The organism is Desulfosporosinus sp. BICA1-9 (genome assembly GCF_000802135.1).
This window is the reverse complement of record NZ_JUEE01000248.1, coordinates 1-53,309: the sequence shown is the minus strand read 5'-3', so window position 1 is coordinate 53,309 and position 53,309 is coordinate 1. Positions and strand designations below refer to the sequence as shown.

The 53,309-nt window shown below is 43.9% G+C and carries 49 protein-coding genes; 8 read left to right on the top strand and 41 right to left on the bottom strand.

Annotation, left to right across the window (positions count from 1 at the left end; translation table 11 throughout):
* From JL57_RS30670 to JL57_RS30655, 4 genes are all read left to right on the top strand, one after another.
* Positions 1 to 512, top strand: a 512-nt coding sequence (locus tag JL57_RS30670; RefSeq protein ID WP_291300795.1) for a DUF3102 domain-containing protein, incomplete at its 5' end; no start/stop codon positions are given.
* Positions 513 to 1,214: 702 nt separating this feature from the next.
* Entirely contained in the window at positions 1,215 to 1,559 is a 345-nt protein-coding gene (locus JL57_RS30665) for an EamA family transporter (protein WP_034145658.1), read from the top strand.
* Positions 1,560 to 1,567: 8 nt separating this feature from the next.
* Positions 1,568 to 2,683: a GNAT family N-acetyltransferase gene (locus tag JL57_RS30660; RefSeq protein ID WP_034145657.1), complete on the top strand. Its 1,116-nt coding sequence runs from the start codon at positions 1,568 to 1,570 to the stop codon at positions 2,681 to 2,683.
* A gap of 430 nt (positions 2,684 to 3,113) precedes the next feature.
* Positions 3,114 to 3,938, top strand: coding sequence for an XrtA system polysaccharide deacetylase (locus JL57_RS30655; RefSeq protein ID WP_034145656.1), 825 nt, complete (start codon positions 3,114 to 3,116; stop codon positions 3,936 to 3,938).
* Positions 3,939 to 4,151: 213 nt separating this feature from the next.
* Here the strand turns inward: JL57_RS30655 and JL57_RS30650 are convergent, their stop codons facing one another.
* From JL57_RS30650 to clpP, 32 genes are all read right to left on the bottom strand, one after another.
* Positions 4,152 to 4,670: a DUF3368 domain-containing protein gene (locus tag JL57_RS30650; RefSeq protein ID WP_034145655.1), complete on the bottom strand. Its 519-nt coding sequence runs from the start codon at positions 4,668 to 4,670 to the stop codon at positions 4,152 to 4,154.
* Positions 4,667 to 4,963 carry a UPF0175 family protein gene (locus tag JL57_RS30645; protein ID WP_034145654.1) on the bottom strand — a complete coding sequence of 99 codons (297 nt, stop codon included), beginning with the start codon at positions 4,961 to 4,963 and terminating at the stop codon, positions 4,667 to 4,669. Before JL57_RS30645 ends, JL57_RS30650 begins: the two co-directional genes overlap by 4 nt.
* 246 nt (positions 4,964 to 5,209) lie before the next feature.
* Entirely contained in the window at positions 5,210 to 5,566 is a 357-nt protein-coding gene (locus JL57_RS30640) for a hypothetical protein (protein WP_291300794.1), read from the bottom strand.
* A 462-nt stretch (positions 5,567 to 6,028) separates the two neighbouring features.
* The gene (locus tag JL57_RS30635; protein WP_034145653.1) at positions 6,029 to 6,736 is read right to left on the bottom strand and encodes a glycosyltransferase family 2 protein; all 708 of its coding nucleotides are present in this window, start codon (positions 6,734 to 6,736) and stop codon (positions 6,029 to 6,031) included.
* Positions 6,737 to 6,747: 11 nt separating this feature from the next.
* Positions 6,748 to 7,128 carry a DUF2304 domain-containing protein gene (locus JL57_RS30630; RefSeq protein WP_034145652.1) on the bottom strand — a complete coding sequence of 127 codons (381 nt, stop codon included), beginning with the start codon at positions 7,126 to 7,128 and terminating at the stop codon, positions 6,748 to 6,750.
* A gap of 1 nt (position 7,129) precedes the next feature.
* Positions 7,130 to 8,506: a glycosyltransferase family 39 protein gene (locus tag JL57_RS30625; protein ID WP_366557139.1), complete on the bottom strand. Its 1,377-nt coding sequence runs from the start codon at positions 8,504 to 8,506 to the stop codon at positions 7,130 to 7,132.
* Between the two features lie 28 nt (positions 8,507 to 8,534).
* Positions 8,535 to 10,811, bottom strand: coding sequence for a cell wall-binding repeat-containing protein (locus JL57_RS30620; protein ID WP_291300793.1), 2,277 nt, complete (start codon positions 10,809 to 10,811; stop codon positions 8,535 to 8,537).
* A 387-nt stretch (positions 10,812 to 11,198) separates the two neighbouring features.
* The gene (locus tag JL57_RS35995) at positions 11,199 to 12,278 is read right to left on the bottom strand and encodes a glycosyltransferase family 2 protein (protein ID WP_291300792.1); all 1,080 of its coding nucleotides are present in this window, start codon (positions 12,276 to 12,278) and stop codon (positions 11,199 to 11,201) included.
* 12 nt (positions 12,279 to 12,290) lie between these two features.
* A complete protein-coding gene (locus JL57_RS30610; RefSeq protein ID WP_291300791.1) occupies positions 12,291 to 12,944 on the bottom strand; it encodes a sugar transferase in 654 nt (217 codons plus the stop codon).
* A gap of 302 nt (positions 12,945 to 13,246) precedes the next feature.
* Complete coding sequence (locus JL57_RS30605) at positions 13,247 to 14,413, bottom strand: DegT/DnrJ/EryC1/StrS aminotransferase family protein (RefSeq protein ID WP_034145649.1); 1,167 nt, start codon at positions 14,411 to 14,413, stop codon at positions 13,247 to 13,249.
* A gap of 48 nt (positions 14,414 to 14,461) precedes the next feature.
* Entirely contained in the window at positions 14,462 to 14,686 is a 225-nt protein-coding gene (locus tag JL57_RS30600) for a type II toxin-antitoxin system HicA family toxin (RefSeq protein WP_034145648.1), read from the bottom strand.
* Between the two features lie 2 nt (positions 14,687 to 14,688).
* A complete protein-coding gene (locus JL57_RS30595; RefSeq protein WP_034145647.1) occupies positions 14,689 to 14,910 on the bottom strand; it encodes a type II toxin-antitoxin system HicB family antitoxin in 222 nt (73 codons plus the stop codon).
* A gap of 69 nt (positions 14,911 to 14,979) precedes the next feature.
* Positions 14,980 to 16,191 (bottom strand): glycosyltransferase family 4 protein, encoded by a 1,212-nt coding sequence (locus JL57_RS30590; protein WP_034145646.1) that lies wholly within the window; start codon positions 16,189 to 16,191, stop codon positions 14,980 to 14,982.
* 148 nt (positions 16,192 to 16,339) lie between these two features.
* Positions 16,340 to 17,344 carry a GNAT family N-acetyltransferase gene (locus tag JL57_RS30585; RefSeq protein WP_034145645.1) on the bottom strand — a complete coding sequence of 335 codons (1,005 nt, stop codon included), beginning with the start codon at positions 17,342 to 17,344 and terminating at the stop codon, positions 16,340 to 16,342.
* Positions 17,319 to 18,764: an O-antigen ligase gene (locus JL57_RS30580; protein ID WP_291300790.1), complete on the bottom strand. Its 1,446-nt coding sequence runs from the start codon at positions 18,762 to 18,764 to the stop codon at positions 17,319 to 17,321. The genes JL57_RS30585 and JL57_RS30580 overlap by 26 nt, the downstream gene beginning before the upstream one ends.
* Position 18,765: 1 nt before the next feature.
* Positions 18,766 to 20,427 (bottom strand): hypothetical protein, encoded by a 1,662-nt coding sequence (locus JL57_RS30575; protein WP_034145644.1) that lies wholly within the window; start codon positions 20,425 to 20,427, stop codon positions 18,766 to 18,768.
* Positions 20,428 to 20,432: 5 nt separating this feature from the next.
* Entirely contained in the window at positions 20,433 to 21,500 is a 1,068-nt protein-coding gene (gene wecB, locus JL57_RS30570) for a non-hydrolyzing UDP-N-acetylglucosamine 2-epimerase (protein ID WP_034145643.1), read from the bottom strand.
* A gap of 138 nt (positions 21,501 to 21,638) precedes the next feature.
* Positions 21,639 to 23,069: a flippase gene (locus JL57_RS30565; protein ID WP_034145642.1), complete on the bottom strand. Its 1,431-nt coding sequence runs from the start codon at positions 23,067 to 23,069 to the stop codon at positions 21,639 to 21,641.
* Positions 23,070 to 23,083: 14 nt separating this feature from the next.
* Positions 23,084 to 24,334, bottom strand: a complete 1,251-nt coding sequence (locus tag JL57_RS30560; RefSeq protein WP_034145641.1) for a glycosyltransferase — start codon at positions 24,332 to 24,334, stop codon at positions 23,084 to 23,086.
* 1 nt (position 24,335) lies between these two features.
* Positions 24,336 to 25,466 carry a glycosyltransferase family 4 protein gene (locus JL57_RS30555; RefSeq protein WP_034145640.1) on the bottom strand — a complete coding sequence of 377 codons (1,131 nt, stop codon included), beginning with the start codon at positions 25,464 to 25,466 and terminating at the stop codon, positions 24,336 to 24,338.
* Entirely contained in the window at positions 25,463 to 26,797 is a 1,335-nt protein-coding gene (locus tag JL57_RS30550; RefSeq protein WP_034145639.1) for an O-antigen ligase, read from the bottom strand. Before JL57_RS30550 ends, JL57_RS30555 begins: the two co-directional genes overlap by 4 nt.
* 18 nt (positions 26,798 to 26,815) lie before the next feature.
* On the bottom strand, positions 26,816 to 27,907 hold the full coding sequence (locus JL57_RS30545; protein ID WP_034145638.1) for a DegT/DnrJ/EryC1/StrS aminotransferase family protein: 1,092 nt from the start codon (positions 27,905 to 27,907) through the stop codon (positions 26,816 to 26,818).
* A gap of 281 nt (positions 27,908 to 28,188) precedes the next feature.
* Complete coding sequence (locus JL57_RS30540; RefSeq protein ID WP_034145637.1) at positions 28,189 to 29,034, bottom strand: N-acetyltransferase; 846 nt, start codon at positions 29,032 to 29,034, stop codon at positions 28,189 to 28,191.
* 553 nt (positions 29,035 to 29,587) lie between these two features.
* Positions 29,588 to 30,634: a Gfo/Idh/MocA family protein gene (locus JL57_RS30535; RefSeq protein WP_034145636.1), complete on the bottom strand. Its 1,047-nt coding sequence runs from the start codon at positions 30,632 to 30,634 to the stop codon at positions 29,588 to 29,590.
* Positions 30,635 to 30,821: 187 nt separating this feature from the next.
* Positions 30,822 to 32,177: a nucleotide sugar dehydrogenase gene (locus tag JL57_RS30530; protein WP_034145635.1), complete on the bottom strand. Its 1,356-nt coding sequence runs from the start codon at positions 32,175 to 32,177 to the stop codon at positions 30,822 to 30,824.
* A gap of 16 nt (positions 32,178 to 32,193) precedes the next feature.
* Complete coding sequence (locus JL57_RS30525; RefSeq protein WP_291300789.1) at positions 32,194 to 34,068, bottom strand: nucleoside-diphosphate sugar epimerase/dehydratase; 1,875 nt, start codon at positions 34,066 to 34,068, stop codon at positions 32,194 to 32,196.
* A 155-nt stretch (positions 34,069 to 34,223) separates the two neighbouring features.
* Complete coding sequence (locus tag JL57_RS30520) at positions 34,224 to 35,351, bottom strand: acyltransferase (RefSeq protein WP_034145634.1); 1,128 nt, start codon at positions 35,349 to 35,351, stop codon at positions 34,224 to 34,226.
* A 193-nt stretch (positions 35,352 to 35,544) separates the two neighbouring features.
* The gene (locus tag JL57_RS30515) at positions 35,545 to 36,801 is read right to left on the bottom strand and encodes an acyltransferase family protein (RefSeq protein ID WP_291300788.1); all 1,257 of its coding nucleotides are present in this window, start codon (positions 36,799 to 36,801) and stop codon (positions 35,545 to 35,547) included.
* Entirely contained in the window at positions 36,782 to 37,459 is a 678-nt protein-coding gene (locus JL57_RS30510) for a hypothetical protein (protein ID WP_034145633.1), read from the bottom strand. Before JL57_RS30510 ends, JL57_RS30515 begins: the two co-directional genes overlap by 20 nt.
* A gap of 516 nt (positions 37,460 to 37,975) precedes the next feature.
* Complete coding sequence (locus JL57_RS30505; protein ID WP_034145632.1) at positions 37,976 to 38,719, bottom strand: hypothetical protein; 744 nt, start codon at positions 38,717 to 38,719, stop codon at positions 37,976 to 37,978.
* A gap of 340 nt (positions 38,720 to 39,059) precedes the next feature.
* Complete coding sequence (galU, locus tag JL57_RS30500; RefSeq protein ID WP_034145631.1) at positions 39,060 to 39,941, bottom strand: UTP--glucose-1-phosphate uridylyltransferase GalU; 882 nt, start codon at positions 39,939 to 39,941, stop codon at positions 39,060 to 39,062.
* A gap of 257 nt (positions 39,942 to 40,198) precedes the next feature.
* The gene (gene clpP / locus JL57_RS30495) at positions 40,199 to 40,819 is read right to left on the bottom strand and encodes an ATP-dependent Clp endopeptidase proteolytic subunit ClpP (RefSeq protein WP_034145630.1); all 621 of its coding nucleotides are present in this window, start codon (positions 40,817 to 40,819) and stop codon (positions 40,199 to 40,201) included.
* Positions 40,820 to 41,115: 296 nt separating this feature from the next.
* Between clpP and JL57_RS30490 the strand changes: the two genes are divergently transcribed.
* Positions 41,116 to 41,778 (top strand): hypothetical protein, encoded by a 663-nt coding sequence (locus JL57_RS30490; protein ID WP_034145629.1) that lies wholly within the window; start codon positions 41,116 to 41,118, stop codon positions 41,776 to 41,778.
* Between the two features lie 275 nt (positions 41,779 to 42,053).
* Positions 42,054 to 43,391, top strand: a complete 1,338-nt coding sequence (gdhA, locus tag JL57_RS30485) for an NADP-specific glutamate dehydrogenase (RefSeq protein WP_034145628.1) — start codon at positions 42,054 to 42,056, stop codon at positions 43,389 to 43,391.
* Positions 43,392 to 43,554: 163 nt separating this feature from the next.
* On the opposite strand, the gene JL57_RS30480 is transcribed toward gdhA, so the two are convergent.
* The 9 genes from JL57_RS30480 to JL57_RS30440 all read right to left on the bottom strand — a co-directional run bounded on the left by JL57_RS30480 (position 43,555) and on the right by JL57_RS30440 (position 51,678).
* Positions 43,555 to 43,833, bottom strand: a complete 279-nt coding sequence (locus JL57_RS30480) for a hypothetical protein (RefSeq protein ID WP_034145627.1) — start codon at positions 43,831 to 43,833, stop codon at positions 43,555 to 43,557.
* 81 nt (positions 43,834 to 43,914) lie between these two features.
* On the bottom strand, positions 43,915 to 44,052 hold the full coding sequence (locus JL57_RS35990; RefSeq protein WP_291300787.1) for a hypothetical protein: 138 nt from the start codon (positions 44,050 to 44,052) through the stop codon (positions 43,915 to 43,917).
* A 361-nt stretch (positions 44,053 to 44,413) separates the two neighbouring features.
* Positions 44,414 to 44,752 (bottom strand): P-II family nitrogen regulator, encoded by a 339-nt coding sequence (locus JL57_RS30470; protein ID WP_034145626.1) that lies wholly within the window; start codon positions 44,750 to 44,752, stop codon positions 44,414 to 44,416.
* 168 nt (positions 44,753 to 44,920) lie between these two features.
* On the bottom strand, positions 44,921 to 46,150 hold the full coding sequence (locus JL57_RS30465) for an ammonium transporter (RefSeq protein ID WP_034145625.1): 1,230 nt from the start codon (positions 46,148 to 46,150) through the stop codon (positions 44,921 to 44,923).
* Positions 46,151 to 46,463: 313 nt separating this feature from the next.
* Positions 46,464 to 47,750: a DUF445 domain-containing protein gene (locus JL57_RS30460; RefSeq protein ID WP_034145624.1), complete on the bottom strand. Its 1,287-nt coding sequence runs from the start codon at positions 47,748 to 47,750 to the stop codon at positions 46,464 to 46,466.
* Positions 47,747 to 48,961, bottom strand: coding sequence for a DUF445 domain-containing protein (locus JL57_RS30455; protein WP_034145623.1), 1,215 nt, complete (start codon positions 48,959 to 48,961; stop codon positions 47,747 to 47,749). Before JL57_RS30455 ends, JL57_RS30460 begins: the two co-directional genes overlap by 4 nt.
* Positions 48,962 to 49,286: 325 nt before the next feature.
* Positions 49,287 to 49,742 carry a MarR family winged helix-turn-helix transcriptional regulator gene (locus JL57_RS30450; protein ID WP_034145622.1) on the bottom strand — a complete coding sequence of 152 codons (456 nt, stop codon included), beginning with the start codon at positions 49,740 to 49,742 and terminating at the stop codon, positions 49,287 to 49,289.
* Between the two features lie 217 nt (positions 49,743 to 49,959).
* Positions 49,960 to 51,198: an acyl-CoA dehydrogenase family protein gene (locus JL57_RS30445; RefSeq protein ID WP_034145621.1), complete on the bottom strand. Its 1,239-nt coding sequence runs from the start codon at positions 51,196 to 51,198 to the stop codon at positions 49,960 to 49,962.
* A gap of 45 nt (positions 51,199 to 51,243) precedes the next feature.
* Positions 51,244 to 51,678, bottom strand: a complete 435-nt coding sequence (locus JL57_RS30440; RefSeq protein WP_034145620.1) for a MerR family DNA-binding transcriptional regulator — start codon at positions 51,676 to 51,678, stop codon at positions 51,244 to 51,246.
* Positions 51,679 to 51,846: 168 nt separating this feature from the next.
* Between JL57_RS30440 and JL57_RS30435 the strand changes: the two genes are divergently transcribed.
* Entirely contained in the window at positions 51,847 to 52,368 is a 522-nt protein-coding gene (locus JL57_RS30435) for an NAD(P)H-dependent oxidoreductase subunit E (protein ID WP_034145619.1), read from the top strand.
* 168 nt (positions 52,369 to 52,536) lie between these two features.
* Positions 52,537 to 53,309, top strand: a 773-nt coding sequence (locus JL57_RS30430) for an NAD(P)H-dependent oxidoreductase subunit E (protein ID WP_034145618.1), incomplete at its 3' end; no start/stop codon positions are given.

Genomic DNA, 53,309 nt, shown 5'->3' with positions numbered 1-53,309 from the left:
TCGGCAAGCGCCTGAAGGAGGCCAAGGCCTTGCTCCCACATGGAGAATGGGGAAAATGGTTGGTCGAATCGGTGAGCTATTCCCAGCGCACAGCCAACAGGCTGATGCAGCTCTTTGAAGAATATGGAGATAAACTGTTCGCTTCCACCGATGACGGCGGCAGCTCAAATTCGTCAGCGCTGACGAATTTGACCTACTACCAGGCCCTTCTCCTTCTGGGGATTCCGGAAGATGAGCGGGAGAAATTTATCCTGCAGCATGATGTAGAAGATATGACCATCCGGGAGCTGGATCAGGCTCTCAAAGAACGGAATCAAACCGCTCCGGAGAAAGAGCAGGCTCAAGTCACGCCCCTGCCAAATAATCCTCAGGATATCAAACTAGAATATCTAACCGTCAAAAAAATCGACAAACCAAGAAGCAGCCCAAAAGCAAGCTATTACAAATACAGCGTTATTTATCAGCTTTCAGTCTGTAACACCCATAATCAGCTTGAATCTGCAACATGCTAACCCCTTCCCTCCATCTGCTTTCACAGACTTCTACGGTACTATGGGTTAGTCGGACTTCCTATAATGCGTTTGCTCATCTTGCTCGTTTCCTTACTTGACTTTGCATACTGGTTTCCCAGACACCATAGGACCTCAGCTGTTCTATTAACATACTTATCATCAAACTCGCCAAGCCCTCTGACCCCGGAAGAACTCTACAAATCTCACCGTTGCGATTTGCATAATGTTGTCTGCTACCGTAAAGACAGTATCGACCCCTTCATTTAGATAATAATTTCGTGGCTCAATTGCTTCACTTTCGTTTCGGCTCGTTTGCTCCCCGCCCTACGCTTAAACCTAATGTTACCATTTCGGCTCCAAGGACTAGGTACAGGCTACTGGTTAGGTATTACCTGATAGGATTTTCCTACTGTATGTTAATAGCTTACTAATGAAAATAGAATTGCTTCCATTTTCAAGAGGAAACATCGCGCATTTGCGTGCTGCTTCGCAGCTCGCTCCTTTGTAATATTATACCATAAATTACCTTCTATCTCAACTACGTTTCTCACCTGAAAGACACGGGGAAGGTTCTTCCGTCAATATAGACGAATCTTTCGTCTCCTGTTGCGTTATCGCAATAATTAGGTTCACCTTTGCTTTGTCCACCCATCATTGTATAATATTAAAAGGCTAAACTAGAGAAGTATGAGGTGGCCTTTTTTGTTAATCTTACTAACGATTTTCAACTCAATGCTCATGGTGACGGGTCAAACCCTTTGGAAATTAGGGGCATCAGGAAAAGAGATTCATAGTCTCGGTCAACTCCTCCGCCTTTTTCTAAGCCCCTATGTGATTGCCGGCCTCACGGTGTACGCCTTTGCGTCCGTTCTTTGGATTTATATTCTAAATAAAGGTGAGCTAAGCTATGTTTACCCCATTCAGAGTACGGCCTTTATTTTTGCCCTTATTATAGGTACAACAATTTTTAAAGAACACCTGACGCCCACAAAGGTCATCGGGGTCTTAGTGATTTGCCTGGGTGTTATTATTATCACACGGAAGTAGGAATTATAATGTGGAAAGCTGTTCAGTATTTACCGGAAAATCTACAGGAAACCATCGCAATGACACGAGAGTATTACGGGGAATCCTGGATTTCTGACATCGGATACTTGAAATGGCAGTATGAAGCCAACCCTGCCGGACCGGCGATGATCCAATTAGCCCGAGATGTGGAAACGGGTCAGTTGGCCGGTCAATATGTAGTGATTCCGATGCGTTTTAAAGCGTTTGATCAAACGGTGAACGGAATCCTCTCCCTAAACACCCTCACTCGCCAAATCTATACCGGACAAGGAATTTTCACTGGTTTAGCCAAAACCGCTTATCGCGAGTGTGCTGAGCAAGGATCGGACTTTTGCTATGGGTTTCCCAATCCGAATTCCTACCCTGGATTTACGAAAAAGCTGGGGTTTACGGACATAGGTTGCGTCCCTTTGTTACTCCGTCCCTTGAACCTTAGAGCCTTGATCAAAGACAAAGTCGGGTCCGCGCTGCTTGCTTCTTTCACCCTTCCCTTCCAGCCTTTTTATAAGGTCAAAGAACGCTCAGATGAGCGCTATGAGGTCTATCCGCTCACTGCCTTCAATCTCACTGAAATGAATGTTTTCTGGGCTAAAATACAAGACAAATACCCCATCATCGGAATCCGCGATGCAGACTATATCCGTTGGCGCTATTTTGAAAATCCCTATCGGGACTATCAGCTTTACGGAATTCGCAAAAAAAATGGTTCTGAGCTTATCGGTTATATAGTAGGACGAACCACCGAAGTGGAGGGTTTGTCTTCTGGTATGATCGTCGACTTCCTGATCGATCCGTGCGTTCCTGATGCAGGAACGCTTCTCATCAATCGTCTCCTACGTTTCTTTGTCGATAACAACATGGATATGGCAGGGTCGCTCATGATGCCCCACACGGAAGAATCTCGCCTTCTCAAAGGAAATGGCTTTTTCACCTGTCCTAAAGCCTTGGAGCCACAACCGTTCCCGGTAATTTACCGCAGGCTGCGCCTCCAAGGGGGAGGCGTAGGGAGCCATGAGAAAGAGGACCATGGAGATGGTGTCCAAGACCCTTTCCTTCAACGAAATCACTGGTTCTTAACTATGGGTGATTACGATGCTATTTAACAAGTGAACTCGTTCAGCTAAAGCTGAACATTGAGACGCCGGTGACGATAGTCTCCGGTACGATAGTCTCCAGTGGAGATTATCGCCGAAGCCATGACGTGATCCCTAAAGAAATACCTACCGGCATAAGATAGATTATCGCCAAAAGCGCACAGCCCTTAATGAATAGGTCGCGCTGAATGATGGGTTTCACCGAGCCGCCTATTCTCCACAGGAAGACTTCATGGCGAAGGATAGACTAATGTTAAGGGCTAGTCCCAAAGGAACACTTTCGCCCATTGGAAATCTACCTCTACCAAAGCAGGATATGAAACACCAATTTTTATAGAAGGATTCTTAGACCCAGATAAATCTATAATTCATTATTTTTTCAGAGAAATAATATTTAGGTTATCTATTAGCCTCATCTGTACGAAAGCAGGGTTAAGCTATGAAGAATATACTAACCGTCGACTTAGAAGAGTGGTTTCATGCTAACTATGACGATAACGTTTTCGATGCCCAAAAAACCTACGAAGTACGTATCGTTCAAAATACGGAGCGTCTTCTAACTCTATTTGCCGAACATAAAGCTAAAGCTACCTTCTTCGTGTTAGGCTACGTTGCTGAAAAGCACCCCCAACTGATTCAAGATATAGCAGCAGCTGGACACGAGATTGCCTCCCACGGATATGCTCATCAACTTATTTACGAACAATCACCGAGTACGTTTAGAGAAGATGTCAGCCAAGCGAAGAAACGCGTTGAAGATATCATCGGCAAGACCGTCAAAGGATACCGTGCACCATCTTGGTCCATCACGACAAAATCCCTCTGGGCCTGGGACATTTTAGAAGACCTAGGGTTCGTCTACGACGCAAGCGTCTTTCCGATCGAAACATACCTCTATGGTTTACCTTCCTCACCCCGTTTTAATTATCACCCTACATCCAACGGTAAGACACTCAACCTCCTAGAGGTACCTTCCTCGACGGTTCGAATTTTCAATAAGAATATCCCTTTTGCTGGTGGCTTTTATTTCCGAGTCCTTCCCTATCCTCTGATTGCACAGTGCATAAAAACAGTCAATAAAGAGGGACAACCAGCTATCGTCTACCTCCACCCCCGCGAGATCGACCCTGAGCAACCTCGGCTCACCCTCAGCAGAAAAGAAGGCCTCATCCATTATTACGGAGTTAAGGGGTGCGAGCAGAAGTTGATACGCATTTTGAAAAAGTTTGAGTTTACTTCGATTGAAGGGTATTTTGGACTATGAACAAGCTAAGCCATTGAAATTCTAGGAGAGGTAGAATTTGAGCCAAGGGCATGCGAATGCTTCTCTCAAAACCTGCCACCTTGAATATTATTAGAAAATAATATTCAATAAAATGGTTTCAATCTATGAGAACATTACAAAGTCGTCTATACAATATGAAACGAGATCAAAGGGTTTACCGCCTCGATCTCGTTTCTTTTTTAAAGGAATTCTTCATTCCTTACTATTTTCGTCTACTCCTATAAGAACTTCCATATAAATTTTTTCAGAAATTCTGTAGTTATTTTCAATTAACTTATCCAAACAAACTTTCAAACTTTCAATTTTACCGTTGAGTTTAGCGAGTTTCAAAAAGCCAATTAATCCAGTCGGTTCAAGAAGCATCGCTTCGGCTAGACCTCGTGCAGCTTTATCGTCAATTAGAATATATTGCGCATTCAATTCCCTAGCTGCCACTATTACTTCTAATTCGCCTCTATTCAATTTACCAATATAGCGATTGATCAGTAGCTCTTCTTTAACGGAATAAATCTTAATATAACCTCGTTTGACAGCCGTTTCTAATTCTTCTTTACCTAGCCGATTCTGCCCCTCTTGGACTACCTCTGTATAAACTGCTTGCGTTACTATTACCTGGTCAAAAAGGTCCCATAAAAGATGTACTAATCCTAAAGAGGCAAGACCAATGACCGGACTAGAATTACAAATCACTAATTCTAATTTTCTGGTCATTTTTTAAAATCCATTTCTTTCAACATTTTTTTGATTGCCCGTTCATCTTGGTACAAATGCTCTTCTGAATATTCTCCCCACGGAAGCCCTTGTTCTTTTAACATGTCCATAAAATCTACTAGTGTTTCACCCGAGAGCTCTGCCGCCTTTTCCAAGGAAACTGTTTTTTGAGCAAACAGATTAATTGCAAAAGCTACTCTGACTTTTTTGTTGATAGAATTCCCATTAATCTTATCCAAAAATGGTAGTAATTCTTCAGGTAATTGTAATTGAAAGGTTGATTGATTTGACATGATTATCAACTCCACAATTTAAAATACTTTTTATCAATTATAACACAAATACAATTGTATTACTTATTATTTGTAAATTTTTGTAAATATAATTGCTTTCCCTCAACTGTATTTTGGGGTGCTGAACAGCATCTAGTACGCATCTTGAAAAAGCTCGAGTTTACTTTAATTGAGGGGAATTTCACTATAGAAAATAAGAAACGAGATCGTAGAGTTTACGATCTCATTACAAGTCTGAAAGCGTTTTCATCTTATAGATTTAAGCTTTACAATGTCACCCCAATTATTCGCTGTAATTAGTTCAATATTTGATAGGCTTTTTCCAAAGGCTTTAATTTCTCCACTTATCTCCGCTATATCAAACGACATCTTATCGTGTTCTGCTTTATTGACTTGTGTTAAATGTTCTAACGCCATTAATATCTGTGTATTTTCGTTAATCTGATTCCTTTGATAGTCTACTTTTTCTGATAATGTATTAATTTGATTACCTCGACTGTCTACCTTTTCTGATAAAGTAGTAATTTGATTTGATAGGGAATCGAATTTGTGATTAAAATCGCTTTTTAAACATTCTAGTGCCTGAAGGATTTTATCTTCCATTCCTATCACTTTCTTTCTATGCTTAATCATATGTTCCATTATATCATAGCACTTCGATAAAATCATTGTGGATTTATATTATCTGCCGAAGACTTGCTTCAAATCGATTATAATGTCCGTGAACAACTTGCACGAGATCGAAGGGATTACCACCTTCGATCTCGTATTTGATTCACATCCGCCCTCAGCCTAAGGAGCGCCTTTCTACTTCTACACGCGACAACCTTCTCCAGAAACCCTACCCAGAAGGAGCGCTTTTCTGCTAAGCGGATGCTTTAGTGCAGCCGCTATCCAAACGAGCGCCCGACGGTTCGCACCCCGTCAGCGCGCCGCAGGTTCACATGCATCCAGCCCTGAGGTTCGGACGCGCTCGCGAACCGTCCAGCTCGTCAGCGGCGTAACGTGCAGACGCGTGCAGAAAAGCGCTCCTCCCCCCGTCGTCGGCGTGTACAAAAAGCTCCCCTAATCATCCCAAATCCTACTCATCATCGAGTTAAGAATAATCGCCAAACTCACCTTAAACATATAATACCCGCTCTTAAACGGCGTAATCGACGAACTCCCAGACAACCGTGCATCCATTTCAACCGAAATCTCTATCACCCTTAACCCGTTCTTAAGTAAAGTTACAATAGCATCAGGCTCCGGATAATCTGTGGAATAATGGGCAGACACAATCCGCAAGGCCTTTTGATTATAGGCGCGAAATCCCGACGTAGGATCCGTATAAACCCTACGCACAACAGACTGGATCGTTTTACTTAACAGATAAATTCCTAAGCGCCGTGGCCAGGCAGATTTATATGACGTTTTCATTAAAAATCTTGATCCGATGGTTACATCGGCTTCCCCCATCAGTACAGGGTCGACTAATTTCTTAATTTCTTCAGCTCTGTGCTGTCCATCTCCATCAACTTGTATGGCAACGTCATAGGAATTCTTCACAGCATAAAGAAACCCTGTCTGAACCGCGCCTCCAATTCCAAGGTTAACTGGCAAGGAGATCACCTTCGCACCCTGCGCACGAGCAACCTCGGCGGTCTGATCGGTGGACCCATCATCAATGACCAGGACATCGAGCCAAGGGGATGCTATTTTTAGGTTTCGGACTACAGACCCGATATTATCTACTTCATTCAAAGCAGGGACTATTGCTAAAATTCTTTTCATTTTGTTTCGTCCTACACGTCCTTACGGCTTATTTCTAAGCTGGCAGGGTTTTCTTCCAAACGTTTTAAGTCATCCTCGAGTAAAGCGATCCGTTGTATTAAAACCCGATTGTTCGAACTTAATTTGGAAATTTCCAATGAAAAATGAACACACAAGACAAACACCAGAACTCCAAAAATTACGAAGATCGCAGATGGGGCATAATAAATCCCCATCAGGTCGGCCAAATACTCTACCCCATTTTTCCAGAGGGAAAGACCGATCATACCCAGACCTGCAACAATCCAAATCAAAGAGTACTCTACCGCTAAGCGTCGCCGACGGACTTGTTCAACGATAAAACCGGTTACCAGCATGCTTGCTATAAAAACGAGAATTTGAACGCGTGACAATTTATCTCCCCCCACCTGTTCGCGGATTCACTCTGGCCAGCCTCCCGATACCTTTAAGGGCCATCACTACCACTAAGGATGCGAAGAGGATCATTGCAGGCATCACGGGTAGCCGATAGCGAGCCCCGGATACAACCGTGATCATACTCACAATAAAACTATAATAGGCTGTAAAAAGCAACAGAAAGCTATACTTTCTAAATTGGAAAAGACTGATAAATACCCCGAAGAGTCCCAAGAGGAGATACCATTTATCCCATTGATCTCCCTGCATTTTATAAGAATCGCCATCAGCAGGAGTAACTGGTTGCCAGAATAGGTTAATTTCTTTGGTTAGCGTGCGCTGCAAAAACTTTACGGGATGCTGAAGGATATAAGCGACTGCCAATTGCTTATATTCCTTTTCTTGTTCTAGAATGGGTAGTTTTTCGATTCGGGCCTTTACTTCTGGATCATAACTTGGTTGAGTAAACGTAAAGTATTGATTCGTCATTGTCAAGGGATTATTCCCTAAGTAAAATTCATAGGAACCATAATTTGATACTGCAATAAACTGATGATACTTTATTCCGTTGCGTATCCACCAAGGACTCATGACTATAATGGTCATCATAACGATGATAGCAAAGTCTCTGATGGCAATTTTTAAACGGCCACGATGCATCCATAAAATCCATAGCCCCAGAACCGGGAAAAAAAGCAACAGTATAGGGCGAACCAGATTAGAAATTCCGATCACCGCCCCTAAGCTTAAGAGGGTTCTGAGTTTTGGCTGTTTGGCCTCTTTAGCATAGAGGGTTAAAACATAAAGGAAAAGCGTGATCGTAAAAACGTAGGTGATCTCTGTAAGAACATACATCCCCCAGAATGCAAACAAAGGGTAGCCTAGGGTCAGAGCATAGGGTATCAAGGCATATCGCTTGCCAAACAATAGTTCACCGGTCTTATACGCGAGCACTGCACTGGCCGCTCCAAACGCAGCGTGCAGAACAAGGATGACCATGCCATAACTTTTAAAGCCGAAGATCCCATAGATCAAGGCCAGGAGCAAGGGATAGATTGGTCCAACCACGTACTCGCGTGTTTGGGCGACCGCTCGTACTGCACCACCATTATCTACCTGGGCAAAATTCCCCGAATTCACGAGCCCATGACCTTGGAGAAAGTTTTCGGCAATATTAGAATAGGTAAATCCATCAGGGGAAATAAAGTAGCTCACACTATATGATTTAATATAGAGTAACTCTATGCCCAAGGCCATCAAAAACAAGAGTCCTGTAATCCAATTATAATGTTTAGCCAATGATGTCCACCCTTTTCGATGTACGAGGTTCGATGCACGAGGTTCGAATTCCAGTGTCTTTATACGTTTAGCCAATGATGTCCATCCTCTGTGATTTAGAGTTTTACTGAGTTAACATATCACTTATAAGCTTCTCATTTGTACTTGGAATTACCCCAGTTCCGCCTAAAATATAAGCTTTGGTAGTCTTTCCAGATAAACTTTGCACGTAAGTTTGAGTATCCGAACTTAGCTCTCCTTTAGGGATCAGGATCATTGGGCTCCCACTCAAGGCTGCAAAGGCACCACCAGATAGGCCATCCGGGAAGTTCTCCCCAGTAGCAATCACAATCGATCGGGGATTTTGGTTGAAATATTTTACAATTTGCAACATCGTATCATATTTTGTCTCCCCAGCCAAGCGAAGGGGTCCATAGCTTTCCAGGGGACCTCCCTTAGCATCAAACGCCGTAGAGATCGCAAACTTTCCTCCTACGATGATGGTTTCAGTCACTTCAAAGTCCTTCAGTATTTGTCTAGAGGCCGTGGGTAACGTGCCTTGTTCCGTTAAAAGGATAGGAATTCCTAAAGCAGCTGCTGGGGCAGAAGCAGATAAAGCGTCTGGAAAACTTGTACTGGATGCCAGGATCACCTGTTTACTCGACCCAATCTTCCGGGCAATGGCTGCTGCCGTATCGGCCGCCGAAGCTCCGAAGATACGCTCATAAACTATTTTTTCTTCTGCAAGTGAGTCCGAGACCTTCTTAATTATGGCGCCCTCTCCACCAATGACATAGACTTTATCTCCAGCCCCCAGCCGTTTTATTTCTTGTAAGACGGCCTTATCGAGCTGATAAGGTGAAGTTAACAGTAAAGGTGCCCCCAGTTTCTTGGCTAATGGAGCAGCCGCTAAGGCATCTTGGAAGCGATCAACCCGAGCAAGGAGCACGATTGGGGAGGAATTGTCCGCCCACCCTTGTTGAGATATTTTGATTGCTGTCTCTTCTGCACGAGTGCCAAAGAGACGTTCAAGGCTGAAGGCCTCTGGTTGGGGTTGAGGATTCGGTATCGGCTCAGGGATCGTGCCTCGGCTTGGATCGTAGATAGGACTTGGGTCCGTACCAGCGCTTCGCGTGAGTTCGTTGCCGGTCTTAGCCCGTTCTGTGAGACTAGCATCGAGAATTGGACCCTCTAGAACCGCCAAATAATATTTATTCGCACTCGCCTTCGAAGTGGATGTCCCTTCAAGGGCTAATTTGTCTGCTTCAGCTAAGAGTTTGATATAAGAGTTAAGGAGACCCGTTTTTGCCTTTGCCGCGAGGCCTGCCTCCAGATCTGACCCCTGCAGAACCATTCCATAATCCTGTACAGCGATTAGGTTGGAGGGACCTGAACCTTCAAGGACCAGCTTATCTGCTTCAGTTATGACTTTGTTTAAGGCACTTAGATGTCCTTGGTTAGCACGTATTGAGATGCTGGCATCTAAATTCGGACCCTGCAAAACCGTCCAATAGTATTTTGCCGCAGTCGCGTAGGAAGAGTCCTTCCCCTCAAGCATCAAAGCATCTGCTTCAGCTAACAAATTCGCATAGGCACTCAGGATTTTCTGGGAGATGATCGATTTATCGGTGACCGTCGGACTATTATAGGCGGTGACATAAAATCCTAAAGCGTAATATGAACCCCAACGTGCATATTTGTACCAGTAATCTCCGTTAGCAGCCTGTGCACCAGGTCCCCCGCCGGATGAAATCAATGAAGTAGGATCAATCACTAAATCTCCTAAATGAGTCGGAGTTGGAGTGCTCCAGCGACTGGAGAAGTAAGGAGGATTCACTGGGGGCAGCATGGATTTAGAGAATTGTGTAGCGCCAGGGATGAAGGTTATTGCGCTATTGTACTTCTGTCCCATGAGATTAAATACCGAATCTTGGTAGGCGGATTTACCCGTAATGACATTCGGATTATTCCGTATTGCCCAACTATTGTAGCCCCACACGGCAAAATACCAGTTTTCGAGAACGTTTCGGTCCCCGTCCCCAATTTTTGGGTAAGCACGCCACTTTTGATTGAGCATCTGGCAACCCACTTCAATATTATAATCAATATCATTACTTAGTTTGTTGATTGTCTCAGTGTCATTGGCACTATATGAGGAGATTTGCATGATCCCAATTCCTATACCGTCGCGTCCTATTAATGGCTTATCCATTAATGGTTGTTTCGTCGTTGCATCCAGTTCGTATTGCTTCCAACCACTCTCCATCCAGGCTATGGATTTAAGGAGTACCGGTGGAATGTTATATTTATTCGCCCAAAATTCTAGTTTTTTGCCGATATCCTGGTAGTAAGCCGTTTGATCAACTGCGGCTGAAACCGATTTTGCCGGGATTAACTGCATAAAAAAAAGTCCTATAATCAGTACTGATATTATTTTCCTGAATGAGTAGGCTCTCATACTTTCTTCCCCTTCCTATCTGTGCAAAAGTCATAGACGACTTTCTCTTCCTTATTCGACATGAAAGGAGATTGTTCCTGCCCGAAAAACAGACCTTATCACCTGCAAATCTCCGCGTATGAAAAAAATCCTCTAGTCAACCTTAAATGGTGAACTAGAGGACTTATTTGGAGTGCTGCTGTCCAGGATTTTTTCTCTGACCACGTCTTCTCATCCGCTTTACGTGCAAGTTGTGCAAGTTGGGGACGGTTCTTGACTTGCATGACTTGCATTCATGATGCACTTTGCAAGTCGTACAAGTCAGGGACTGCTCTTAACTTGCATTATGGTCTATGGCTTCTGAACTTCGACCTCCGAATCAATCAGATGTATGGTCGGTCCTTCGATGCATCGTTCTATATCGTCCTGAATGCCGTGAACCATTATTTCATCTACAATTTCATTTGGCCGTCTCAAATGCCTAAGAACGCGGTAATCGAATATGGCAGGGACTTTTTCCGCCATTATTACCATGCTCCGTGGCTTACGAACCATCAGCCCCAGCATCTGACACGCAGCTTGAAGGGCGTTTCCTTTTTTGAAGGGTTCCGTTAGTTGATGGTATAAGTAGGAATCGGTTTGTCGTTTCAGGCGATTTTCTAAGGCTTGGATCACTTCTGGGCATTTTTCTATTAGTAGATATTCATGATCCTTGGCCTTCAGCTTGGTCAATAAAGATTGAGTGAGTTGAATTAAGCATTCCGTTGATCTTTGTCTGTGCGCGGTCAAGGAGTTGGCCCAAGCCCGACGTACATACAGGGGCTCCGAAGTAATAATCATATTTGCCCCATACAGTAGACATTCTAAGAGAAGAACGAAATCCTCCCCATAGGTAATTTCTTCTTGATAACTTAATCCGTTTTGCTTAAGGTAATCTCGCCGAAATAAGGGTTTTAAAGGTCCGAGGTCATATTCAACTACGTCAACCGCAGATGGATTCCACTTGTGAAACGAACGCTTCAGCTTTCCCAGGTGCGTTTCATTCCAAGGATTCTTCTCACCCTCAACATAATTTTGAATATCATCGGCCACTATATCTGCTTGATGCAGCATAGCCATTTTAAGCATTCTCTCCAGCCTGTTTTTCTCCCACCAGTCGTCTCCATCAAGGAGAGCAATCCATTCCCCTTGCGCGTTTTGGATGGCTACGTTGCGGGAATGGGACGGGCCGGAATTCTTCTTGCTGATGGTTAATTGAATCCTCGGATCCTTGATCGTCTTGATGATTTGCACGGTCTTATCCGTTGAAGCATCATCAACAACGATTAACTCAATATCTTGGATCGTTTGATCTAAGGCTGATCGCAGGGCTTGTCCAATATAATCTTGAACATTATAGGTGGGAATAACCACTGAAACAATAGGTTTCAAACGTCTATACCGTTAAAATGCGCCTTTCCCTGCGAAAACTACGAAAATTGTTTTCCACAGGATTTTTATATCTTGCCAAAAGCTCCAAGTACGAACATAGTCTAAGTCGTAGGCTAAGGTTTCTCCAAGAGTTAGCTCACTTCGCCCGTTTACTTGGGCTAATCCCGTGACACCGGGGAGGACATTAAGACGCTGACGCTGCTCACTCGTATAGAGCTTGGCTATTTCCGGAACCTCAGGACGGGGGCCGACTAAGCTCATATTTCCGATCAAAATATTAATAAGTTGAGGGAGCTCGTCTAGACTTGTTTTTCTGAGGAAATGGCCACTGCGAGTAATACGTGGGTCCTCTTTCTCCTGAAAAACAAAATTCTTCAGATCGTTAACGTTCTCTAGTTTGTCTTTCATCATGGCCTCTGCGTTCTGCACCATGGTTCGGAACTTATAAATCGTATAGAGTTTGCCCCTCTGCCCGACTCTAGTCTGCTTAAAGATCGCTGGTCCAGAGGAGTCGGATCGAATCCAGAGAACAACAAAAAGCCAGAGTGGAGATACTAGCACGAGGAGGGTTAAGGCTACCACAAAATCCAGTATCCGCTTCGCCACGAGTTGCCAACCGGAATATTCAAGCTCTTTACTGCCCGCGGACACAGAACTCTGACCCATCCGTATCTCCCCTTTCAAGCTTACTTAAGCGTTTCCGGTTAAACCTATTTTAAAACGATTCTCCAGCAAAGCCCAAGAGGCTTTGTTTGCAAAAAGTGAATGACTTGCGTAAGCAGCTAGCCAAACTTCGCATAAAACGGAAACGTAGGCGGGGGGGGGGATACGATGTACCCCACCGGCAGCCGAGACAGGGATGTCGAGTTGCCGGGAACCCCGCTGGAGTTGTAGTTTTAGGCGCTAGTTTGGCCTGCGAAACGCACGGAATGAACGGTTGCAAACAAAGCCTCGACCCCAGCGCTGCGTCACTTCCGGAAACGCTCCACCACTCGCCTTACCGCATCCACAACATCACTCGCGTCTTGCATCGTCATCTTTGGATACAGGGGCAAGGAAATTATGCGCTCAAAAATGCCCTCTGCAACAGGGAAATCTCCCTCTTTATATCCATAGGTGTCCCGATAATATGGATGCATGTGAACCGGAATAAAGTGAACACTCGTTCCGATATTTTCTTCTTTGAGTTGTTCGATAAAGGTTCCACGATCTATGGATAGTTTATCCAAATTCAACTTAATGATATACAAGTGCCAGGCATGTCTAGCATAATCCAGTTCAACAGGCGCTTCAAGCTCTGGCATCTTTCCAAACTCCGTATTATAATAGTCGGCAATTTCCTGCCGTATTCCTTGCATTCGTTCAAGCTTACTAAGTTGAGCTATTCCTAGCCCTGCCATAATATCGGACATATTGTCCTTATAGCCCGGAGAAAGAATTTCATAATACCATGAACCGGCTTCAGCATAGCGATTCCAAGCATTTCTGCTCATGCCGTGTGTGCTCATGATGCGCATTCGATTATACAGAGCTTCATCATCTGTCGTGATCATTCCGCCTTCACCGGTAACCAAATTTTTAGTCGCGTAGAATGAAAATGCCGTGGCATTTCCGATCGATCCAATCATTTTCCCTTTATATTGAGTGTAAACCGCATGGGCTGCGTCCTCTAGCACAAAAAGGTTATGTTCTCGGGCAATCGTCATGATTTCATCCATTTCACAAGACTGACCTGCCATATGGACAGGGATGATTGCTTTTGTCCGAGTCGTAATTTTTTCTCGAAGTTTCTTCGGATCAATATTCATGGTAATAGGATCAATATCCACAAATATCGGCTTAGCCCCTGTATGAATGACCACATTGGCGGAAGCAGCAAAGGTCATCGGAGTGGTCAAAACTTCGTCTCCCTCCCCGAGGCCCGCCGCCACAAGGGAAAGATGTAATGCGGCAGTACAAGAGTTCACTGCAACGGCATATTTTGCCCCTACATACTCAGCAAACCTTTGTTCAAACTCCATGGTTTTGGGACCCTTTGCAATCCAGCCTGATTTTAAACTGTCCACAACCCCGGCGATATCGTCATCTTCAATCAAGGGGACATTGTAGGGTAAGAACTCTTGACGTGTACACATTTTGCTTATTCCTCCATTTTGAAGCGCCTATTTTGCATCCTCAGACCCCTAAAGTAATTCTATTAACTCGTTTATCGTTAGATCTGCTTGTTCTAAAATACTCTTTAATGTCTTTATATCAACAATCGCTCCTGCATGAACCGGCACACAAACTAGACTTCCACCGGATCGTCGAAGGTAATGGTGACTTCCTCGTATATGTGAGATCCTAAAGTCCGCCCTCTTAAGCGCAGCTACAACATCCTTCCCCTCAACTCTGGGTATTCTGACCATAATCAGTAACTCACCTGCACTTCGTCCATTTCTACATCAGTTGAAGGGATAGGTAATCCTTCGATCACCAATGCTTCAAGAAAACCCTCAATTGCTTCCTGTACATGTTCGAGTGCTTCTCTTCGGTCAACGCCCTGCGTAACACAACCAGGAAGAGAAGGGACTGTGACAGTAAAGCCTCCACTTTCATTCTTCTCAAGAATTACCTTAAATCTTCTTTGCATTTAGAGAACCTCCTATAGTGGATTTGCTCTGAACTTATCCGACCTCCGGCTTCTGACTTCTGACTTTTGTTATATCCCTAGTTCTCTAAGCCAACGTTGAATGATTTCTGACCAGGCATAATTGTCTTCAACAAATTGTCGTCCTTTTCTGCCCATCTCCAAGCAGTTTGGGTTCCCCTTTAATTCGATAATCGCTCGCGCTAAATCTTCACTGTTTTCTGGTTCTACAATCACACCGCCACCTGAAGAAAGGATTAGTTCAACTGCCTCCCCTTCACCAGAATAGATCACCGGAACCGCCGAACCAAGTGCCGGGAACATTTTCGAGGGGCGCGCTCCCTCAAAGAGCTTATTTTTCTTCAAGGGTACAATACTTGCTGAGGACAAAGAGAAGTACCTCGGCATTTCCTGAACTGGTTGAAAATCCACAAAACTGACCTTGGATAATCCCTTTTCCTGTACGAGTGCCTCGAGCATCGGTTTCTCAGTACCATCGCCCACAAACAGGAATCGGACGTTTGCTTCATCTTTAAGTAATTCGGCTGTTCGAATGACGGATTCAAGACCCTGAGCATAGCCCATAGTGCCGGCGTAGATTAAGACAAAATCTTCCTCTTTAAGGCCCAGCTTCAGAGCCATTTCCTGATCTCGTTCACGAGGTGCAAATAGATCCAGGTTCACCCCGTTCGGTAGAAAGGTGACCTTTTCCTTGGGCACGCCTCGCTTCACCAACGAGTCACGAATCCCTTCTGTTTGGCAAGATATTTTCCAGGCTTTACGATAAAGTAGTCTCTCTAGCCCTTCTGCAGTCCTGATCATCCATTGGCTGTTGACGAGTCCCAAGGCAACGGCTGATTCTGGCCAGAGATCCGAAATATTCATAATAATACGTGTCCGAGTAAGCCACCCATAGATTAAGGCCGTGATTCCGAGAAAAAGTGGTGGAGACTCAAAAAATAGAATATCTTGTTTTCCTGCTTTGCTTAAGCCCCAGAATGAGGAGCCAACAAAGGAAAAATAATTAAGCAAGCGCTTCCAGAATCGTCCTCGTTGCACGGGATAAATCCAAGTCCGCCAAACTGGAATTCCCTCCACCTCATCCTTCATCCGCCAACGTCCTCGGTATTGCGGTGGAATCACGCCACTCGGATGATTAGGAAATGCAGTAACGACCGTTACCTGATGCCCATTTGATTGCAACCCTTTAGCGACTTCTTTGAGCCGAACCTGTGCAGCACCAGACTCTGGTGGAAAGTATTGTGTCAGCATTAAGATGCGCAATTAGACCTTACTCCTTCAAACCTACTTTTTTTACCTTAAAACTTTCCAGATCATACTTAGTTAAATATTATACAATATCTTTGTTCTTTAAATCCGGTCTTATCCTATAATAATCACTACATAAGATCCTTATTAGGCTTTGTCATAACTAGGATCGTTTAAGGAATTTTTTAATCGTTTCACCGTGTTTGGCATATACCGTTCGGCCAACTTTAGCAGCGATGGTCCGGTTCCGGTAAGCATAAAGATAATTTCGCTCCGTGCTGCCAAAACTCTTTTTGAATTTAGCAATACTGGGGATATTGGCCCCTACCATATCATAAAGCTGAATACCCAGAGCCTGAGCTCGTTTTAAGTACTCCCACTGAATGAGATTATTCGGCACGACTTTATTGTACTCTCGATCGGATACTCCGTCTAGGTAATAACTCACATTCCTGTCCCGAGGAAAGATTCCCCCTGCTATAATCTTGCCTTCATAACGAGCAAGTAAAACCACCAAATCTCCACTCGGATATAGGTTCTGCCAAAGGGATGTGAAGTATTCCTTGCTAAAGGGAGGTTCTTTCTCCTGACGATGGTAAACCCCACATGAGAGATCATAATACAGATCCAGCCACTCTTCAAGGGTTTGAGCTTCAACTACCTCGACCCCAGATTTCTCGGCTTTGCGTATGGCATTGCGGCATCGCACTTCCAGCCCCGCCCAAAGGGGTTCTAACTCGTTGGGAATCTGTAAATCTAAGGTGGTGAGTTGCTCCACAGTGTACCCGTTTTGTTCGAGGTCTTCTTTTCCCATTACTTCTGGAAGACCGAGTTCAAGATAGTCTAAACGGTTTTTTGAGGCGTACTCTTCGAGGGCCGATAATACATCGGCCATGGATACATCGCCCAATGGACCGCTGTGAGGGGTGGCCGCACCAGAGAGTGGGCTACCTGCTAATTTGAGCAGGCTCATTTTTCGCTCGACTAAAGGGAGTAAACCCTTCAGTGCTCCCATTTCGTCAAATAAACCCAGGCGGTTAACTCGTAAACCAAATCCCACTTCTATGATTTCTTGCCATTCCCAACGGTGGAAAAGTGACCCCAAAGGCATGCTCTTTTGAAAATCCTGCCAAGCTTCGCGCTCAACTGGCTGTAATTTTAGGCTCACGTTTTTTCTCACTCCCAACGTTATCGGCGATACTAAAGAGCATTCCCATGCTGATCCAGATCAGAGGATCCTCAAAAAAACGGGCTTCGGCTTGTGAGCTGATGAAAACTGTTGTAATCCATAGGAAATAACCCACACCGGTGATATACCGGTCAACTTCGTTTTCGTTTTCGTTTCCGCTTCCATTTCTACTTCCGTTTTCATTTCCGTTTTCATTTCTGTTTTTATTTTGGTTTTTACTTTGGTTTTTACTTCTGCTATGCTCGAGCCCACCCTTACGTAATCGCCAAAGTACCCGCATCAAAGCTAACCAGACCCAGGTCAGGGCAGCCAGTCCTATTAATCCCAGTTCTGCTGCAATCGTGAGCAGGGTTGTATGCGAGAGGGTTGCCCCCTCAACATCTGGGATCACTGTTTTCAAGTACAGGTATTGAGTTAAAAACATTTTCTGAAAGCCACCTAATCCTACCCCAACGACCGGATGATCTGTGAACATTGCCCAGGCCGCTTTCCAGAGATATTGCCTCTGGGCATCTAAAGCGCCAAATCCTTCCCGAAATGTCAGCAGACGCTGCCAAATGGTGGGGCGCATAGCCAAAATCACTGTTCCGATGAGTCCCAAGAACCCAATGGGCAGAATCATCTTTTTCCGTGGAATCAGCAGGAGCATAAGTACTAAGACCATCGCCAAAGTAAGAAGTCCGCTGCGGGAGAGTGTAATGGCTAACCCCCCCAGCAAACCCAAAAGGGATCCCATATAAATTATACGTTTCCGCACTTCGGTATTAAGGTATTGGAGAATTAAATTTGCTACAATCGCTAAAATTAGATACCGAGCAAAAATATTCGGATCGACAAAGGTCGCGTTAACACGGGCAATCATGCCCTCAGCCAAATATCCCCGCCAAATAAAATGGCGTGTCACACCTTCATAAAGGGCCAGTGGGACCATCGCCACCCCAACCCAATGTACAACTCGAAAAGGCCAGAGGATGTGTTTGCGTTCTGTAAGCAGGCCAATGCTAAGATAAAGGGAAAATAAGGTCAGCAATCGAACAACTTCAACGACTGTATTACTTCGATCGACGGAATAAAGGAAGCTCAAGGCACCGACTACAATATAAATCATAAGCGCTCGAGTTAAGTAATGAGTTAGGATTACTTTTAGTTCTCGGCGTTTTTCTGGTTCTATCCAAAGACACCTAAGGGCCGCCCCAATGATACCAAGGGTTAGAAGACGAGCGAGACTATTTATCTGAGAACCAAGCGGTCCCAAAGGAGGAAACCACTCAATAGAAATCTCTAAAGCGATCGCTCCTGCTAGTAACCAAATTAAGACTGCTGGCTTTTTCCAGCCCCAATAGAGTACTGTAGCTACACTAGCCAAGAAAAACAGCCATTTTAAGATGAGAAGCCCCATGTTAGCTCTCTCCTTCCACTTCAAGTGTAACTAAAGTTTGGACTGGAAAATCGATATAACCGTCTCCCGCCTCATAGGGAACGGAAGCCACCCGAACCTTATGAGGGTCGAGATGTAGGCGAATTCGAACGGGCGGGATCGTAGGTCTACGCTCTTGGTTTTGGTCTGAGTTTTGGTCCTGATTTGGGAGAGTACACGAAATCTGCCATTGTGTCCCTTGGATCTTAAGTTCGACCTTACACTGACGTCTTAAAGTAAACCAACGTAGAACATCTCTTGGTACGGCGATCCAGGCACCATCTGCCCTCCCCTGTTCAATCAAGCGTTCATAGACTTCTCCCCAATAACGGGGAGCGGTAAAACTCTGATTATGCCAGAGTAAACTTACTGCTCCACCCAAGCGCTTTGCCCAGTCCAAAATCGGTTTTGCCTTGTGAAAGGCATCCTCCCGATTTAAGTCAAGGTGCTCCTCTCCCAAAAGGGCACCGTCTTGGATATGGAGCGGAAGTTCCCAGAGAGTCTGGCAATTCAGCGGATGGTAGGGTTGCAGGGTTCCAGCACGAAAGCCGACAACTTCATTGAATCCAAACGTCGCATCATACAGGAATCTACCCTCTTCCAATACCTTAAAGGATTCTGGGGATTGAAAGTATAGCCAGTGCATTCGAACCCCAATCTCATCCCGTCTGGTCAGATTAGCGATACGGCTATGTTCGGCCCAGGCTGAAGGTTCGTTATGCCAAGCATCAATACCATGGACCCCTGCCTCCCATCCACCCTCTTCCAAGTGGTTGAGCAATTCTTTATAAGTACTCACGTCATAATACGACGCTCTGTTTGTCGGCGCACTTTCTATATCTCTGTCTTTGTCAGTCTCATTATCTTTGTCTTTATTTTTCCTTAATCGTTCCGGCAAAATACCCGGTTTCTCTGGAAAGGGCATAAAATAAAGACTCGACCGAACCCCTAAGCGTTTCTCCAGCTCGAGAAGCTTTGGCAGGGCCCGCTGCCAGACATCATGCCCAACTCCTAGCTTCGCCGCCCACGTTCTGGCCATTTCCCAAATCGTGCGGAAGTGTTCTGACGTCTGTACCTTTCCCCCTCGCCAGCGTTTCCAATTCAGAACCGAACTACGGTAGAAATATCCCAAAAAGGTGCGGGCAATAGGCATTTCCTTAAGGCTTAAGATATCGATGTCATGGGTTAACGTCATGGCATAGGAATATCCCCAGGGGATGGGCGGGAGTTCTATGTAATTTCTAACTTCCTGGCGTAAGACCTCACGAATTTCCTCGAGGATCAGATCGAAGGTAGGCTTGCTCACGTCCTTTTCGGTATACTCTCGACCATCCATAAGCAGGCGAGTCCCCTCCAGACCAAGATTAAATGCAAACGTCTTGATTCGAAGACCTGAGTTTTCTCCGCTTACCGGCCCACAGACCAAGATTAGAGTATTAGTCTTTAGTCCTCTTAAGCTGGAGAGGGAAATTCCATCAACTAAGATCGCCTTGTATTCGGAAAATGTCTCGCATTGTGAAACCACACCCCAGTCCACTCCCAAGAGACCCGCGATCTCTCTATAAACCGGCTTTAGGTGTTCTGAGACGAAAAACCCCACTTGTCCTGATCTTGATCCTTGTATCGTTTTTTGTGCTTCGCTCACGAAGCTCACCCTCTTTTCCCTTCCATGGCCGCCACGATCTCTGCACTGGCCCGACCGTTACCATAAAGATTTTCTAGATAAAGTGGCAAGGGTTGGTTGCGGTAATTCATGACTGCTCCCACAATCTCCTCCGGATTGGCGCCCGTAAGGGTATTCCAACCCGTATTCACGGTCTCTACCCATTCAGTTTCATCTCTTAGAGTCACACAAGGAACTTGCCATAGATACGCTTCTTTCTGGACACCTCCAGAGTCTGTCAGAATGAATTCCGCCTCTTTTTCTAAAAAAATCATTTCTAAATATCCCACAGGCTCTATAACATCAACATTCTTTGGTATCGTCAGATGGTGATCTTTGAGGAGTTTCTTAGTTCGTGGATGTAGAGGGAGCACAATCTGTCCCTCGATTTGGGCAAAAGCATGCATAATCCCCTGAAGCCGACTCGGATCATCCGTATTTTCGGCCCGATGCACGGTGGCTAAAAGGTAGGATTTCTTCGGATAACGAAGGTTCTTCTGAAGACTTCGTTCCTCTGCCCGCCGAGCATGGTAGTAAAGGGCATCCGCCATAACATCTCCGGTCCGTACTACCCCTTGAGTTAGGCCTTCCAGACTGAGATTTTTCACGGCCTGATCAGTCGGGCAAAACATCAGAGTTGAGATATGATCTGTCAGCACTCGGTTCACTTCTTCTGGCATCTGACGATTATAACTCCTCAACCCCGCTTCAACATGAGCAATCGGAATATGCAGCTTTGCTGCGGCCAAAGCACCTGCCAAGGTGGAATTTGTGTCTCCATAGACGAGAACCCAATCGGGTTTTTCCTTCAGGAGTATCTCTTCTACTCTAGTTAACATTTCTCCCGTTTGAGCACCATGCTGTTTTGAACCAACCCCTAGAAAGTAATCGGGCTTGGGAATTCCTAATTCTTCGAAGAACACATCCGACATTTGGTAATCGTAATGTTGACCAGTATGGATTATTTTCTCCTCATGGTTTTTCCGTAAAGCCTCTGAAAGCGGCGCGGCTTTTATAAATTGAGGTCTTGCACCCAGGACGGTAATCACCTTCATGCTTCTTGCTCCTTGTATATCGAATTAGTTAATTGCCTAGCTATCAACACAACCCATTTTCACGATTTTATGCGACTCGTGACCTTTTAGCAAGTAAAGTGGAGTGGGACAACTGACCTGTCCCCTCGTCCCTTGCCTCTAACTCCTCGGTTTTAACCGACTTGTCACCTGGCGGACGAGATACCCACCAATGCGTCGAAAATCATTATCGAGACTGATCAGGATTATTAAATATAAGGTTCCGGCAATGGCCGCTGATGTTAAAGGGTGAAGATGACGAAGGAAATAGGCAGTGAGGCCCATAGCCAGTGAGGCTAAGAGAACGATAGGAAGTTGTTTGAAGGTTTGAAGTTTATAAACGTAACGCCGAACAACCCAGTAGAACGCAACGTAGACATACAATTCGGTGATCAATGTCGCTACGCTCGCTCCATATATCCCATAGCGAGGAATTGCATATAGATTAATCACGATATTTATTAAAGCGGCACTACCCTGAATCTTTGCACGGGTCCATTGCCGATCTGTGGTTGTCAACACATCCCCCAGGGAGAAACTCAGGCATTCCAGAGCAAAAAACCAACTTAGAATCATCATGATCGGAACAGACTCTGGAAAACGACCGTTATAAAGCCAGGTCAACAATGGATCTGCTAAAACAAACAGTAGAACACTCCCGGGAATTCCAACTGCACTTAAGACTTTAAAAATCTTTTCGATGGTTCCTCGATGTTTTTCCTTACTTTCCACTCCGAGCTGGAATAGAATTGGGTAAAGTACGCTCGTTAAAATCCCCGGTATAAACAAGAGAATTGCAATTAAGCGATAGGCTGCCGAATAAATCCCAACCTCTACTGGGGGACGCATTAAGGAAAGCAAGAATATATTGATCTGGAAATAAACAAATAAAAATATGACTGCAATCCCGTAAGGAAAGCCAGCCTTGAGCATACCCGCTAGGCGGGAGAGGTCAAACTCAAGTCGAATATGACGCCGTAGGTGGACATATAAAAAAAAGGAAATTAAAATCGCTGTTGTTAATTGAGCAACGGTGATCAGCAGTACATTTCCCTGTTTAACCACAACCAAAATTGTTATAGCACCAATGAGAAATGTCGAAGCGAACTGATACAGGGCTGCGAAATACATTTGTTGTTTTGCTTGAAAGTAGTTATAGACGGTTGCGTCTAAGGCATTCAACCCACTGGCTAGACCAAGGACCATGATCATCCCTCGAATTGACTCGTTATAGCCTGCTGGATACATTAGAGCCAGCATAAGCGCATAGATCGCCAGCGAAGTAATCACCTTAAATAAGAGTGTATTTCCGAGATAAAGCGGTAAAACACGTTCATCCCGAGAACCCTCTTGAACCATATAGTTACTTAATCCAAAATCCGCAAAGAGGATAAACGTACTGACAAAGGCGAGGGCAGCGCTGTACTCTCCGAATATTTCTGGTCCTAGATAACGAGCGACTGAGATTCCCACTACAGCGGAAATCGCTTTGGAAAGCACACTAGCCACACTTAATGCGGCAGCATTCTTAAGGACTAAACGAAGTTCCACCGGAGTCCTCCCTTCTATCGAGTCATGATCTCCTCATAGATCTTTAAGGTCTTCTGGGCATTGTATTCCCAAGTAAATTGGCGACTGACCAAGTCTTTGCCCCGGGTTCCCATCACCTTGGCTTGGCTTGGATTCCTAAGGAATTCCCGGATTGCCTCAGTAAGAGCCAAAACGTCCCTTGGCGGAACTGCCTTGCCCACTGATTCTTGGGCCAGGACCTCTGAGATCCCCTCTCCAGTTGTGCCAATAATCGGTTTGCCGTGAGCCATGGCCTCTAAATATACGACCCCAAAGGCTTCGTTCCAACTCGGCAAGATAAAGACTTCACACTGGGCCATTTCTTCCATGGCCTCATGATGGGGCAGACTTCCCAGGAACACGACATGGCTGTGTAATCCTAATTCCTTAGTTAGAGCTATCAGTTCAGCCCGTTCTGATCCGTCTCCCACAATTCGGTATTCTAAGTCTGGGAATTCGCGAATTAGCTCTGGCAGTGCCTTTATGACCACAGCATGCCCTTTATCCGGGCGCAGGAAACCGACCGTAAGCAGACGACGTCTCGACGTCTTTAGTCCTTGCTCTAATCCCTGCTCCGAATAGGTTCCTTGAAGTTCTGATCCCTGCAGATCTAGGCCCTGCAGTTCTAAGGGCTTAACTACGTCTTGTAAATCCACGCCATTATAGATAATCCTATATTTCTCAAGTTGCCCCGCCCAAGTTTCCAGTGCATATTGGCTTCTGAGTTTTTGGCTGACTAGGATAACTGCCGCTGCGCCTTTGAGCGTTGTTCGGACACTCTTAGCACAAGTTCGACTACGGTTCAAGGTGTACGCGAAATCTTGACCATGGATTGTAACGACTACTGGGATATTATACTTCAATCCGAAGCTCAGAGCCGCAGCACCATCGGGGTGAGCGACATGGGCATGAATAATATCCACACCTCGTCTGATTTGGTCAGTAAAAACTCTTTGTAGCCCATAAGCATAAGTCTGGGGGTAGTACTCAAAAAATAAAGACCGAGGGAATTCTATCACACGGGGGTGGAATACCGGGAATCCATCGGGTTGCTCCTTAAAGGGAACCCAGGGATAACCTCCCCATTTTCCTCGTCCAGCCATAAATCTTGGCATCCAGGGCACTGGAGCTACGACGTTCACTTCTACCCCAAGACGCGCCAAAGCTCTAGCCTGCTGGCGCACAAAAATTCCACCTAGGGGGCTAACTGAATTTGGATACATGTGAGAAAGCATTAAAACGCGCATCTTAATGATCCGCCTTTATAAGGATTCGCTGATAGAGTTCTAAGAGTTTGCTTTGTTCTTTTTCCCAAGTATATTCCCGGTGAAAAGCATCCCAACCCTTTTGCCCCAAGTCCAAGGCTTTTTGGGGGTCCTCTAAGAAGGTACAAATATCCTTGGCTAAATTTTCCGGATCTCCAGGTTTTGTTAATAAACCGCATTGGTTCTTGTCGATAATCTCTTCGATATAGCCAAAGCGTGAGCCAATCACGGGAAGACCTGCTGCCATATACTCAAGCAGTTTAACAGGGATCGCCTTTTGATAATTAAGAGTGGGAAGTAAAGGAACAAGAGCAATAGAACTCTGGGCCAAAATTTCAGGCACCTGCTCATAGGGGACTTTACCCCTCAATCTTACATTTCCCTGCTTCAACCAAGGATTGAGATCCGAGAATTCCGGACCTAAATCCGCGGAATCCACCGGACCAACAAGTTCACAAATTGCTTCAGGGTGTTTTTCCCTCACACTAGTCATAGCACGTAAGATGACTTCCAGACCCCGCTCTCGGTTAATTCCCCCGAGATATAAGATGACCGGTGGTTTTACGTTTACAGGACGCGGAAAATCAAACTGACGCTGAAGCGGATAGTTATGCAGGATCTCTCCTTCAGGGTTAACCCGCTGGAAAAGCTCAGCCATGTTGCTATTAACTGTAATGACCGCGGCAAAGGATCGTGCCGACCATTTTTCGAACTGATCCACAGCCCGCGCCACAAGCTTTCTGAATGGCTTAGGCACCCAATAACGCGTCAAAAGACTATCCCCATAATATTCATGGACATCATAAATAACCGGCTTCCGATGCTTACGACTAAGCCTTAAGGCCACAGGGATTAAATCTGGATCATGAAAATGATAGATATCGGCCTTTTCCTGAAGCGCAAGCTTGTAGAGAGCTTTCAGACGCCAAATTCGATCCATCCGAGAGGAGAGAGGAGGCACTGCCTCAATGCGAATGCCTTCCTTTAGTTCAGATTTCTCATAAGGGGCTATAATGACAACTTCGTAGCCCGCTTCGACTAAACTTTTGGCTTCCTTATGAAAAATGCGCTCATCATAGGGAGAATGTGCTGTCGTTAAGATACAGACTTTCAATCTCTTTCCTCTTCTGTTCTGTAGATTATGCCCATATATAGAGCAACCAGAGTCATCAATTGCAGGTTATAGAAGGCCCCTGCAGTAATATTATAGACAAATATTGCCAGGATTGATGCTACAAAGGCAATGGACAGGAGAATTTTATTTTCCCGTATCCCTGGTTCAAATCCGTAAAAATTAAAGGATCTTATCTTCCGCAGGGCTGCTTTAACAGGTCGGAGAAATAGCCAGAGATATATAGCCAAACCGATAACCCCATAGCGCCGGGTCACCAAAGCATATTCATTATCTACCAGCGTGGTCATCGTATCCTTAGCTGTACCCCAACCTAAGATAGGGGATTGCTTGATAAATTCAATGGCATCTCCAGCTCTCATGAGGTGCCCTTGGGCAGATGTACTCTTTTCAAGATTTGTTGCCTCATTCATTCGAGACACAAAGTCCCTGGGAGAGGTGAAAAACAAGGTTAACGTTAGGAGCAGTAAGACCAGGATTTTAACGAGGACACCCTTTTTCCAGTTGAATTTAAACGTGGCCCAGACACTTAGAAAGACGAGTACCGTTGCCGTCGCTAAGAGAGCTGTTCGAGAAATGGTCATAAATGTAAGTTTCAAGGTCAAACCAATCGCCACAAAAAGAATCACTGACTGGAGGCGCTCGTTTCTCCGGAAATAAAACCAGGTCACAAATAATGTCATCATCAGAACTGACGTGATGCCCATGACATTCGGGTTATCAAACGTTCCTAAAACGCGAGGAGGATTAGCATTCACAAGATTATCCAAGTGGGCCTGGGCAAAGAAAGGTGTTAGCCACTCATTGACATTGGCCAGATTAAGAAATTGCCCCCACGAAAGTAACAGTATAAAACCCAACCCTACGAGAAACGTGTTGCGGAGGGCCTCGAATTCAGCTCCTTGTATCCTCAGGGAAACTGCTAGCGTAATTATCAAATAATACTTGAAGAGTGTGACCCCTTCCATGACATCCCGTATGCCGAAGGACCCGTTTAAAAACAGCACGGCATAAAGGTTCGAAATTACGATAGACGCAAAGAATAGTAAAAATACTATGGTTACTGCTCTTAAACCACTTCTCTCACCCTCATGCTCCGACCCATAATCATACAAGTAATTGCTGGAACGACGTGTTAAGCGCAGGAGCAGATTGAGAGCAAATGCCCCAAAGATTAGCGCATCATCCAAACGAATACGCGGCAAACTCGGACGAATTTCTAGCGAGGGAAGAAGCATAGCGGATAACATTATCCCGATAAGGAGAAACAATTTATTTATGTTCGCACGAGTAATCCCTGTGTTCCAAAACATTTTTAACCTCCTTATCTGTTAACCTTTAATGATGCTGGCAATCTCATGTTGTTGTTCAAGGCTCAATTCCGGATAACAAGGTATCGCAAGTGCTTGTTCACACGCTTTTTCCGTTACTGGGAAATCCCCTACTTTATATCCTAGGTCCCGGAAAGCCTTTTGTAAGTGGAGAGGCACGGGATAATAAATAGCATTGGCTACTCCACCAGATTTTAGGCGCTCCATAAGAGCACTACGTTCTTCGGTACGGAGGACATATAAATGATAGATAGGCAATGCTTGCGGATCTCGACCCGGTATCTGAATCCCTGTGTCGGCAAGAAGTTCATCATAGAGCTTGGCCTTTTCTCGGCGTTCTTCATTCCAAACGTCTAAATAACGCAACTTAACTCTTAATATAGCAGCTTGCATCTCATCAAGACGGCTATTGTAGCCGATTTCTTCATGATAGTACTTTGTTTTGCAACCATGAAAACGGAGCATCCGCAGTTGTGAGGCTAAGTCCTTATCATTCGTAACGATCATTCCTGCATCTCCGTAAGCCCCTAAATTTTTAGTAGGGAAAAAGCTGAAGGTTGCAGCATGACCGATAGAACCGGCTCTTTTGCCCCGATACTCTGCTCCAATCGCTTGAGCAGCGTCTTCAATAACTTTTAGATCGTGACGGGCAGCAATTTCCATGACCCGCTCAACATCTAACATCTGCCCGAAAATATGTACCGGAATAATCGCTTTAGTTCGAGAGGTTATTTTCTTCTCCAGCTGAGTTAAGTCCATATTCAAGGTCACTGGATCAATATCTACGAATACTGGAGTGGCCCCAACCTGAGCAATGGTTTCCGCTGAGGCAAAGAACGTAAACGGGGTAGTGATTACTTCATCCCCAGGGCCAATGCCAAAGGCTTTAAGGGTTAAAACCAAAGCATCCGTACCATTGGCCACCGCCACAGCTTCCTGGGTACCACAGTAAGCAGCAATTTCCTTTTCTAAGGCTTTCATTTCCGGACCGAGAATAAAGACCGATGAGTCTAGTACGTTAAGGACAGCCTGATCAATTTCTTCTTTTATCGTTAGGTATTGAGCCTTCAGATCTAAAAGTGGAATACTCATATTAATCTTCCCTTTCTCTACGGATTTATTAGGGGAGGAAGTTTCTTGGCCCGTTCGTGTGCAAGTTGGGGACGGTTCTTGACTTGCATTTTCAACTTGTATTCCATCTCACTCACTTTGTCTCCTGCGCTCATTTACAGAATTCCCTCTCTGTGCTCTTTAAGCAAAGAATCTTCCTGTCTTGCGTCTTGGGGAGCGAGGGGACAGTTTTCTTGCTTCCATCGCGAGGAACAATCTTTCCTGCATGTAAGTTGCAGGATCCATGAACCGCCCCAGTGACCCTATAGTAGCTCCTCTTTAGGCACCTCCCGAAGGTCTTTGGCTGGGAAACCTTTTAGGACTCGTTTTTCTATAGTGTCTTTAGTAACCAAGGCTCCTGCCGCTACAAAGGTTTCTGGGGCAACGTTAATACCCGGCAAAAGGATGGCCCCTCCACCGATACGAGCCCCGCGCTGAATTGTCGCACCCTTGATTGATTTGAAACGTTTTTCCGTACGCCCCATATAGTTATCATTGGTCGTCGTAACCATGGGAGCAATAAACACTCGTTCTTCAATCTCCATATAGGCTGTGATATACGAACCCGTCTGGATCTTTGTGTATGAGCCAATTTTTGTATCATTTTCTACTGCCACTCCGCTACCGATGACTACGTTCTGCCCGATCAAACATCTCTCCCGCACCACAGCGCCATCTCCGACAAAGGCCGCGTCAGCATAGTATGTCCCAGCGTAAAGAACAGCAGAACACCCGACTGTAAATCCATTCCCCATCCGAAGAGGAGGCAAATCCGCCTGAGCTTTGACGGTACTGGTAGCTGCAGCCTTGGGCAAACGACCGATCGAAGAGTTACTGCCGATAAAGCCGTCCTCTCCAAGCATGGCCTGAGGGTAAATTGTGGTGTGATCACCTATCCTGGTCCGAGCGCCAATTTCCGCTCGTGCACCAATACTAACATAGTTCCCCAGCTCACTGCCAGACCCAACCCTAGCGCCGTCGCCAAGGACACACCCGACGCCCAAGACCACATTTTCGCCGAGCACGACATTTTCTCCGAGCACGCAAAACGGCCCGATCGAAACGCTTGAAGGTACGGTTGCACTGGAGGGGATTAGATGATGAGTCATTATCTTTGCTCCTTTCAATAGCGGGGAGGATTTTGATTTACAACGTTCACTCCGTAAGCTGCGTAGACCAAACTAACGCGCAAAGCCGTCCGCTCCGACGAGTTCCCGGCAATTCGCCATCCCTGGCTCAGTTGCCGGTTGGAAACGTCCTTGTTTCCAACTCGTCTCCGCTGCCTGCTTTTCGCGAAGTTTGGTAGGCTACTCGCTTAAGTCGTTCTCTTTTGTAAATCAAAATCCTGTGATGCTCATGAGATCGAGAGACTTGCAAGCATCCTTTAGAAGGAGACTAGTAATATTAGCCAGCATCTCACGCTCTCGTAATCCTAGCCCAGAGAGTTGATTTACAGCAAGCGAGTCCTCTACGCGAGCAGTCAACCAAACTTAGGCCAACCTGCGCTTTCATCAGCGGGGCGGGATACAGGACGTATCCCGCGCCAACTGAGACAGGAGTCGAATTTGGCGGAACCCCGCCCACTTGCATTAGCAGGTTTGCCTTAGTTTGGTCTGCGAGCGTAGGGACGGAGCGGCTGTAACTCAACTCTCCGCGGCTTCGTTACTCTGCTACCATCGGAAACACAACCGGCGCCTTCGTCTCCTGGCACTTATAAATCGCCAAGATGATCTCTAAAGCCTTCCGTCCTTCTTCTCCTGCTATGGCAGGTTCCCGATCTTCTCGAATTGCATGGATTAAATCTAAAATAAGCTCTCTATGTCCAAAGCCGTACACGTTCGGAGGATCCCCTTCTTGGCTTTCGAAGATCTCTTTTTTCTCTTCTGCACTGTCCGGGAATTCCCAGACTTCGATTCTATTGACTGCGATTCCGCCGACGATGACGGAACCTGTCTCACCGAAGACATTGAGAGTCTCTTCAATGTTCGTGGGATAGATGGTTGAGGCAGCCTCAATGAGTCCGATGGCCCCATTTTTAAACTTGATAACGGCCGCTCCCATGTCTTCCATTTCAATTTTGCGCATAAAGGTCGCGGTATATCCAAAAACCGACTCTACAGGACCGAATGTCCACTGTAAAAGGTCGATGTTATGAATCGACTGATTCATTAAGACTCCACCATCATGGAGCTTCGTTCCACGCCAAGGTGCTTGGGTATAATAGTTATCATTGCGATTCCAGCGGACGGTAGCTTGTCCATGGGTTAATTTGCCGAAACGGCCATCCTCCACAGCCCTGCGGAGAAGTTTCACCGAGTCATTAAAACGATTCTGATGAATAACACCGAGTTTAACACCGGCTTTGCGGCAGGCGGCAATCATGGCGTCAGCGGTTTTCAAGGTCATGGCCATGGGCTTTTCGACTAAAACATGCTTACCTGCTTCAGCTGCAGCAATTCCGATTTCAGCATGGATCCCACTTGAAGTAGCGATGGTGACGACATCAATATCTGCTCTCTTTAACATTTCCATATAATCGGTATAGGGCTCTGCTCCGTATTTATCGGCAAAGTTTTGGGCTAGCTCTGGTACTATATCGCAAACTGCAACAAGTTCTGCTTCAGGAATTGCCAATATGGATTCCGCATGTTTCGGGGCAATCCGCCCGCACCCAATGATTGCAAACCGCATTTTCTTTTCTCCGTTCATCAATTCAAACCACTCTTTTCTTTGATTTAGATTTATAAGTAAATTATTTATGTTTCCCACTTAGTTAAGGTTCATTTCCTCACACAGAATTTGCTTTCTGCTCTACAAGTATAGGTTTAAGGGGAATCTGTCGATTCCCCTTAAACCTGAGTTACTATAGGCTACAATCGCCGGAAACTAATTGGTATTAGATTTTAACGATCTTCTCACGATTTTCCAAGACGCCTTTTGTAGCGTTCCGTGTATCCACCACAAGTTTAGCCTTATCAACAATGCGATCATAATCCACTGTGCTATGGTCGGTCAAAATCAATACACAGTCCGCGTTAGCTAAGACTTCATCTGTCAAGGGTACGCTCTTCATGAGGAGTGTGCTCCCACCATGCGGCTCAATGACTGGAATAAATGGGTCATGATAGGTAATCTTAGCCCCTTGTTTGCGCAGGAGTTCAATGATTTTTAAAGCGGGTGATTCTCTCATATCGTCAATATCTTTTTTGTAAGCTACACCAAGGACAAAGATTTCCGCATCCTTCAAACTCTTATTGACTTCATTCAAGGCTCTAACCACTTTATTAATCACAAAGTAAGAAACTTCCACATTGATTTCTCCCGCAAGCTCAATGAAGCGGGTATGGAAATCGTATTCACGCGCTTTCCAGGTAAGATAAAACGGATCGATGGGAATACAGTGACCACCTACTCCAGGACCAGGATAGAACGTCTGAATGCCAAAGGGTTTTGTACCGGCAGCTTCTACGACTTCCCAGATATCGATTCCCATCCGGTCACAAAGCATCATCAATTCGTTGACCATGGCGATGTTTACAGCCCGATAAGTATTTTCAAAGACTTTCGTTAATTCCGCAGCGGCAGGCGAAGAGACGGGCACCACATTCGAGATTGTTTGGATATAAAGTGCATACGCTATCTCTAAGCAGATCGGGGTCATCCCTCCCACTACTTTTGAGGTATTTTTCGTGCTAAAGCGTTTATTTCCTGGATCGACGCGTTCTGGTGAGAATGCGAGGAAAAAATCCTTGCCGACTTTAAGTCCCTTTTTTTCTAGGGAGGGAAGAATGACTTCCTCCGTGGTCCCAGGATAAGTCGTGCTTTCTAACGTAATCAACTGCCCCGGGCGCAGATATTTAGCGATCACATCTGTCGATGACTGAATGTACGATATATCTGGATCACGGGTGATTGTTAAAGGTGTGGGTACGCAAATGATTACAACGTCGCATTCAGTCAGACGAGAGAAATCCGTAGTAGCTACAAAGATACCACTCTGAATAATATCCTTAAGGTCTTCATCCTTGACATCACCGATATAGTTGTCTGCGGCATTTACTTGGTCAACACGTACTGAGTTAATGTCAAAACCTATGACTGGAAATCCGACTTTTCCTTTTTCTACAGCCAAAGGAAGTCCGACATACCCTAAACCGATAACCCCTATGCGTGCCTCATGCTTTTGAATTTTTTCTTTTAATGTTTTTGCTACAACATCGTCGCTAGTTATAACGTTCTTTACGGTCATCATCTTCTTGATTTCCTCCTTATTGGTTGACTGCTGTTTTTGTCGCCTTTTTACGGAAGGCTGGAATGACGGTCTGTAACAATTCAATGACTTCATCTCGCGTTAGATAACTGCCTCGATCTCGAACTTTATGCGTGAGCTCTTCTAAAAGTTCAACGTTTATATGGTTTGGTTTAGCGACGAATATCCGACTATGCTTTGTTGACGTAACCCCTTCTTCAGCAGTCAATAACTCTTCAAAGAGCTTTTCACCCGGCCGAATCCCTGTAAACTGAATTTTTATATCAACATCAGGTTCGAAGCCCGAGAGTCGAATCAAGTCTTTTGCTAAATCGACGATTTTAACGGGTTTGCCCATATCCAGAATGAAAATTTCCCCACCCAAGGCCATAGCCCCTGCCTGAATGACTAATTGAGCGGCTTCCGGAATCGTCATGAAATATCTCACCATATCAGGGTGGGTCACAGTAACCGGACCGCCCTGAGCAATTTGTCGCTTAAACGTAGGAATGACACTCCCTCGACTTCCTAGGACGTTTCCGAACCGAACTGCGACAAACTTTGTGTTTGAGCGAAGATCCAAGCTTTGGATGATCATTTCTGCCGTTCGTTTGGTTGCCCCCATGACACTTGTGGGATTGACCGCTTTGTCGGTGGAAATAGAAACAAAGGTTTTCACATTGATTTTATCGGCTGCCTCTGCCAGATTTTGTGTACCGATCACATTATTCTTCATAGCCTCTTCAGGATTTCTTTCCATCAAGGGAACATGCTTGTGGGCTGCAGCATGGAATACGACGCCAGGCTTGTATCTATTAAAAATCAGGAATACCTTCTCCCGATCTTTGATATCTAATATTTCTGTTATATAGTCGATTCCAGGGCGTTCAGCACGCAACTCCTGTTCAATATCAAAAATACTGTTCTCTCCATGTCCTAATAAGACAAGTTTTCCTGGATTAAACCTAGCAATCTGACGGCAAATTTCCGAGCCTATCGAGCCTCCTGCACCTGTGATGAATACTGTCTCTCCTGAGACATAGCCCGCTACTTCCTCTAAATCAACAGAAACAGGGTCACGGCCCAGTAAATCCTCCACTTGCACCTGCCGAATCGGATTGACATTGATATCTCCACTAATAATATCATAGACGCCGGGCATGATTTTGAGCTCGACCCCTAATTTTTCACAAATTTGCACAATTTCACGAACAGATTCGCCTGAAGCTGATGGCATGGCAATAATCACTTCATCGACGTTATGCCCTTTTACGATACGGGCAATATCCTTGCGCGTGCCCAAGACTGGAATTCCAAGTAATTGCAGCTTCTGTTTTGAATGATCATCATCAATAAAAGCAACAGGACGTCCATCCCGATAATTGCGATTTTTTAATTCTCGCGCGGCTAATACCCCGGCATCGCCAGCCCCAACAATAAGTACCTGCTTTTGCGAGCCTGGAACATGTCGTTCAAAAGCATTTTCCTGTAAGATCCGCCATATAAACCTCGAACCACCAATTAAAAAGACCATGGCTAACCACAGAAGCATTGCAGCAGTATGTGGCATCCTAACATAAGAGAGAGTGGCAGCATTAGATAGACCATAAAAATAAACTACCGCCACTGTTCCACCCGTTCCAACGGTCACTGCATAAACAATCGAGAGTAACTCCCCCGTACTTGCGTACTGCCAAAGACGATTATATAGCCCGAAGACGTAGAAAACCGCAAGATATAAAATAGTCGCACCAATGGCTGTGTGATAATAGGTTTGATAATAATCTAAGGGTATGCCTTCTTCGAAGCGCAAATAAAAACTACCGAAAGCTGCTAAGTTGATTAACATAGCATCAATCAGCATTAAGATCATCGTTCGTCTGCGAAATGACAACTAACTCAGCCCCTTCTTGAGTAAACCAGCCAGTAAACTTCAGACGGAGTTAACTCCACTTGAAGTAAGTTTCCTATATCGCTCTAAAGTTTACTACAACTAACTTGGTTTTACAACTAGCAACAGTTCACCAACGCTTGCTGGCAGGCTTTGATTTAGGTTCTACGCGAAGTCTTCTTCTTAGCTTGGTAACCTATCATAAAATAACTATAGGGTAAAAAACTAATCAATCTTACACTTACATAGCTAAATATTAAGGTCATCACTAGCACGATTGGATAGAATATCCAATCGTCATATTGAATATTATGGTTCTTAAGTAGTTTAATCATCGATTGATTAAAAAAGATGTGTATTAAGTATATCCCGAAAGAGTATACCCCTATATTATGTACAAGTTTCGCAAGGACACTCCTTTTCGTTACAAGATCTCGGGCGAGATTATATAAAAACAAAAAGGAAATAACCCTAAAAATTGGATAGATTAATTCCGCCCCTATAAAGAAATAGGCTGGAATAGTATTATAGCGATACCCTGTTGTCAACCCTATAATAATAAAAAAACTAGCTGCGATGGTTAACGCCAAAGATAATGTCAGCAAAAGGGGAGTTAGGCGACTGAATCGACTTTTTAATAAATCATAATGATCGGATATGTAAATCCCAATTCCAAAATAAAAAATATAACCAATAAAGTTAATCTTAATGACCGTCAAGTATGGGGTGTATATACCTACCATATACATCGTCTGGATGATCAACAATAAGGTGACCAACAGTTCTATCTTATCTCTTCGTCTAAAAAAGTCATAAACCTTAATAAGGATCGGATATAAAAGATAAAATTGAATAATTATTAAAAAGAACCAAAGATGATATGATGCATCTGCTTTTAAGATACTTGTGAATAGAAGCTTGAAATTTGAACTGAATGAGTTACTCTGTATAACAGCACCTTTGTTAAATACTGTATATAATACAGAAAATAAGATGTATTGTGGAATAATCGATCGTACCCTCTTTTTATAGAACTCTAGCAAAGAGAAGTCATCACGGTATTTCTTCGCTAAAACAAAGCCTGAGATCAAGATAAATAGGGGCACTGCAAACTGGGAGAAGATATCGATCCATAAATTAAGTATCACTAAAGTATTAAACTGCGGTACTTCCGTAAAATAACCTGTTGTATGGATAGCAATAACGGCTACAACACCAAATCCTCTGAGATAATTAATTTCCTCAATTGTGTGAGTTGTTGTTTGACCACTCCTACCCTTAATCATGTCAATCCACAATTCCCTTCTTCGGAGAACCTTGCCTCGTATTAAGCTTAATATTCCTGAGGGATTCTGTAATAACTACATCTGTCTGATGCTGGAAGATCCGGATTGGGGTGAGGGATCTATGCAGACTACAGTCGGAATTTAACAACTTTAGAGTAACGTACTTATAGAGTTTTTAGTACTTTATCAGTAATTAGTAGTACTTCTTAGCAGGAAATTCGGGAAACTTCGGTCTAAAACCTTCTTCAACCTCTCCGAGCGCTAAAGATTTTCCGTATGGAACATGTTTTGCTATTTTATAAATAAGCAATGGGATAATAATTCCCACTACAAGAAAGCGGATTGGTGTGATCGCGATAAACTGGCGAACAAGATAAACTGACGCTATATGCAAATACATGATTACCATGGCCGCTCTCCCCAGGCGAACTAGGGAGTTCTTGATAAGAGGCCAGCGAGTAAAAATCATACTAATTTTAATCAGTAATAATGTGAAAACCAGAGGCAGGATTAGATTCGTCCCAAAATAATAGTATTGTCGATGCTTCATATCTAACCCATAATCCAGGATCTGATGAGAATAAAGATAAATAAAGCTTAATAGAACCAGAAAGGATAATCCAAAAATTATATTTCGGAGGATAGCTTTCTCCAAAAATTGATATTGCTTAATTAAATGACCTAAGGCATAGAAAACAAGAGCGTATAATCCAACATCTACATTCCAAGGAACAAAACTATTCATCCAATAGCGGGATTCCCCATAGGCCAATAAAAAGCAACCTACTAAAAATATTCCTTTATAGAACACCGAAGGGACCTTTCGGCATAAATAATCGTAAGCTATTTGCACACTAAACAAACATGTTGTGAACCAAAACGTTGCGTAAACACCTTCCAAGAGGCTCCCACCTAATAAAAATGCTTTCCAATGGCCCTGCAAAAAATAGCCTATCGTTTGACCTTTCCATAGGCTTACACCCATCATCGTCAGTGTCAAAAGTGTTAAGTAAAAAAGATAAGGGATTAATAAATGTTGTGCTTTTTTCTTGGCATAAGCAAGCACTGTTTGTTGAGGTTTTAATCGATATAAATATCCACTAACAAAGAAAAACAGTGGCATGTGAAACCAGAACATATAAAAAGCGTTTTTACTTCCTGAATGCCCCCAAACTACTGACAGAATCCCTAGACCTTTTAGGATATCAACCCATTCAATCCGTTCTGATTTCAAATCATTGACGGCACCCACGATCCAATCCCCCTCTTTCCTCTCTGAACCATAGTACCATAGACCATGGTTTTTTACTAAAGGAAACTTGGCTATGGCCATCAAGGTACTCTTATCTCGAACATCCTTGTTCACGCCTTGGACAGCGCATAAGAAAAGACTATCTGTCATTTTATTTTTGACGATAGTCCTTTGCAACTTACTGGATTGTACTCTCACCCGTAATCAACCAGCGGTTATTTTGTTTCACTAGATTAACTCGTACCTGCACGATTTGTTCATGCTCTTCCCCAACTGCTGTGCCATCCGTCAAGTTATAATCCCTTGCCGTGTACCGATAATCGACGCGAAGGGTGGCTGTGTTTTCACCTAAACTTTCCACATCTACTTGATCAAAGTTTATTTCACTGACATCGATTCCAATACTTTGAACTAAATATTCTTCTGCTCGCCGTGCATGTTTTTCAAACAAATCCCCCGTATAAGCTTTAGCTAGCTTTTGTCGGAAGGTGGCCATGTCTGTTGATTTCCAGGCCCCAAAGAAAATTCCAATATTCTGCTTGTAGTCCGTAATGACTTGTTGGGCCAAAAGGGATTCTCCATTATGCGAGCTAGAATTATCATCTTTTTCTGGTTCGTTCAGATTATTTACTACGCTATTTTCAAATGGACCATCCGTTTGGATGCTTTGGATTGGAGGGGTTTGAACTTGATTATTGACCACTCCGGAAACTGTTTGTATTTTATCTTCGCCACGCAGTTTAGAGATAAAAGACGTTGGAGAACTCGAATTCGTGATTAAAGATACACCTACTGTCCCGACCAGTATACCAAGACCTAATGCCAGTGCTCCAAATAAGTAATTCATTTTACGCATAAAGACCAAAATCTCCTTTAACTGGATTTTGTTACTATTTTTTCCAAATTAAAGAGATCTTAGACATGATCTGTTATATTTATCAGGAATTGAGCGGACAGAAAAAAACACAAGGCCTGTCTGATCTAGGCAAGCCTTGTGGATATTTAGTTTTATTCAGCCCTTAACTTCAGCGTTCAACCTTGTAAAACAAGGTCACAGTATACTGAGTTTAGTTGCCTATTCAATTTAATCTCGATATTCCTAAAAGCTTCTATTCTCTTAGCCTATTAATATTTAACAATCCCTCCTAAATTTTCTGATCAGCTTGCAAGCAATTTCCAATGTTTTATTAAAAGAACTTATTCATTAATAATTTTTATGTTAAATTTTAGATTGTTAGTGTCTATGCATTTACCCATTTTCTACTCATAGCCATCTGCACCTTGGAAACATTCAGCATTTTTATTATCGCATAAGCTACTATTACTAAACAATATCTCATTCCTGCTTCAATTGCCTTGTATGTTGCCTGAATTAATTTCGTTTGGTTGCAAATGGCGTCGCTCCGTAGATCTTGGAATTTGCATCATAACGCATAAGCTGGGAATCAAGATCATGAATTCCTTGATGGAATTGTTCAATCCTCGTTTTATCTTTCGAATCGAAGGCGTCAATTCCACTGTTAAGGAGAATATCAAAGTAAGTGGTAAAGGTCACAGCTTTGGCAGCGCTCGCTTCATTCTTGTACTGCTTGTCCAACAATGCTTTGTGGAATACAATGTACTTTTTAATATCTTGTTCATTCATTTGCGGGCCCGCTGCCGGTCCATAGAGATAACCGTCTACATATTGGTGGATGTTCCATGCAGAACCGAAGACTAAAGTTTTAGCATCATTGCTTAAGGCCGTCTCACCGAAGAACATTGCAACCGAAGGTGCCAAATTGATCAGTTTGGTATCCGGTTCGCGATATTTGTTCTTAGATCCGACATCGCCTTGGGGAGGCGCGTTGAGTGTAAGGGGTGCTGTCGGTACTGTAATCGTTTGGGCAACACCCGATGTTGCAGGTGGGGCAGTTCCCTCTGGCAAAACTGTTCCGTTACTGCCATTAGCGCCGTTAACTGCTGGAGTCTGAATGACTACCTGGTCAGTGATAGCGCTTTGTTGTCTGAAAACCTTCCAGACACTGGGACCATAAACCCCAGCAGCAACAACAGCACCCGCTAGAACTAAAGTTCCCGCTAAGGTCACTATCCTCTTTTTGTCGATTGGTATCATTGGTCTCTTCCCTCCTTCATTCATTATTATGGTACGTTAGTATATTACCAATTATTGGGAGAAAAGGTTGTCGTTTTTGCTGTAGTGCGTAGCCCATTTTCCGTTCTCTATTTTCCTGAAAACTAATAGATAGCTCCTCATCGTTTAAATTCGCGAAGATCAGGCAGCATTATCCAGAATAATTTGCACTTTAGGCGAATCTAAAGAACAATTTGTTATGATGAAAAATTCCCTCTCATTGTTAAAAACGCTTAACAATGGGAGGGAATTCTTTACGATGCGGAAAGGGGACACACCTGCTGAAGTTAATAGCTGTTCTTAGGGACAGGAATGTCCCCAACTAAATGTCGAATTTGCGAACCAGGGTTCGTAGGTAGTTCATAAGGTCCTCTGCAAGATATTCTCGGCGCAGCGCATAATCAATCGTTGCTTCCACAAAACCCAATTTGTCACCGACGTCGTACCGTCGGCCTTCAAATTCATAAGCAAGAATTTCCTGATATCGACCAAGCTCCTTAATTCCATCGGTGAGTTGTATCTCCCCACCTTTGCCTGATGGAAGGACACTTAAAATATCAAAAATCTCAGGATTTAAAATATATCGTCCCATAATTGCTAAGTGTGTCTTGGGAGCATCTTCGGAACGTGGTTTCTCAACCATATCCTTGGAACGATAAAGTCGATCCGCAAATTTTTCGCCGTCCACAATCCCATATTTGGAGGTATCCTCGAGTGGAACCTCCTGAACCCCTACGATACTTGCTCCGTAGCGTTCGTATTGGTTCATCATTTGACGCAATGCAGGCACTTTGGAGTGGATAACATCATCTCCCAACAGAACTGCAAACGGTTCATTTCCTATAAATTTCCGAGCGCTATAGATTGCATGGCCCAAACCCAACGCCTCTTTTTGCCTTACGTAATAAATATCCGCCAACTGAGCAATATCCTGTACCAAATCTAAGAGTTCATCTTTGGCGTTTTTTTCTAAATAGGCTTCTAATTCCATTGAGCGGTCGAAATGGTCTTCTATAGCCCGCTTGTTCCGCCCTGTAACAATAACTATATCTTCAATTCCAGATTTAATAGCCTCTTCTACTATGTATTGAATGGTTGGTTTATCAACAATAGGCAGCATCTCTTTCGGTTGAGCCTTTGTTGCTGGCAAAAAACGGGTTCCCAGCCCGGCTGCCGGAATTACTGCTTTTCGAATTTTTCGCATCTTTTAACTCTCCTTTGTTTTAATCAAATTTGTAAGTTCACTTGCCTCTTAATTATATATAACAGTAAGCTAACTAATTCGTATTGCCTCTGTAAATGTTTTCGACATAGGGGTTTAAATCCCTTCCATTTATTGATATAAAATGTAAAATTATTCAAAAACAAAGGTTCTTACTACCTTCCCTCGCTATCCTTAAATAAAATAAAACGCAAGAGCAATATTATCACTTTTGCGTTTTAAATATAGTAATTACTACATTATACCTTATTTTTTTCTTCAGCAGGATTGGCTTTTTCTAAGACTTGGTCAACGACTCCATATTCTTTGGCTTCTTCTGCCGTCATATAATAATCGCGTTCAGTATCTTTTTCAATCTTTTCAATAGGTTGCCCAGTTCTTTCCGCGAGGATTCTATTCATCTTCGCTTTGGTCCGCAGCAATTGCCTAGCGTGAATTTCAATCTCAGTCGCTTGTCCTGAGAGACCATGTCCGCCGATTAATGGCTGATGTATCAAGACTTCCGAGTTGGGAAGCGCGACCCGTTTACCTTTTGCACCGCTCGCCAGCAGGAAAGCACCCATACTCGCCGCCATACCGATGCAAATGGTTCGGACATCTGAACGAATGTGCTGCATAGTGTCATAGATAGCCATACCAGCTGTGATCGAACCTCCAGGGCTGTTGATATAAAGATTTATATCCTTTTCGGGATCTTCTGCTTCAAGGAAGAGCATTTGTGCTACGACAAGATTGGACACATCATCATCGATCCCACCACCGAGGAAAATAATTCTGTCTTTTAATAGACGGGAGTATATATCGTAGGAGCGCTCCCCACGATTCGTTTGTTCTACTACCATTGGGACGAGATAACCCATTCACAATTCCCCCTATTCTCTTTTATTCAGATTACTTCAATTTACTTATTATATTCTTGCCGATTAACTTTATTTTAGTACAAAGGTCAGTTAAGGTCAAATGATTTCTTGAACTTTACGAAAAAACTTGATTTCCAAGAATTCATCCTGAAGTTCTGGAAAAAAATTATCTCTATTTATCTTGATGGTTACTCATTGTTTTTCCTAAATAAATCCTTCCCGTTATTCTTCTTAACCTAATCTAGGATGTGGAATATACTGGTATTAATCATCCACGGAAAGGTGGTCGATGTGACGTGGAGCAATCTAAGAACCAAGTTCCTCTTTATCCATCCCATTATGGACCTTATCCAATAAACCCTAACCTCATTCGGAGGTCTCAACCCCAAATCCCGAAAGCTCGTCACGGTGTCTCTCCCTGCGTACCAATCCTTCCTTTGAGTCAGACACTGGAATTTGGTTATTGGAAACTGTTATCTCCCGCGCTTTTTGGGACAGCCGGCGCGCTTTTTCTAAGCTTGTTTTCTGATGAAAAAAATGATCTTATCGAAGGTTTTGGAGGGACCCTCTTTAAATTCGCTATTGTCGGGTATTCTATTGGTGCTACAGTTGCTGCCTCCTTCGCAATAACTAACGTGTTGAAGAACTCTCGCCCTCCATATGATCATCTATTCCTTCCCATCGGGGGAGCTCTTGTCTCAACCATCTTATTTTTTGCTGCAGATTACTTCCTCCTCTACCGATTTTTCCCGTCCAGTTTTAAAGGGGATGTGGGAGATGACTTTTTGACTCAACTCTTCTCGTTTTGCTATTTTAGTATAACGACTATGGCTACTGGGGACTTAGGTGACATCCTGCCGGCCAATGTAACTGCACGTGCTTTGATCTCCATAGAGATAGGATTTTACCTGTTTACCATGGCTACTGCAATCCAGCTCCTTCTTGTTCAAAAAACTTAGTAGAACTCCTTCAGCTAATACTAGACATCCATAGCGGAGAGGAGCCTACTACCGAAGCAGAGCATGGAACTCTCACTTATGAAGAGAGAGTCTGAGAAGTGGATCAAAGGGGATAGTTCAGAAAAACTATTCCCCTATTACTTAATGATAATGATGGATTTATAATGTATTATGAATAATGAATTCATTCAATTAGCTACTTATAATTGGACAAGAATAGATGTAATATAAAAGGCGAAATAAAAATCTATTAATTACAAAGGGGTAATTTAAAGATGAAGATTTTAGCCGATGTCATGGAACAAGTTGTGAAAAGAAATCTAAACGAAACCGAATTCCACCAAGCAGTAAAAGAAGTCTTAGAATCTATTGATCCAGTTGCTCAGAAACATCCTGAATGGGTAGAGGCAGGAATATTTAGCCGAATAGTTGAGCCAGAAAGGCAAATTATTTTCAGAGTATCCTGGGTTGATGACAGTGGAAAAGTTCAAGTGAACCGTGGGTTCAGAGTACAATTTAATAGCGCTATTGGTCCTTACAAAGGTGGTTTAAGATTCCACCCATCGGTTAACATTGGTATCATTAAGTTCCTTGGGTTTGAACAGATTTTTAAAAATTCGCTGACAGGTCTTCCTATTGGTGGCGCTAAAGGTGGATGTGATTTTGATCCGAAAGGTAAATCAGACGGAGAAATCATGAGATTCTGCCAGAGCTTTATGTTTGAGTTAGCTAAACATATTGGAGCAGATACAGACGTTCCCGCCGGTGACATCGGTGTCGGAGGGCGTGAAATAGGTTATCTTTATGGAATGTACAAAAGACTCCGTAACGAATTCACCGGAGTTCTTACTGGTAAAGGATTAACCTGGGGTGGAAGCTTAGTGCGAACTGAAGCTACCGGTTATGGACTTTGCTATTTTATGGAAGAAGCACTTAATGCTAAAGGCAAATCCTTTAAAGGTGCAACTGTTAGCATTTCTGGATCAGGCAATGTTTCTATTTATGCAGCTGAAAAGGTTGCACATTTAGGCGGAAAAGTTGTAGCAATGAGTGATTCTAATGGTTATATCTTTGATCCTGAAGGTATAAACCTAGATACCGTTAAACAAATCAAAGAAATTGATCGACTCCGAATCAGCAAATATATTGACTCTCACCCAAGTGCAACTTATACCGAGGGGTGTGCTGACATCTGGAGCGTTAAGTGCGATATAGCTCTCCCATGTGCTACACAAAACGAATTAGACGGACAAGCTGCACAGACTTTAATCGCTAATGGCTGCTACGCTGTCGGTGAAGGCGCTAATATGCCGTCTACTCCTGAAGCGGTTGATCTCTTTATTGAGAAAAAAGTAGTCTTTGGTCCTGCTAAAGCCGCTAACGCTGGTGGAGTTGCAACTTCAGCTCTCGAAATGTCTCAAAATAGCATGAGATATTCCTGGTCTTTTGAAGAAGTTGATGCCAAACTTAAAGATATTATGACCAACATTTATAAAAGTGCCAGTGAAGCCGCGAAAGAATACGGTCAAGAAGACAATCTTGTGGTTGGTGCGAATATCGCTGGCTTTGTCAAGGTCGCAACTGCCATGTATTCTCAAGGAATTGCTTATTAAAATTAGGGTTAGTAAGATAAGATATGCTGATAGAGGGCAAGGCACCTTGATTGAATTACCAGGGTGCCTCGTTTTTAACGTAAATGCTAATTTTGCTGACCCACTTATAGAAGTGGGTGTCTTCTTTGAATTGATAAAGAATCCTAATCGTTCAATGCAATAATTATTTGCTAAATTTACCGCTGAATCGACTAAAAAATGCCTTTATTCCTCCACTTTTCTCAGGTGGTACATTTACGTTCAAGGTATCAGATAAATTCCCTACCTGACCTTGTGAATTCAGTCCCTGAAAATTTCCTCCTTGAGGGAATTCAGGTAACTTGATTCCTCGTTTCTGCATAAAGCGTTCGAGTCCTCTCATAGGAAATGGGTTTTGTCCCAAGCTTTGCATAAGGTTTGGGATATTTTGATTCTTAAATAGCTTAGGTCCTCCGATTGACATACTTCATCCACCTCCTTAAATACACAGGCTAAACAATAATAGGCTTCCTAATAATAGGAAGCCTCATCTTTCAGATGTTTTTTAGAAGATAACTCCCAAAGCAATCAAGATTAATATTGCGATTGCAATAATCCCTACACCTACGCCTACACCCGTACCACAAGCAACGGGGGCAACGGGGGCTATACGGCAACCACACCCAGCACCATATCCGTACATATTGTTATACCTCCTTTTAAAATTTGGTTCTTGACATATGCTATAAAAGATTTAGAATACAATTCCCATTGCGATAAGGAGCAAAATTATTACAACTACGGCCGCAATACCAGCGCCAATGCCACCATGAGCTCCGTCAAGTCCGGCTGCTCCGAATGCCATTTTGAATCCCCCTTTCATTCTTTGATACATTATACGTAGTCCAGTTGTTATTGTTCCATAATTGATCATAAATGGAATTATTATACTATAAATAAAAAGTCCGCATGCCCATGGGCAAACGGACTTTTTATCTCGTATTTTTTTACGTTCATTGACAATCTTTGAGATTTATAAATATCAACCTGAAAAGGCATTTTCATTATAACGATTTTTCTCCACTGTCTCCTGTTCTTATAGTGTACGCATTCTCCACAGCAGTTACAAAAATCTTTCCGTCCCCAATCTCGCCAGTTCGTGCTTCTTTAGAAATAGTTTTAATAACCTCTTCTACGAACTGATCTAATACAACGATTTCAATCTTCACCTTGGGAATTAGATGTACGGTATATTCTACACCCCGATAAATCTGAGTATTCCCTTTTTGTTTCCCGCACCCGATTACTTGAGTCACGGTCAAACCATTAACCCCCAGCTTCCCTAAGGCATCTTTCACATTGTCTAGCTTTCCAGGACGGATGATCGCCTCAATTTTCTTCATCATAAATCACTCCTAAGCAATTTGAGTTGACTTGACTCAATTTTCACGAAAAAACACGTTTGACGCGTCTTTACTGTCCAAGAACTCGCCTTATATTCTGGGTGCAAATCTAAGTCCAAGTCGAAACCACCACCGACTTGCACCAAGGCTTGCACTACTTGCATTCGTTTAGACGAATTCAGAGTAAGCAGTTTCACCGTGTAACGATAAATCCAAACCTGTGGATTCCTCTTCCTCATTGACGCGAAGCTTCATGACTAGACCAATCACTTTCAAAATGATAAACGTTGCTGCCACGGTAAAAGCAACCGTAATCCCAACACTCATAGCCTGGATTCCCAAGAGTGATGCATTCCCATAGAACAAACCATCTGCACCGGCAGGATTAATAGTTGTGGTAGCAAAGATCCCGGTAGCCAAGGCTCCCCATGTTCCACCGATTCCATGGCATCCAAAGGCATCTAGGGCATCATCGTATCCGAACTTTGCTTTAATTACGCTGATTGCTAAATAACAAACCGTACCGCCAACCAAACCGATAAATATGGAGGAGAGCGGAGTTACAAATCCTGCCCCCGGGGTTATGGCTACTAATCCGGCCACTGCACCGCTGGCCGCGCCAAGAATGGTAGATTTCCCTCTATGGATACGTTCCACAACTGCCCAGGCAATAGCCGCAGCAGCCGCAGCTGTATTAGTATTTACAAAGGCCATAGCCGCTAAACCGTTCGCACCCAAGGCACTGCCTGCATTAAAAGCAAACCAGCCAAACCATAGGAGTCCTGCTCCTAAAACGGTCATCGGAACGTGATGTGGCGCCATAGATTCTTTACCGAATCCTTTGCGTTTTCCGAGTATTAAGGCCGCTATCAAAGCAGAGTATCCTGAACTAATATGCACCACGTTTCCTCCGGCAAAGTCCAACGCTCCAAGTTCTCTTAGGAAACCACCGACACCCCAGACCCAATGGGCCAAAGGATCGTAAACAAAGGTCGCCCACAACAGCATGAAAGCAATAAAGGCTGGAAAACGCATCCGTTCTGCGATAGAGCCGCTTATTAATGCGGGAGTAATAATTGCAAACATCATTTGGAAGGCCATGAATGAAAGTGCAGGAATGGTGGCCGCGTAATCTGGGTTAGGCTCCATACCAACTCCATTTAACCCCAGCCAGTCTAAGCCGCCAATTAAACCGTGATAGTCTGTTCCAAAGGCCAAAGTATAGCCCACTAAAATCCACTGCAAAGACATGATACCCATAATGATCCAGCTATGCATCAGGGTACTGAGAACGTTCTTTTTACGTACCATACCACCATAAAAAAGTGCTAAACCGGGTGTCATAAGAAGCACCATTGCTGTCGAAATCATAATAAATGCTGTATCTCCGGTATCCATCATCATTCCTCCTCTTTAAAATAAATGGCGCTTTGAGTTACTCCTTAGGAGTATCCTCAAAGCGCCTTTGCTTTGCCTTCAATATTTACTTACCCATGGGTATTCGGTTGTGCACACCTTATGTTTGATATTCTAGCATGAAGAAGGAACGTTTTACAATACTATTCTTTCATGAATCCTGTATACTCGGTCAGAGGTCGGATGTCAGAAGCCGGAAAATAAACCGAAGTTAAAAGTCTGAACAGAAAGTCGCTATCGGAGAATCTCAAACCAAACGTGCATCGAGATACGATATTCGACTCAGCTTTCATTGTCATTGGATCATGTACATTAAATCACTCAAGATAGGATCATAGATGAACTTCAAGAATAAAAATAAGATGAGCCCCACGACTCCACCGATCATTGAGCCATTAATCCTAATCCATTGCAGATCGTTACCTGCCTTGTCTTCTATAAATTGATTAAGATCCTGATCAGTGTAGGTTGCTAAGGTCTCTCTGACAATATTTCCGATCAAGTCATGTTCATTCTTAATCACTCTACATAAAGTGTCCGCAATGAAGGCGTTGATCGTTTTCTGAAGCGCCACGTTTTCCTGGACGTTTACCCAATGCTGATTAATAAATGGGTGCAGTGCACGATGCAGCGCGCTCGGCTCGGATGCTTCGAATATCGCCTTTATGACTGATTCTAAGAATCTCTCCAACAAAGCCCCTGCCAAGACGTCCTCTTTCCACTGCTCAATTTGTGTCTTAAACTCAATATCTCGCTCTAATTCGGCTATTTTATCTACGAAGGTATCCTTTAAGCTGATACGCAGTGGATGCTTAGGGTCTTTCAAATTGCGTAAGGTTAATAGCAATTCTATTTGTAATGCTTCGGCCGCTTCCTCAAGATTCAAACCATCTGACATTTCAATAAAGCCCAACATTGTTCGAAATATCGCTCCACCGTTCACTACTTTTTCTTCTTTAATTCCCTCAAGGTAACGGATAATAACTTGCCGGGTTTCCCCTTCTGAAGCTTTATCCCATAATCCTTCCGTTAAGCGATCAATCCCTCGATCGACATAACCTTGATCTAACGCCCACTCGTTTATATCTTGAATCTTCGAAGCTAAGTTCCAGGTCTTCGCATACTCACGAAGAAACTCAGCTAGTTTATGGGCAAGATGCTTTGTATTCTGTTTTTCCACATAGCTCCGGATATAAAACGTTAACTTTTCTGTAAGATAATTGGACCCGCCTTCCTTTTCGACGTACTTAAGAAGTGTTTCGATAAAGGGAATTCCTTCAATTTTCTTACGGATCATCTCCATACTTAAAAGTTCTTTTTGCACCATGGAGGCGACCGCTTCAATTACCTTTTCTCTATTTCTCGAGATCAGAGCCGTGTGGTAACCCCAACCAAGCGGTTTTCTGAAAATCGCTGTGACCGCAAACCAATCGGCAATCCCACCTACTAAAGCCGCTTCCGAAACGAAAAAGATCAGACTAACTCCGAAACTATTGGGGTAATAGTATTCTAAGACCGCGGCTCCTACAAAAAACAAAAAAACTGCCGCTAAGGTGATATTTGCTTTTTTATGATAATTCATGAGCGAAACACCATCCCAAGCACATAAATTAACATTCCAACCAAACCGCCGACTACCGACCCATTGATTCGAATCATTTGCAAATCATTACCGGCTTTTTCCTCAATCAGCTTGACGAGTTTGTCATCCGTCAAAGGGTCTAGACCTTCACGAACAAGGCGCCCGATCGCATGATGGTGAAATCCTATCTGGATCTCGATAATTTGTTTAACCCGTTCATCTACTTTGATCCTAAGTTCTTTATTCTGCTCAAATTTCCCTAAATAACAATCCCAATTGTCCCCTAACTCATTTAGAAAACGCCTAAGTATGGAGTGGGTCAAGGATGAATTGGGAGTGCTTGTCCCTGTCTTATTTAATACTTTATAAATTATGCGGTTTATATCGTTTTGTAACGATGGCTTTGTCTTAAGTTCTAACACAAAGCTCTGTAAGAAAGCCTTCAGCCAAGACTCAACATTGCCATCCTGTAATAATAGTTTAACTTTATCCTGAAGACCTTGCGCCAAAACATAGGGTGAGGGGAGGAACTTTCCAACCATTTTTCGTGCAGGATTATCTTCACCATACCTTGCTAAAGCTGCTTCAATCATAGTTATTAGAGCAACCTTTATCACAGGTTGATCCAAATACTGATCGATCGTCTGGCAAATGATCTTTAATACCTGATCGACATCGCTATGTTCCAGAGAAAATTCGAGGACTTCCGCTAGAGTCTGGGCAAGTTTCAAACTACTTAGGTTTTCTTGGAGCAAGCCTTGAAATTTAGGATTACTTGCTTCTGTCTCAGGTTGGTTGGTTAAGTCCTTCTCAAGATTAGCGAGAAGATGATAGATGGTCTTTCGAACGTCTGGCTCTGCGATGATTCGAATCAACACCTCTGAAAAATCCCAGACGGATAGTTTACGCCGGAGTACGTCTTTTGAAAGTAATTCATGCTGTACCATATCTGCCAAGGCTGTAAAAATCCGTTCTCGGTTCTGGGGAATAATCTCCGTACGCACTACTTTACCTGGTCGAATTCCTAGCGGACGTCGAAAAAGGGCCGTCACTGCAAACCAGTCAGCTAGCCCTCCGATCATCCCAGCACTACATCCACTTGAGATGAGCCCTCCGATGAAACTGCCATGGAACGGATAACTTACCAAAAACCCTAGAGTTATTCCTCCCAGTGTGAGATTGGCACTCTGGGTGTTATTTCTTTTCGTCATTATTCTTCACCTGCGCTAAAAGTTATTGAATGCAAGTTGTGCAAGTTGGGGACGGTTCCCTGCCTTATCGCTTACTTAACCTACTTCCTCCTTATTTTAGTCTATTTTTCATTCTTGTACCAGTGTCTTAGTGGTTAAGCTTATCTTACTTCCTGCTGCCAGTACTATAAAAACAGCATCAATGCCGCACCTGCAATATACGGTAAACTCATGCCGATTACGAATAAGGCTCCTCCGGTCACTGGTCCTATGATCCTGCCAAGGCTTGCAAACGTAAACCCCATTTCTTTGGGACCAAACCCTACTTTTAGCCGCTGTCAGCCTTTTACTTCTTATCTGAGCTAGCTAAATCGTCCAGCACAAGGTTTAACTGTTCCAGAACCTTATTCAGTTCCGCAACTTGAGGGATTTCCAGCTTCTTAAATATGCGGGCAAGCTTAGTCTTTCTTTCCTCTTCAAAGGCCTTTAAGGGTTCAATACCTTGAGGGGAAAGTTGAATTATTACCACTCGGCGATCTTCTTCGCTTCGCGTTCGCGTGATAAGACCTAACTTATATAGACGATCTACAAAGCCGGTTACTGCCCCCAAAGTAATCCCGAATTGTTGGGCAATATCAGACGGAGTACAAGTAACGCAACGTTCTAGATACTTTAAGAACATCATCTGATGCATAGATAAGTCACTGGTTTCAGGCATCAAATAATATTGATACTTTTTCCAAACTGCCCTAAACAATTGGTCTGTTTCTTCCATAAGGGCAGCTTCTTTTTCCTTGGTCATGGGTATGTCACTCCTTTACATTGGGAGAATTGTGTTAGTCTCTATTAATCGCCTTATTATAATTTCCGTAAATAGTTTATGTCAATTAGTATCTATCTATCCTCTTCTTTGATTCACTTAGTCCTTACAAATATGCGCAAAAAGACTCAGGCTCGTATAAACATATGCCTGAGTCTTTTGCCTTCATGATTAGTGATTCCGTATGCTTCATTGGCGGTTATTCGTAGATTTTCTCCTCCGTCAAATGTGCGTTTAGGGCATCCTCTTCAATTGATCGGTGGTTGGCCATCTGGGTTTTTAACTCCTTATAATATTCATGCTGAATGATCAGATCCATGACTTCGTTCGTACCCGTCCAAATCATGATCAAACGTGTATCTCGCAAGAGCCTTTCTACAGGATAGACATTAGTATAGCCGATCCCCCCCATGATCTGCATGGCATCGTTGACCACAGCCCAAGCCGAATTAGTAGCAAATTTCTTAGCTTCAGAGACTAAACGTCTGCCCTGAGCTGCTGGTATGCCTGAGTCAATGGCTCGAGCGGCCGCATAAACCAAGGCTCTTGCGGCATCTAAGCGAGTGATGGAGTCAGCAACCTTAAAACTAACTCCTTGAAAATCCTTGATGGTATGATTAAAAGCCTTACGTTTGGTACTGTATACTGCCGCTACTTCCAAGGCTGCCCGAGCCATACCTAAGGCTCCAGCTGCACTAGTCAGTCTTTCCGGGATCATCATCTGATAGAAAATTTCTGTTGCTCCATTTTCTTGGCCTAAGAGATTTTTGCTCGGAATTCGCACATCCTTGAAAACAACTCTTCCTGCGCCACCACCGCGGGTGCCCATCAGTCCGTAAACATGCCCGACCTCAACGCCTGGACCCCTATCAACGATAAAGGCACTCATGCTTTCATGAGATTTGCCTTCCGGATTAGTCTTGGCATACACCATGAAATAATCAGCACCCTCAGCACCGACCACAAAACGCTTTTGACCGTTCAGGATATAATCCTCTCCATCTCGTACCGCTACTGTGGTTGCGCCAAAGAAATCTGAACCGCCCCGGGGTTCGGTCAATGCTTCAGCTGTGAAGAGTTTCCCTTCTAAGGTGAGTTTTAGATAACGCTGTTTTAAGTCTTCCGAACCAAAACGAGCGAGCGCTTCCCCAACAATGGAAGGTAGCGAGTAAAGGCAGGCCAGACTAGTACCTAAGACCCCGATCTCCTCCAAGACCCCTATTTCGTCAACCCAGTTTAGCCCTCGCCCACCATACTGTGGGTCAAAACGCAAACCTAAAAGGTTTGCATCCCCAAGATCTTTAATGTATTCGCCAGGATAAACTACTTTCTCGGCATCCATATCTAGGATTAATTGCTTGGGTACTTTGTCTTTTACGAAGGCGATCGCTTCTTTCTGAAGTTCCTTTTGGGCATCTGTCAAAAGAAAATCGAACATCTTCCTCTCCTCCTCGTTTATGGTAATTCTTTATCCAATGGTTGTCTAACTATCGTTGCTAGGGTCACCTTCTTTAGATTGATGTTCCTCATTGCGTTTCCGCAATAACTCCGTAAACTGCTGATGATAGTCCAGTAACTCCTCTTTCAAAAGGATGAGTTCTTGGATCTTTTCTTCCAGCTCCCTTAGACGTTTTTCCCCGTAGGCTACTGTTCGTTCCAGTTGGAGACCTTCTGTGCGATCAATATCGTAGAGATCAAGCATTTCTTTAATTTCGGCCAGAGAAAACCCCAATCTTTTACCCCGCAGAATTAACGTCAAGCGAGCTCTCTCACGTGGACCATATAATCTCTGGCTCATTTTCTCGTGGTGTAATGGGGTTAGCAAGCCCATTTCCTCATAATAACGAATCGTCCTCGTTGTAATGAGCAATTCTTGAGCTAAATTCGAAATACTTACGAGGGGCTGTTCCGCAACCAAAAATGCACTTCCTTTCTGAATACGATTATTTTCTATTATAAATATTCTGACACCAGTTAACGTAAACGTCAAGTAATATTTCTTGGTCGAATAGATTTTTTATACTTAAATTTTAAAACAATGGGAACAATGAACATTATGCTCATAAGAAAGGAGGATTTCTACGTTATGTGTGACAACACTTTGATTGATGATCACTATCCCCGATTGGATGACTATATCGACAGCCTCCCTTACAAAAAGGAAAACTTAATTGGAATCCTGCATCATGCTCAAGGACTTTTCGGATACCTGCCCGATAAGTTACAGTGGCATATCGCCCAAAAACTTGACATCCCTTCTGCTAAGGTCTACGGGGTTGTGAGTTTCTACTCCTTTTTCACCATGAAACCTCGGGGGAAACACGTAATCAACATTTGCATGGGCACCGCCTGTTTTGTGCGAGGGGCTGAGAAACTACAGGCAGAACTTGAAAAACAGCTGGGGATTAAAACTGGAGAGACCACGCAAGATAATCTCTTTTCATTAGATTCTCTGCGCTGTATTGGAGCATGTGGCCTTGCCCCAGTTATGATGATCGATGGAAAGGTCTATGGACGCCTTCATGACCCGGAGGAGATTAAACGAGTCCTAGATGGGTACCGACCCAGTTCGATGCACGAAGCACGAGGCACGATGTACGATGCGTAGGGATCAATAATTGGGTCTCGGGCTTCGGGCTTCGACTTCGGACTTCGGACTTCGGGCCTCGGACTTCGGGCTTCGGACCTCGGACTTCGGGCCTCGGACTTCGGGCTTCGGACCTCGGACTTCGGGCCTCGGACTTCAAACCTCGACTAAAAGAAAGGAAATTACATTATGAAACTCCAAGCCATCGATGCGCTGCATACTCTAAAAGAGCAAAACCGTGCTCTTCTTGAAACACGACGCGTTACTAACCCTGTCACAACCAAGAACGCCCAAGGCCTGAAGAGGCACGTTTTGGTCTGTGGGGGACCTGGTTGTCACTCTTCAGGCAGTCCAAGTATCGCCAAACTTCTCGAAGAAAAATTGACCGAGGGAGGGTTATCTGAGCAGGTCAAAATTTTTCAACCCGGTTGTTTTGGTTTTTGCGAAAAAGGCCCCTTAATCGAGATACACCCTGACAACACAACTTATTGTGATGTTTCCGCAGACGATGTAGCAACCATTGTCGATGAACATTTTCTGCAAGGAAACCAGGTAGAACGCCTTCTCTTTGTGGATCCGAACACCAAGAAGCGTTTTGCTACTAATCTCCCCTTTTATGATGGCCAACTGAAAATTGCCCTCCGCAACGTGGGCTACCTTGCTCCTGAAGACATTCTTGAATATATCGCCGCAGACGGCTATCACGCCTTGGCTAAAGTTCTAGCCATGAATCCTACCTCAGTCATTGAAGAGATTAAAAAGAGCGGTCTACGCGGACGAGGCGGTGGCGGGTTTCCCACCGGCCTAAAGTGGGAATTCACACGTAAAAGTGAGGCCGAACGACGATATATTATTTGTAATGCCGATGAAGGGGATCCGGGCGCCTTTATGGACCGCTCAATCTTGGAAGGAGACCCTCATAGCGTGTTAGAAGGTATGCTCATCGCGGGCTCCGCGATTGG

Bases quoted from the DNA above. Each gene is read 5' to 3' on its own strand.
- JL57_RS30595 (WP_034145647.1), bottom strand. From the start codon at position 14,910: ATGCAAAGAAGATTTAAGGTAATTCTTGAGAAGAATGAAAGTGGAGGC.
- JL57_RS30645 (WP_034145654.1), bottom strand. From the start codon at position 4,963: ATGTCAAATCAATCAACCTTTCAATTACAATTACCTGAAGAATTACTA.
- JL57_RS30435 (WP_034145619.1), top strand. From the start codon at position 51,847: ATGTGTGACAACACTTTGATTGATGATCACTATCCCCGATTGGATGAC.
- JL57_RS30560 (WP_034145641.1), bottom strand. From the start codon at position 24,334: ATGCGCGTTTTAATGCTTTCTCACATGTATCCAAATTCAGTTAGCCCC.
- JL57_RS30510 (WP_034145633.1), bottom strand. From the start codon at position 37,459: ATGCGTAAAATGAATTACTTATTTGGAGCACTGGCATTAGGTCTTGGT.
- JL57_RS30465 (WP_034145625.1), bottom strand. From the start codon at position 46,150: ATGGATACCGGAGATACAGCATTTATTATGATTTCGACAGCAATGGTG.
- JL57_RS30530 (WP_034145635.1), bottom strand. From the start codon at position 32,177: ATGATGACCGTAAAGAACGTTATAACTAGCGACGATGTTGTAGCAAAA.
- JL57_RS30650 (WP_034145655.1), bottom strand. From the start codon at position 4,670: ATGACCAGAAAATTAGAATTAGTGATTTGTAATTCTAGTCCGGTCATT.
- JL57_RS30620 (WP_291300793.1), bottom strand. From the start codon at position 10,811: ATGCAGTTAATCCCGGCAAAATCGGTTTCAGCCGCAGTTGATCAAACG.
- JL57_RS30655 (WP_034145656.1), top strand. From the start codon at position 3,114: ATGAAGAATATACTAACCGTCGACTTAGAAGAGTGGTTTCATGCTAAC.
- JL57_RS30455 (WP_034145623.1), bottom strand. From the start codon at position 48,961: ATGACGAAAAGAAATAACACCCAGAGTGCCAATCTCACACTGGGAGGA.
- wecB (WP_034145643.1), bottom strand. From the start codon at position 21,500: ATGAAGGTGATTACCGTCCTGGGTGCAAGACCTCAATTTATAAAAGCC.
- JL57_RS30600 (WP_034145648.1), bottom strand. From the start codon at position 14,686: ATGGTCAGAATACCCAGAGTTGAGGGGAAGGATGTTGTAGCTGCGCTT.
- JL57_RS30545 (WP_034145638.1), bottom strand. From the start codon at position 27,907: ATGAGTATTCCACTTTTAGATCTGAAGGCTCAATACCTAACGATAAAA.
- JL57_RS30445 (WP_034145621.1), bottom strand. From the start codon at position 51,198: ATGTTCGATTTTCTTTTGACAGATGCCCAAAAGGAACTTCAGAAAGAA.
- JL57_RS30480 (WP_034145627.1), bottom strand. From the start codon at position 43,833: ATGTCAATCGGAGGACCTAAGCTATTTAAGAATCAAAATATCCCAAAC.
- JL57_RS30460 (WP_034145624.1), bottom strand. From the start codon at position 47,750: ATGAATTATCATAAAAAAGCAAATATCACCTTAGCGGCAGTTTTTTTG.
- JL57_RS30610 (WP_291300791.1), bottom strand. From the start codon at position 12,944: ATGGGTCAGAGTTCTGTGTCCGCGGGCAGTAAAGAGCTTGAATATTCC.
- JL57_RS30580 (WP_291300790.1), bottom strand. From the start codon at position 18,764: ATGGGGCTTCTCATCTTAAAATGGCTGTTTTTCTTGGCTAGTGTAGCT.
- JL57_RS30640 (WP_291300794.1), bottom strand. From the start codon at position 5,566: ATGGAAGATAAAATCCTTCAGGCACTAGAATGTTTAAAAAGCGATTTT.
- JL57_RS30450 (WP_034145622.1), bottom strand. From the start codon at position 49,742: ATGACCAAGGAAAAAGAAGCTGCCCTTATGGAAGAAACAGACCAATTG.
- JL57_RS30605 (WP_034145649.1), bottom strand. From the start codon at position 14,413: ATGTGTACACGTCAAGAGTTCTTACCCTACAATGTCCCCTTGATTGAA.
- galU (WP_034145631.1), bottom strand. From the start codon at position 39,941: ATGCGAAAAATTCGAAAAGCAGTAATTCCGGCAGCCGGGCTGGGAACC.
- JL57_RS30535 (WP_034145636.1), bottom strand. From the start codon at position 30,634: ATGAACGGAGAAAAGAAAATGCGGTTTGCAATCATTGGGTGCGGGCGG.
- JL57_RS30635 (WP_034145653.1), bottom strand. From the start codon at position 6,736: ATGAAAAGAATTTTAGCAATAGTCCCTGCTTTGAATGAAGTAGATAAT.
- JL57_RS30540 (WP_034145637.1), bottom strand. From the start codon at position 29,034: ATGACTCATCATCTAATCCCCTCCAGTGCAACCGTACCTTCAAGCGTT.
- gdhA (WP_034145628.1), top strand. From the start codon at position 42,054: ATGAAGATTTTAGCCGATGTCATGGAACAAGTTGTGAAAAGAAATCTA.
- JL57_RS30505 (WP_034145632.1), bottom strand. From the start codon at position 38,719: ATGATACCAATCGACAAAAAGAGGATAGTGACCTTAGCGGGAACTTTA.
- JL57_RS30470 (WP_034145626.1), bottom strand. From the start codon at position 44,752: ATGAAGAAAATTGAGGCGATCATCCGTCCTGGAAAGCTAGACAATGTG.
- JL57_RS30660 (WP_034145657.1), top strand. From the start codon at position 1,568: ATGTGGAAAGCTGTTCAGTATTTACCGGAAAATCTACAGGAAACCATC.
- JL57_RS30520 (WP_034145634.1), bottom strand. From the start codon at position 35,351: ATGATTAAGGGTAGGAGTGGTCAAACAACAACTCACACAATTGAGGAA.
- clpP (WP_034145630.1), bottom strand. From the start codon at position 40,819: ATGGGTTATCTCGTCCCAATGGTAGTAGAACAAACGAATCGTGGGGAG.
- JL57_RS35990 (WP_291300787.1), bottom strand. From the start codon at position 44,052: ATGTACGGATATGGTGCTGGGTGTGGTTGCCGTATAGCCCCCGTTGCC.
- JL57_RS30550 (WP_034145639.1), bottom strand. From the start codon at position 26,797: ATGTTTTGGAACACAGGGATTACTCGTGCGAACATAAATAAATTGTTT.